Source organism: Streptosporangium sp. NPDC050855 (assembly GCF_044456585.1).
Taxonomy (GTDB): domain Bacteria; phylum Actinomycetota; class Actinomycetes; order Streptosporangiales; family Streptosporangiaceae; genus Streptosporangium; species Streptosporangium longisporum.
Window position 1 is genome coordinate 17,660 of the sequence record NZ_JBITFY010000014.1, and the last position, 57,671, is coordinate 75,330.

Below are 57,671 nucleotides of genomic sequence, written 5' to 3' on the forward strand. Positions count from 1 at the left end.
CCGCGTCCCCCCGCGTCCCCCCGCGTCCCCCCGCGTCCCCCCGCGTCCCCCCGCGTCCCCCCGCGTCCCCCCGCGTCCCCCCGCGTCCCCCCGCGGCGATCTCGCGGATCGCGCGGGCGGAAGGGCCCGGAACTACGTCATGATCATAGGCAGGCCCGTGCCCGGGCACCGGGGTGGCGAAGGTACCCGCGGGGACGGGCCTGTTGGGATACTGCGGGCACGGTGAGCACGATCAGGAAGGCGGCACGGTACAGATGGCACAGATCGTCGGCGGCGGAAGCCCGGTCAACGACGCCGAGCGACGGGTCATCGCACACCTCCGCGACCACGCCCCGGACGACTGGCTGCTGCTGCACAACATCGAGGTGCCCCGCGACGACGACACCTTCGAGGTGGACGTGATCGTCCTGACCGGCCACTCGCTCTGCGTGATCGACGTCAAGGGCACCCGCGGCCGGATCGAGGTCGCCGGGACGCGCTGGTTCCCGCAGCGGCGGCAGGCGTTCGGCTCCCCGGTGACCAAGCTGCGCGGCAACGGGCGCGCCCTGAAGGGGCTGCTCACCCAGGAGCGCCGCGAGCTGGGCCGGGTCTACGTCGACAGCCTCGTGGTGCTCACCGGCGCCGACGCGGAGCTGGTGGACCCGGCGGGCCGCGACTCCCGGCACGTCACCGACCTGGACGGGCTGATCGGCACGCTGGCCGACGTCTCCCGGGTCAGGCGCGGTCACACCACGGACACCACCCCGTACGGGACCGCGATCATCGAGGCGCTCAACGGGAGCGTGCGGCGTTCGACGGCGCCGCCGCGGTTCGGCAGCTGGGAGGTCGAGGAGGAGCTGGGCGGCGACACCAGGGTCACCGAGTACCGCGCGATCAACGCGACGGTGCCGGGCAGCGAGACGGTGCTGCTGCGCGTCTACCGGGCCGACCCGCTGGCCGAGGAGGAGCCGCGGGCGGCCGAGCGGCGGCTGATCACCAACGCCTACCAGGCGCTCACCAGGATCCCGGCGCACCCGTGCGTGGTGCGCGCCCGCGACTTCTTCGCCGTCGACGACGAGAGCCGCTTCGTGCTGGTCCTCGACGACGTGCACGGCCGGGCGCTGCACCTGCACCTGTCCGGCTCCCCGGACGGGCCGTCGGACACGCTGCCGGCCGAGGCCCGGCTGGACGTGGTGGAGGACATGCTGCTGGCGCTGGCCCACGTGCACGCCAACAACGTGATCCACCGGGCGCTCAGCCCGGCGTGCGTGCTGGTGACCGAGGAGGGCCGGGCGATGCTGACCGGGTTCGACTACGCCAAGCCGGGCCCGCGCGCGCACACCGTGGCCAACGAGCTGCCCAACGTCCTCGACACCCACTACGCCGCCCCCGAGTGCCAGGCCATGCCGGAGCGGATGACGGCCGCCTCGGACGTGTACGCGGCCGGGGTGATCGCGTTTCAGGTGCTGACCGGCCGGCTCCCCTCCTCCGGGCCGGACGCCGGGCCCGTCCCGGGTGAGGCGTCCCCGGACGAGGTGCCCGCGGCGGTGACGGACCTGCTGCGGCGGATGCGCGACCACGCGCCGGGCAGGCGGCCCTGCGCGGCCGAGGCCCTGGCCGATCTGCGCCGGGCGCGGCGGCCGGAGTCACCGCCCGCGCCGGAGCCCGCCGGACCGGTGCCCGTTCCGGACGTGCCCGCTCCCCCGCCCGCCCCGGATCCCGAACGTCCGGCACAGGTGACCCCAGGGGTACGCAAGGTCGCGGCCCCGGAGGGAACGGCCGATCACGCGACGACCGGCCGGCCGGGCCGCGTCCCGGCCCGGGAGACCGGTGCGGGCGCCGACGGAAACGCCGGGGACGCCGGGGACGCCGCCGCCGCGCCGCCGGAGCGGGAACCGCTGTTCGGCAGGCTCAGGTCGAGGATCCGGCGGATGACCGGGAAGTGACGTGAACGGGGGACGGCACGACCGGCGGCGTGACCGCCGGACGGGCGTCCTGGAGGACGGTCGTCATGGGGACGTCCGTCGCGGAGACGTGCCGAGGCTCCGCCCGGCCCTGGACGGGCCCGGCGGGCGCCGGAGCATGATCAGCGGCGGTGGGTGGAGCCACCGCGGAAGCGGCTGAGGAGCCCGCGGATCCTCTGCTGGTTGCGCGGGTCGCGGGCCATCGTCCTGGCCTTCTCCATGTTCCGCTGCCCCTGCGGGGTCCGCAGGTAGTTCTTGACGCGAGCGATGATCGAAGCCATGGTGTCCCTCCCTCTCGTGAGACCGGTCCACTACCCCGGAAGGCCGCCTCCAATCAGGACCGCTCACCACGCCGGCCCGCGTCGCGGCCCGCGGGGGGCGTTCAGGAGTCGACGAACTCCTCGGGGACCATCACCCGCAGGCCGTTCGGGACGGTGCGGATCGTGATGGGGGTCATCAGGCGGACCTCGCCGTCGACGTCGGCCGCCATCGGCGGGTCGGTCTCCAGGTGCATCTCGCGGCCCACCACGAAGGGCCCGCCCGCCACGCTCCGCCAGCGGCCGCTGACGCCCCGCAGCAGGGTCTCCGCCACCAGGCGCAGCCGCTTGCCCGAGCCGAGCTGGTAGGCGACCAGGTGGCCGTTGTCGATGCTGATGTCCTTGGCGACCTGCCAGCCCCCGTGGAAGCGCCCGTTGGCGATGTTGAGCTGGTGGGTGAGCAGCTCGTGGCGGCGGCCGTCCACGGTCAGAAAGGCCCGGAAGGGCCGGTGGCCCGGAAGGACGGTCAGCGCGGTGAGCGGGTAGGCGGCGCGGCCCAGCAGGCGCTTCATCCAGTTGCGCACCGTTCCCGCCACCTCGACCGAGACCCCGAAGCTGGCCAGGTTGGCGAATTCGCGGTCCCCGGCGATGCCCAGGTCGATGTCGGCGACCTTGCCGGTGCGCAGCACCCGGATCGCCCCGGCGAGGTCGAGCGGGACGCCCAGGCTGCGGACGAAGTTGTTGGTGGTGCCCAGGGGGAGCACGCCGAGGGCCACGTCGCGGTGGGCGACGTGCTTGACGGCGGCGCTGAGCGTGCCGTCCCCCCCGCCCACCACGAGCAGGTCGGGCCCGGTGGCCAGGGCCTCCTCCAAAGTGGCGCGCAGGCGCCGGGGGTCGATCACGGGGAAGAGCCGGATCGGGTCGAACCCGGCGGCCCGCAGCAGGCGGACGACCTCGGGGTAGCGACGGCGGCCGCGGCGCGAGCGTGTGTTGACGACCACGCAGACCCTGCCCTGGGTCCTGATGGCCTCGGTGTGCTCGGCCTTGCTTCGAAGCTCTCCCACGCTGCCCCTATCCGGTCGGGTCGTGCCCGTCACATGGTAGGGCCCCGCCGTCGGCGACGGCGGGGCCCTACCCGGTTGCCCAGAGGATCAGGCGGTCACTTCTTCGGCGGGGTGACCTGGACGATCGCGCCGAGGTTGCCGATGAGCGGGGTCAGGAGCCTGACCTTCACCCCCAGCGCCTTGCCCTCGTCGCCGGGGTCGCCGGAGCCGAGCACGTGGCCGTTGCCCATGTCGGTGCCGTACAGCTCGGTGGCCGGGGTGCCGTCCTCGTTGACCACCCGGGTGCTGTAGATCTGGTCGCCCTTGGAGGGGACGACCACCGAGGCGTCGAAGTCGCGGTAGAACAGGCTGGTCCCGCGCGCCTCGAAACCGGGGTACCAGGTCTTGGCGTCGGTGAACTCCGAGACGCCGCGCAGCGCGCCCGTCTTGGTGCAGTACTCGCTGAACGGCTCCCCGGGCGCCTCGAAGCACTCGGTGAACGGGTAGGTCCTGGCGAAGGAGAAGGCGGCGTTGGAGGTCTGCACGCGTCCCTGCATGTTCTTCAGGGTGGTGGGGTCCTTCTCGGCCGCGGTGCCGGTCCGCCGGAGCGGGTCGAAGTGGGAGTCGACCAGGATCAGGCTGCCCTTGGAGCCGATGCTGGGCGGCAGTTCGAGGTTGTTGGCCAGAGAGTTGTTGGTGTAGGTCGAGTCGCGGTACCAGATGAGCAGGCCGGGCGCGTTGTACTTGACCTTCTCCACCTTCCACGCGCCCTCACGCGAGTAGTTGGTGCTGTAGGTGTACTGCAGGCCCTTGTCGAACCCGTCGAGGTTGCGCCACTCGGCCAGGTAGAAGCGGGAGATCTCGCGCTTGCCGTCGTTGATCGTCCAGCCCTGGCCGTGGGTGTTGGTGAAGGTGCCGCCGGTCGCGGTCCAGCCGTTGGCGCCGCCCTCGACGTCGTCGCTCCACACGGTCCGGGCGCCGTCGGTGATCGAGAAGTCGTCGGCGTGCCAGCCGCGCGGGGTGAAGGCCGCGTCGGTGTCGTAGGTCAGGCGGAGCTTGACGGCCTTGCCGGCGAACGGGGTGAGGTCGACGTAGTCGTGCCGCCAGCCGTCGGTGGTGCCGGTGAGGCCGTACTTCTTGTCGCCGAAGGTGGCGAGGTTCTTGTTGGGGTCGGCGTAGTCGTCGTCGGTGGAGACCAGGGCCCCGCCCTCGGTGTAGACCTTCTGCTGGGCCCAGGTGGCGCCGCCGTCGGTGGAGACCTCGATGAAGCCGAAGTCCCAGTCCTGCTCGATGTCGTAGTTGTTCCAGACCCAGAACTTCACGTCGGTCCCGGCGGGCACCTGGACGTCGCGGGTGAGCTTAACGTCGGCCCACTCCTGGTCGAGGTTGGACCACCAGGTTTTGGTGCCGCTGTGCGGCTCGACCATGCTCAGCGGGGCGCTCTCCAGGTTGATCCGTACGCCGTCCTCGGTGAGCTTGGGCGTGCGCGAGGCCTGGCCGATCGTGACCGCGCGGGCGCGGTCACCGGGGTTGAAGACCTCGGGGTCGGCCCAGCCCAGGATCCACTTGTCCCAGATGCCCATGTGGGTGGGCATCGACTGGAAGATCGGGCCGCTGTGCGAGCCGCTGGACATCAGGTCCCAGAAGTCCACGGCGGAGGAGGCCTGGCCGGTGGTGTCGTAGAGGTCCGGCAGGCCCAGGTCGTGGCCGTACTCGTGGGCGAAGACGCCGACGCCGGAGTCCTCGGGCTGCACGATGTAGTTGGAGATCTTCACGCTCTCGCCGGGCACCTGGTAGCCGCCGGCCACCGCGCTGGAGTGGGCCCAGATCGCGTACGTGCCCTCGGCGCCGCCGTCGGAGGACTTGTCCTTGCCGGCGTGGACCAGGACCAGGTGGTCGACGACGCCGTCGGGCTCGGCGAGGTTGCCGTCGCCGTCGGAGTCGGCCACGTCCTCGACGTCGTAGTCGGCCCAGGGGAAGTCCGGGTTCGTGGCGACCAGGGTGTTCACCGCGTCGATGGCGAGCTGGCCGGCGCCGCGCGGGTTGCTCGGGTGGCCGCTCATGTCCTGCACCGGCTGGCCGCAGGCGCGGGCGCCGTAGTAGGCCTCGGAGTGCGGCACCTTGATCCACGGGCTGGCCTGCCCGGTGACGGTGTAGGCGCCCTTGGACATCTCCTCGTACATGTTCTTCATGGTGTGACGGGAGATGTCGATGCCCTTTTTGCCGTCCCGGGGGTCGGTCAGGTCGGTGCGGACCCGCTGGGTGATGCCCTCCTTGGTGTAGAGCATCTTGTTGAAGTGCTCGGGGCTGAAGTCGGGCACCCAGAAGCTGTTGTTGTCCTTGTGCGCCAGCGTGGCCGGGTTGGGGATCTTGTTGTGCAGCGGGCCGTTGAGCAGCGTGCCCGCCGGCTCGGTGACGCACTCGGCCGGGTCCTCGCTGTTGACGTCCAGCGGGCGGGAGAAGCCGGAGAAGTCGTCGTTGGCCTTGTCGTTGAACTCGACCAGCAGGGTCAGGAGCTTGGCCGTCCTGACGGTCTTGGACTTCTTGAAGATGAAGTCGACGGGGTTGCGCCCGGTCCTGATCGCCTCGGCCTCCCGGGCGGCCAGCACGCGCGCGGCGGCGGGGTTGCCCTCGGAGTACTTGCGGTCGATCCTCTTGGACGGGCTCGCCTTGCGTGCCCTGGCCGAGGGCACGGCCGGGTCGTCGACCTCGGGCTCGTCCCTGGGCGGCGCGTAGTTGATGTAGTAGTCGGCCGCGGTCGGCTGGTACCGCGCGACCGAGTCGTCGGTATCGGCCGAGGCACCGCCCACAGCCAGTCCCGTGACGGCCAGGCCGATCACGGGAACGATCGCGAGAAGGCGCCTACGGGCGCCCCCGCTGCTGACTCTGCCGGACAACGTCGTCCCCTCCCTGTGCCGCGGGTTCCACCGGGCACGGACCTCTCCGGCGCGCTCGATGAGGCGCACCGAACCGGGACGTTAGACGAGAAAGTAAAGAAAGAGTCAAGGGATCGCATGATGTTGTAAAACTGCAATAAAGCCCTTTTTGCCCTAAATGGCGGACTTTTCGATTGACCTGGCCGAGCGCGGCGGAACGGGGCGCGGGGCGGGCAGCCCGGCCCCGGATCGCCGGAGCGCGGGACCGGTCCCACCTCGGGTCACGGGGGCGCGGGGCGGCGGCCCCGCCTCAGGTCGTACAGTCCAAGCTGTGACCGCTATCTCCGAACTCGTCGCCGCGCTCACCCCGGAGAAGGTGCTGACCGACCCCGACGTGACCGGCTCCTACGCCCGCGACCGGACCTTCCTGGAGCCGGGGAACCCGCTGGCCGTGGTACTGGCGCAGACCCGCGACGACGTGACCGCCGTGATGACCTGGGCGAGCGCGCACCGCGTCCCGGTGGTCCCCCGCGGGGCCGGGACCGGCCTGGCGGGCGGGGCCACCGCCGTCGAGGGGTGCGTCGTGCTGTCGCTGCACCGGATGGCGGCCATCAGGGAGCTGTCCCCCGACGACGAGATCGCCGTGGTCGAGCCGGGCGTCATCACCGCCGACCTGGACCGGGCCGCGCGCGAGCACGGGCTGATGTACGCCCCCGACCCGTCCTCGTACGAGATCTCCACCATCGGCGGCAACCTGGCCACCAACGCGGGCGGGCTGCGCTGCGTGAAGTACGGCGTGACCCGCGACTCGGTCCTGGGCCTGGAGGTCGTGCTCGCGGACGGGCGTGTGATCAACACCGGCAGGCGCACCGTGAAGGGCGTGACCGGGTACGACCTGACCGGCCTGTTCGTCGGCTCCGAGGGGACGCTGGGGGTGATCACCGCGGCCACGGTCCGGCTGCGCAGGGCGCCGTCGGTCCATCCGACGACGATCGCGGCCGAGTTCGGCTCGCTCAGGGACGCGGCGGCGGCCGTCTCGGCGATCATCGCGGCCGGCTGCCAGCCCTCCCTGATGGAGATGCTGGACCGCACCACGCTCCAGGCCATCGACGACTGGCGCAACATCGGCCTGGAGGAGTCGACCCGGGCGATGCTGATCGGCCAGTCGGACGCGGCGGACGGCCCGGCCGTCGCCGAGCGCATGGCCGAGCTCTGCACCGCGGGCGGCGCGGCCTTCGTGGCGGTGTCGTCGTCCCCCCAGGAGGCCGAGGAGCTGATCGCGGTCCGGCGGATGGCCTACCAGGCCAAGGAGCGGCTGGGCACGTGCCTGGTCGAGGACGTGTGCGTGCCGCGCTCCGCGCTGCCGTACATGATCGAGAAGATCGAGGAGATCGCGGCGGGGTACGACGTGGTGATCGCCACGGTCGCCCACGCCGGGGACGGCAACCTGCACCCGGTCTTCATCTTCGACCGCGCCCTGACCGAGCCCCCGCCCCAGGTGTGGGAGGCGGCCGACGCGGTCTTCCGGGAGACCCTGCGGATGGGCGGCACGCTCACCGGCGAGCACGGCGTCGGGCTGCTGAAGCGGCGCTGGCTGGCCCTGGAGACCGGCCCGGTCACCGAGGAGATCCACCACGGGATCAAGGCGGTCTTCGACCCGCTCGGCATCCTCAACCCCGGCAAGGCCATCTGAGGCCCGGCCCGCGTCCCCGGCCCCGGCCCGTGGCCCCCGGCTTTCGGCTTTCGGCTTTCGGCAGGACCGTCTGAGATCCACCTCATCGCCCTCGCTGGTAGCGTTCTTCACCACGTATTCCATTCGCGGGGTTTTGTCAGGGGGGGCATCATGGCGGAGCCGCTCACGCCGGAGGACCCCCGTCACCTGGGAGCGTTCGAGCTGCTCGGACGGCTCGGGACGGGCAGCCAGGGCACCGTCTACCTCGGCCGGGGGCCGCAGGGCGAGTCGGTCGCCGTCAAGCTGCTGCACCACGGTGCGGCCGGTGACCCCGAGGCCAGGGCCCGGTTCCTGCGCGAGGTCTCGGTCGCGCGCAGGGTGGCCCCCTTCTGCACCGCCCCGGTCCTGCACGCCGACCTCGCCGGCAGCCGCCCGTACATCGTGAGCGAGTACGTCCCCGGCCCGTCCCTGCGCCGGCTGGTCGAGACCGAGGGGCCCCGGCGCGGCGCCTCCCTGGCACGGCTCGCCGTGAGCACCGCCACCGCGCTGGCCGCGATCCACCGGGCGGGCATCCTGCACCGCGACTTCAAGCCCGCCAACGTGCTGATGGGCCCCGAGGGCCCGGTGGTGATCGACTTCGGGATCGCCAGGGCCCTGGACTCCCCGGGGACGACGGCGACCGGGGTGACCATGGGGACCCCGTCCTATCTGGCGCCCGAGCAGCTCGGGTCCGGCGAGGTGACGGCCGCGGCCGACGTGTTCGCCTGGGGCGTCACGATGGTCTTCGCCGCGACCGGCAGGCCGGCGTTCGGCCACGACTCCATCGCCGCCGTGATCAACCGGATCCTCAACGCCGAGCCCGAGCTGGGGGCCCTGGAGGGGCCGCTGCGGGACCTGGTCGCGGTCTGCCTGTCCAAGGACCCGGCGCTGCGTCCCGACGCCGAGCACCTCGTCGGCCGCCTGACGGGCGCGGTCCTCGCCTTCCCCGACCCCCTCACGTCGTCCGGCACCGGTGGCGCCGTGGCCGGTACCGTCTCCGGTTCCGCAGGTTCCGTCGGCCCTGCCGGTCCTGTGACCGGCGCCACGGCCGGTACCGTCCCCGGTTCCGCAGGCCTCGTCGGCCCTGTCGGCCCTGTCGGCTCCGTTACCGGTGCCGGGAGCGGTTCCGGGACCGGCGCCCCGCCCGCTCCCCCGGCCGGACCGGACGCGCCGGGCACTCCGGGCACGCCGGAGCGGTCGCGCCGGCCGGTGGGGCTGCTGTTCGCCGGGGTGGCGGTGGTGGCCGCGCTCGGCACGGCCACCGGAACCGTGGTGCTCCTCCAGGCGAACGAGAAGGCCGCGGCGGCGCCGAGGGCGGTCCCCGGCGTGACGCAGACCGGGCCCGGCCGGACGGCCCTGCCCGGCGACCCCTCCGAGGCCGGTCAGGAACCCCCCGCCCCCTCCGAGGACGGAGCGGCCACCACGGCCCCGCCGTCCCGGCCCCGCGCGCAGCCGTCGCTGCGGCCCGGCGAGGACCGGTGGCCCAACGCCGGAGAGGCGGGGTGGGAGTCCCAGGGTGTCCCCTCCCCCTCCGCGCCCTCGTCCGCGGAGCCGGCCGAGTCGGCGCGGCCGAGCAGGACGCCCGGCGTCTCCCCCACCCCCGGCGTCTCACCGGCCCCCGCCCCGTCGAGCGGTCCGAGCACCACGCCCACCGCCGGACCGACGGTGAAGCCCACCCCCGGGCCGACCGTCAAGCCGACGGTGAAGCCCACCGCCGGGCCGACCGTCAAGCCCACCACGAAGCCCACCACGAAGCCCACCGTCAAGCCGAGCCCGAAGCCCACCCCTCGAAGGCTCAACCCGCACACGGCCACCGGGGTGTGCGGCGGCGGCTACCGGGTGGTCGGCTCCCGCTCCCTGGGCGGCGTCGCCACCGTCTACCTGCTCTACAACACCGCGGCGGGCCGGAACTGCGTCGTGACCCTGTCGAAGTACGTGATCCCCTCCAAGGTCGCGATGAACGCGACGCTCCGCGTGAAGGGCGGCCCCAGCCGGGGCAACCCCGGCAGGTTCACCGCCTACGCGGGCCCGGTACGCCTCCCGGCCGCCAAGAAGTGCGTGATCTGGGGCGGCTCGTACGGCTCGCGCTCCTGGACGAGCGGCTGGAGCCACTGCGGCGGCTGAGCAGCCGGGCTCCGGGAGGGCGTCTCCTGCCGCGCCGATTCGGACGCCGAGGTGGCCGAGGCGGACGACGCCGAGGCGGACAGGGTCACCGTCGGCCGGGACACCCGCGGCCCGCACGTGCGGGCGGGGCGTCCGGGTTCCGGTTCATCGCCGGCGATCGCCGGGCCGGGCGTTCCCCGCCCGGCGGTCGCCGGTGACGGACCACCCGGTCAACCGTCCTTCTTCTTGCTCGCGCCCCATCCCATGAAGGCCGCCCCCAGCCCGGCGCCGATGGCGAGACCGAGGCCCAGGCCGATGGCCAGGTTGTCGAGGGCGATCCCCAGCGCGGTGCCGATGGCGATGCCCACGGCGATGCCCATGGGGAGACCGGCGGCGTACGAATCGTTCTTGGACGTGTTCGATGTCTCGTCAGGCGTGTCGTTCATGGGCCGTCACTTCCCAGGTCGTTTCCCCCTATGCCTGGCCTTTCGGACATCCTCCCCGGGATCGGTGGCCGTCGGCTATCTTAGTTGACGTGATCGTCAAGTCTGAGACGCTGAGCAACCGGGGCCGTCGCACCCGGGCCGCGCTCGTGCTGGCCGGGCGGGAGGCGTTCGAGGAGCGGGGCTACGACGCGGTGCGCGTCGACGACGTCTGCGCGCGCGCCGGGGTCTCGCACGGCACCTTCTACACCTACTTCGGGTCGCGCGAGGAGCTGTTCCGCGAGGTCGCGGCGGCCGTGGTGGGCGAGATGTTCACCGCCAGCCTGGTCGGGCCCGCCACCGGGGACGACCCGTACGCCCGCATCGAGGCCGCCAACCTGCTCTACCTGCGCGCCTGGGCCTCCAACTCGCGGCTGGTGCGGATGCTGGAGCAGGTCGCGGTCGGCGACGAGGGTTTCCGCGACCTGCTGCTCGAACTGCGCGAGGTCTTCGTGCGGCGGGGCGCCGAGGGGCTGCGGCGCCTGCAGGAGCAGGGGCTGGCCGACCCGTCGCTGGACCCGAGGCTGACCGCGGTGATGCTCGGCGGGATGGTCGAGCACTTCGCCCACGTCTGGCTGGACCTCGGCGAGCGCGCCGACGAGGAGACCGCGGTCGCCCTGCTCTCCACGCTCTGGGCAAGGGCCATCGGCCTGCCCCCGGCCTCCGCGGACCGTCTTGCGGGCCGTCTTGCGGACCGGGCCTCCGCCCCGGCCCCGTACTCCTCGCCGTCGGCGACGGACCCGGTGTCCCCGCCGACGGCCGACGGCCCGGCCCGGGTCCCGGCCGCCGGCGATCTGACGTCCATGTCAACAAGGAAGGCGCGGCCATGATCCTGCCGGACATCCCGCCCGACGAGTACCGGGCACGGCGCGAGGCGATGCTCGCCAGGCTGGCCGAGCTCGACGCCGAGCACGCCAAGGCCGTGGCGGGCGGCGGCCCCAAGTACGTCGACCGGCACCATGCCCGGGGCAAGCTCCTGGCCAGGGAGCGGATCGAGCTGCTCGTCGACCCGGACTCGGCGTTCCTGGAGCTCTCCCCGCTGGCCGGGTGGGGCAGTGACTTCTCGGTGGGGGCCGGGGTGGTCACCGGGATCGGGGTGGTCGAGGACGTCGAGTGCGTGATCGTCGCCAACGACCCGACCGTGCGGGGCGGCGCGTCCAACCCGTGGACGCTGCGCAAGACGCTGCGGGCCGCCGACATCGCCTTCGAGAACCGGCTGCCGCTGATCAACCTGGTGGAGTCGGGCGGGGCCGACCTGCCGAGCCAGAAGGAGATCTTCATCCCGGGCGGCCGGATCTTCCGCGACCTGACCCGGCTGTCGGCGGCCGGGATCCCCACGATCGCCCTGGTCTTCGGCAACTCCACGGCCGGCGGGGCGTACGTGCCCGGGATGAGCGACCACGTGGTGATGGTCAGGGACCGGGCGAAGGTCTTCCTCGGCGGGCCGCCGCTGGTCAAGATGGCCACCGGCGAGGAGGCCGACGACGAGTCGCTGGGCGGCGCCGAGATGCACGCCCGCGTCAGCGGCCTGGCCGACCACCTGGCGGCCGACGAGCACGACGCCCTGCGGATCGGGCGGAGGATCGTCAGGAGCCTGAACCGCTCCCGCCCCGGCGCCTGTCCCGGGCCCGTCCGCGACCCGCGCCACGACGAGGACGAGCTGCTGGGCATCGTGCCCGAGGACCTGCGGATCCCGTTCGACCCGCGCCAGGTGATCGCGCGGATCGTGGACGGCAGCGAGTTCGACGAGTTCAAGCCCCTGTACGGCGCGAGCCTGGTCACCGGCTGGGCCCGCCTGCACGGCCACCCGGTCGGGATCCTGGCCAACGCCCGGGGCGTGCTGTTCAGCGAGGAGGCGCAGAAGGCCGCGCAGTTCATCCAGCTCGCCAACCAGGTCCGGACGCCGCTGGTCTTCCTGCAGAACACCACCGGCTACATGGTCGGCAAGGAGTACGAGCAGGGCGGCATCATCAAGCACGGCGCCATGATGATCAATGCGGTGTCCAACTCGTCCGTCCCGCACCTCACGATCGTCATGGGCGCCTCGTACGGGGCGGGCAACTACGGCATGTGCGGCCGGGCCTACGACCCGCGCTTCCTGTTCACCTGGCCCAGCGCGAAATCCGCCGTCATGGGGCCCGCCCAGCTCGCCGGGGTGCTGTCCATCGTCGGCAGGGCCGCCGCGCAGGCGCGCGGGCAGGTCTACGACGAGGAGGGCGACGCGGCGATGCGGCAGCTGGTGGAGGCGCAGATCGAGGCCGAGTCGCTGCCGTTCTTCCTGTCCGGCCGCCTCTACGACGACGGTGTGATCGATCCCCGCGACACCAGGACGGTCCTGGGCCTGTGCCTGTCGGCCGTCGCCAACGCCCCCGTCCCGGAGCCCTCGGGCTTCGGCGTCTTCCGGATGTGACCGTGACCCAGACCCCGCGCACGACCGCGCGCACCCCCGTGATCGGCCGCCTGCTCGTCGCCAACCGGGGCGAGATCGCCCGCCGCGTCTTCCGTACCTGCCGCGACCTCGGCATCGAGACCGTCGCCGTCTTCTCCGACGCGGACGCGGACGCGCCGCACGTGGCCGAGGCCGACCACGCGGTACGGCTCGGCGGCGCCAGGCCGTCCGAGAGCTACCTGGTGACGGAGAAGATCATCGACGCGGCCCGCAGGTCGGGGGCGGACGCGGTCCACCCCGGCTACGGCTTCCTGTCGGAGAACGCCGCCTTCGCGCGGGCCGTACCGGAGGCCGGGCTGACCTGGGTCGGCCCGCCCGCCGAGGCCGTGGCCGCGATGGGCTCGAAGATCGAGGCCAAGGCGCTGATGGCCGGGGCCGGTGTGCCGGTGCTGCCCGGTTTCACGGCCGGGCCCGGCTACTCCATGGACGACCTGGAGCGGGACCTGGACGCGGTGTTCACCCGGATGAGCGGTTCGGCGTCCGGCTGGCCCGTACCCCTGCTGGTGAAGGCGTCGGCCGGGGGCGGCGGGCGCGGGATGCGCGTCGTGCGACTGACCGACGACCTGCCCGAGGCGGTCGAGTCGGCCCGCGGGGAGGCGCTGGCGGCGTTCGGGGACGGCACGGTGTTCGTCGAACCCCTGCTGGAGGGGGCCCGGCACATCGAGGTGCAGATCCTCGCCGACGCGCACGGGACGGTGTGGGCGCTGGGCGAGCGGGAGTGCTCGATCCAGCGGCGGCACCAGAAGGTGATCGAGGAGACGCCGTCGCCGTCGCTCTCCCCGGCGACGCGGGCGCGGCTGTGCGACGCGGCCGTCGCCGCCGCGCGGGCCATCGGGTACGTCGGCGCCGGGACCGTCGAGTTCCTCGTCTCAGGCGACACCGTCGCCTTCCTGGAGATGAACACCCGCCTGCAGGTCGAGCACCCGGTGACCGAGTGCGTCCACGGCGTCGACCTGGTCGAGTGGCAGCTGCGCATCGCCGAGGGCGCCCGCCTCCCCGGCTCGCCGCCCGAGCCGTCCGGGCACGCCGTGGAGGCGCGGCTGTACGCCGAGGACCCGGCGCGCGGCTGGCTCCCGCAGAGCGGCACCCTGCACCGCTTCACCGTGCCCGGCGTGGACGCCCGTTTCGCGCCGTTCCCCCGGGGCCGGTACGGGCTCCGGCTGGACTCCGGGGTGGAGGACGGCTCGGAGATCGGCGTGCACTACGACCCGATGCTCGCCAAGGTGATCGCGTACGGGGCCGGGCGCGACGACGCGGTGCGCAGGCTCGCCGCCGCGCTGGCGGGCGCGCGGATCCACGGCCCCGTCACCAACCGGGACCTGCTGGTCGCGGTGCTGCGCCACCCGGCGTTCCTCGCCGGGGAGACGCACACCGGCTTCCTCGACGAGCACGGCCTGGCCGGTCCCGCGAACGGCTCCCCCGCGGGCGACGCCCAGGAAGATGCCCAGGGGGATGCCCAGGACGATCTCCCGGACGGCCCTTCGCACGGCGCCGGGAGGGACGACGCCGGGGAGAACGGTGCGCGCCTCCCGGAGGACGGCCCGCCGGAGGGTCCCTCGGTCCTGCGGCTGTCGGCCCTGGCCGCCGCGCTCGCCCGGGCCGCGGCCGGCCGGCGGGCGGCGACCGTGCAGGCGGGGCTGCCGAGCGGGTGGCGCAACGTGGTGTCGCAGCCGCAGCGGGCCCTGTTCGCCGAGACCGAGATCGCGTACCGGATCACCAGGGACGGCCTGCGGGCCGAGGGCTTCCCCGGCACGGTCCTGGTCGACGCCACCCCCTCGCTGGTGGTGCTGGAGACCTCGGGCGTGCGGCACCGGTTCGCGGTGGCCCGCTACGGCGGCGCGACCGGGACGACGTACGTGGACTCCCCCCTCGGGTCGGTGCGCCTCACCCCGCTGGAGCGCCTGCCCGAACCGGCGGACCACGTGCCCCCCGGCTCCCTGACCGCGCCCATGCCCGGTACGGTGCTGCGGGTCGATGTCGGTCCCGGGCAGGCGGTCGGCGCCGGGCAGGTGGTGGTGGTGCTGGAGGCCATGAAGATGGAGCACCGGATCACCGCGCCCGCGCCGGGTACGGTGGCGGCGGTTAACGTGACGCCAGGACGCCAGGTCGAGGCCGGGACGGTGCTGGTCGTGATCGAGGAGCGGGCGTGACCCCTCCCGCGGAGCGGCGGCCCCTCGCGGGCCCCTCGTGGAAAGGAACGAGATGAGAACCGATGGGGGCTGGCCGGTGGATCGCCTGGTGCACGGGGAGGCGTCCGGAGGAGTGGCGACGATCACCCTCGACTCCCCCCGCAACCGCAACGCCCTTTCGGTGCGGCTGCTGGGCGATCTGGAGGAGCGCCTGGAGTGGGCGCTGGCCGACGAGAGCGTCCGGGTGATCGTGCTCACCGGCACCGGGCCGGTGTTCTGCGCGGGCGCCGACCTCAAGGAGCAGCGGGTCGCCCCGGGCGCGCCCCACGAGGCGCCGGTGACCGCGTCATTTCCGGAGATCATGAACCTGATCTGGGAGAGCCCCAAGCCGGTGGTGTGCCGCCTGAACGGCACCGCGCGGGCCGGAGGGCTGGGCCTGGTGGCGGCCTGCGACTTCGCGATCGCCCCCGACTCGGCGTCGTTCGCGTTCAGCGAGGTGCGGCTGGGCGTGGTCCCCGCGATGATCTCGGTGACCGTGCTGCGGCGGCTCGGCCCGCGCGCCGCGGCCGAGTACCTGCTCACCGGCGAGACCTTCGACGCCGCCCGCGCCGCGGAGATCGGGCTGATCACCCGGGCCGTGCCCGAGGAGGAGCTGGACGCCACGGTCGCCCACTACACCGGCATGCTGCTGCGCGGCGGTCCCGAGGCGCTGGCCCTGACCAAGCAGCTGGTGCGGACCGTGCCGACGCTGAGCGTCGAGGAGGGCATGCGCCAGATGGCGGAGCTGTCGGCCCGGCGCTTCACCTCCGCCGAGGGCCAGGAGGGCATCGCCGCGTTCATGGAGAAGCGTCCCGCCTCCTGGGTGCCCCCGGAGGCGGCGCTCTGATGCTGCGCGTCGCCAACTGCTCCGGCTTCTACGGCGACCGGCTCTCGGCCGCCGGGGAGATGGTCGAGGGCGGTCCGATCGACGTGCTCACCGGCGACTGGCTCGCCGAGCTGACCATGCTGATCCTGGCCGGGAACCGGGCCAAGGGCCGCCCCGGCTACGCGACGACCTTCCTGACGCAGCTGGAGCAGATCCTCGGGACGTGCCTGGATCGGGGCATAAAGGTCGTCTCCAACGCGGGCGGGCTGGACCCGGCCGGATGCGCCGAGGCCGTACGCGAGCTGGCCGGACGCCTCGGGCTGCCGGCCAGGGTCGCCTGCGTCACCGGTGACGACCTGAGCGGCCGCGACCTGAGGGGAGCGCCGAACGCGGACACCGGCGAGCCCCTGGCCGTCCCCGCGCTGACCGCCAACGCCTACCTGGGGGGCCGCCCGATCGCCGCCGCCCTGTCGGCCGGGGCGGACGTGGTGGTCACCGGCCGCGTCACCGACGCCGCGCTGGTCACCGGGCCGGGCATCTGGCGGTACGGCTGGGGGCCCGGCGACCTCGACGCGCTGGCCGGTTCGGTGGTCGCCGGGCACGTCATCGAGTGCGGCTGCCAGGCGACCGGCGGCAACTACGCGTTCTTCGGCGAGGTGCCCGACCTGGCGCACTGCGGGTTCCCGCTGGTGGAGCTGGAGGCCGACGGGTCGTGCGTGGTCACCAAGCACCCCGGCACCGGCGGGCTGGTCTCGGTCGGCACGGTGACCGCGCAGCTGCTGTACGAGATCGGCTCCCCCCGCTACCTCGGTCCCGACGTGGTCGCCCGGTTCGACACGATCCGCCTGGAGCAGCAGGGACCCGACCGGGTCCGCGTCTCGGGGGTGCGCGGCGAGGCCCCACCGGACACGCTGAAGGTCGCCGTCACCTATGCGGCGGGGTACCGCAACACCATGACGCTCGTCCTGACCGGCCTGGACATCGACGCCAAGGCCCGCCTGGCCCAGGAGGCCGTCTGGTCGCGGGTGCCGAAGGAGTCGTTCGACGAGGTCCACGTGGAGCTGACCCCGCTCGCCGGGACGGCCCTGCTGCGCATCACCGTGATGGACGCCGACCGGCGCCGGGCCGGGCGGGCCTTCTCCTCGGCCGTGGTGGAGAGCGGCCTGGCGAGTTATCCGGGTCTGTACGGTCTGACGCCTCCGGGCGACGCCTCGCCCTACGGGGTGTACTGGCCGACGCTGGTCCCGGCGGAGTCGGTACGGGCCCGCGTCCTGCTCGACGGCCGTGAGCTCCCGGACGCGCCGACCGGGCCGTCCGCGCCGACCGGGCCGATCGCACCGGCCGGATCGGCGGACGAGGACACCGGGAGCGCCGGGAACGCCGGGAACGCCGGGAACGCCGGGAACGCCGGGAACGCCGAAAGCGTGGAGAACAAGGAGAGCGCGCCGGGCGCGGGAAGCACGGACGCGGCCCGCGCGGGGAGCGCCGGTCGCGTCCTCGGTGCCGTGCCCGGCGGCGACCTCGTCCCCGACGACGATGACGACCCCGGGCGCGGGGCGGAGAGCGTGCGGGTGGCGCTGGGCACGATCGTGGGCGCCCGTTCCGGGGACAAGGGCGGCAACGCCAACCTGGGCGTCTGGGTCGGCACCGCCGAACGGTTCGGCTGGCTCAGGGAGCACCTGACGACCGAGCGCCTGGCGGAGCTGCTGCCGTCGGCCGCCGGGCTGAGGATCGAGCGTTTCGAGCTGCCCAACCTGCTCGCCCTCAACTTCGTCGTGCACGGCCTCCTGGGCCGGGGCGTGGCCGCGAGCCCCCGTCTCGACGCCCAGGCCAAGGCCCTGGGCGAGGAGCTGCGCGCGAGCCTCGCCGACATCCCGCGGCACCTGTTGTGAGACCCCGGTCCGAGCCCCCGGTCCCGCCGGTCCGGCGCCACGCCCGCCGGAGCGGCGGCTATTGACCGTCACGGGCCGGGATCATAGATTCACCCCCAGCCAGAACATCATTCGGTCCAGGAGGGTGCATGACGGCCGCGCACATCGACGTCACCGCGATCGACTTCGACGTGCTCGGCGCGTGGATGGACGACCAGGGGCTGCCCGGCGGGCCGTTCGAGCACGTCGCGCCGGTGACCGGCGGGACGCAGAACGTCATGGTGCGCTTCGAGCGGGGCGGCGCCGCGTACGTGCTGCGCAGGCCGCCGCTGCACCCGCGCGCCAGGAGCAACGAGGTGCTCCGCCGCGAGGCGCGGGTGCTCGCGGTCCTGCGCGACACCCCGGTGGCCGCGCCGCGCCTGGTGGCGGCGTGTACCGACGAGAGCGTCATGGGCGCGGTCTTCTACCTGATGGAGCCTGTCGAGGGGTTCAACGCCACCGTCGGGCTGCCCGAGCCGCACGCGAGCGACCCCGCCATCCGGCACCGGATGGGACTGGAGGCGGCCTCGGCGCTGGCCGAGCTCGGGCGGGCCGACCACGGCGCGCTCGACGGTTTCGGCCGTCCCGAGGGGTTCCTGGAGCGGCAGGTACCGCGCTGGATGGGCGAGCTGGAGGGGTACGGCGCGCTGGCCGGGTATCCGGGACCCGACATCCCCGGCCTGGAGGAGACGGCCGCCTGGCTGGAGCGCAACCGGCCCGCGACGTTCGTGCCCGGGATCATGCACGGTGACTACCACCTGGCCAACCTGATGTTCGCCCTGGACGGCCCGCGGGTGGCCGCGATCGTCGACTGGGAGATGTGCACGGTCGGCGATCCGCTGCTGGACCTGGGCTGGCTGCTGGCGACCTGGCCGTCCCCGGACGGGGTGGGCGTGATCTCCGGCGGTGTCACCGGGCTGGCCACGACCGCCGAGCTGGTCGACTGCTACGCGGCCCTGTCCGACCGCGACCTGTCGGCCGCCGACTGGTACGCGGTGATGGCCTGCTTCAAGCTGGGCATCGTCCTGGAGGGCACGCACGCCCGCGCCTGCGCGGGCAAGGCCCCCAGGGAGATCGGGGACCTGCTCCACGCGACCACGCTGAACCTGTTCGCGCGCGCCCGGACGTTCATGTGAGACCTCCGCCCGGCCGTGCGCCTCGCCGGACGTGACGCGCGGGCGCCCGAAGGTCCCCGCGGCGTTCCGGGACAGGGCCAATATTCTGATCTATCCGTACGAACGCCCGCTAAAACCGCAATTGCTTGATAAGCATCTCAAGATCGTGCAATTCTCTGTCGAGACGGAGGTGACGCACGATGCCGGACACGCTGGCCTGCCTGGAACGGTTCGTTTCCGCGGTACGGCAGCACGCCGACCTGTCGGTACGGCGGATCTCCCTCGGCGACCCCGCGTACGTCTACGTCCGCAACCGTTTCAGCAACACCCTGGCCGAGACCGTGACGTGCTCCCCCGACGGGGGCTTCATCACCTCGTGGGGCTACCGGCTCGGCAGCAGCGAGAACATCGACGGCGCCGCGGCCCGGCTGGCCTTCCTCCTCGCGGCCATGCCCGCCCCCCGGGTGTGACCGGCGGTCCTGCCCGCCCCCGTGCGACCGGCAGGGCCGCCCTGTCCTCCGCCGGGTCGTGACCGCCCCCGTTCCTGCCCCTCGGGTGTGACCACCGCGGCCTCCTCGGGGTGCATGTCGGTGCGGAGACCACAGCCGTCAGGGGGACCTACGAGGCCAGCCGCTCACCCGCGCCGCGGTCCGACCGCGCGAGTCCGGCCTCGCCGTCCGACCGCTTGATCTCCGACCACACCTCGTCGAGGGAGAGGCCGAGGACGTCGGCGATCGCGGCGATGGTCGGGAAGGCGGGGGTGGCCACGCGACCGGACTCGATCTTCCGAAGGGTCTCCGGTGAGACACCCGCCTCCAGCGCGGTGTCGAGCATCGGTCTCTCCCCCCTGGCACGTCGCAGGAAGGCGCCGAGGCGCTGTCCACGTTCGATCTCTGCGGGAGTGAGCGGCAGTCTGACCATGCCTCCAACTCTAATACCGGGATAATATGACCGGGATACTTATTGGTCACACGAGGAAGACGTTGCATGATCGAGATCCTGAGTCCCTCCGCACTGCTGCGAGCGAAGGACGCCGGTGCCCTGGTCGCCGACATCCTGCAGACGATGAAGAGCCGCAGCACGGTCGGCACGAACCTCCTGGACATCGACCGGTGGACCCACGGCATGATCACCGACGCCGGGGCGCGGTCCTGCTATGTCGACTACGAGCCGTCCTTCGGGCGGGGGCCGTTCGGCCACTACATCTGCACATCGGTCAACGACGCCGTGCTCCACGGGCTGCCGCACGACTACACGCTCGCCGACGGCGACCTGCTGACGCTCGACCTCGCCGTCTCCGTGGGCGGGGTCGTCGCCGACTCCGCCATCAGCTTCATCGTGGGCGACGCGAGGCCCCCGGAGAGCGTCGCGATGATCGACGCGACCGAGCGCGCCTTGAGCGCGGGGATAGCCGCGGCCGGGCCCGGAGCGCGCATCGGTGACGTCTCCCATGCCATCGGCTCGGTCCTCAGCGAGGCGGGATACCCGATCAACACCGAGTTCGGCGGCCACGGCGTCGGATCGACGATGCACCAGGACCCGCACGTCTCGAACACGGGACGGCCCGGCCGCGGGTACACGCTGCGTCCCGGGCTGTTGCTGGCACTGGAGCCGTGGGTCATGGCGGACACCGCCGAGCTCGTCACCGATGCCGACGGCTGGACGCTCCGGAGCGCGACGGGCTGCCGGACGGCGCACAGCGAGCACACGATCGCCATCACCGAGGACGGAGCCGAGATCCTCACCCTGCCGAGGCAGGCGCGGCCGTGAGGTGACGGCCGCCCGCGTTCCCCGCTCCCAGCGGTGCGCCGTCCGCCGCCGGGTGCAGGGCCGCCCTCCACCGGCGTCCCCGGCCGGTACGGCTAGGACGCCTCGGTGGGTTCGGCGGAGAAGGCCGACAGGTCCAGGCCGACCTCCCGGGCCGCGGCGACCCGGGCGTGGTGGAGCAACCGGCTGCGGGACATGTTCCCGGTGTGCAGGGTGTAGCGGACCACCAGGCCGTCGAGCATGCCGTCGATCCGCTCGGCCGAGCCCACCGGGTCGTCGCAGGCGAACTCGCCCGAGGTCACGCCCTCGGAGATCACCTGGCCGAGGATCTCGATCCAGGAGCCCTCCAGCTCCAGCAGGATGGTGCGGACGTGCTCCTCGCGCACCCCGACGGCCCAGGCGTCCAGCCAGAGGATCCAGCTCTGGTCGGAGCGGGAGGCCGGGATGTAGAAGCGCAGGACGCGGTCGAGACGCTGGACGGCGGTGCCGGGCTCCGCCACGATCTCCCTCAGCCGCTGCACCTCGGAGTCGCTGGTGCTGCGGAGCATCTCGGTGATGAGGTCGTCCTTGGTGGCGAAGTGGTAGTGGATCAGCCCGCCGCTCACGTTCGTCGCCCTGGCGATGTCGGCGACCCGGGTGCTGGCCAGCCCGCGCTCCAGCACGACCCGCCTGGCCGCCTCGAGGAGCTCCGCGCGCCGTTGGTCGGCCTGGTCGGCGCGGCTGCTGCGCGCCCCTCCTCCGCTGTGCACGGCGCAAGACTACAGCAGCGCCGCAACCCTCCCTAATACTACTGATTGGCTGACCAGTCAACACTTTCGCTCCTGCCTGGGCGACCGCTTCCGGTCACCGCACGGACGAGGACCGTCCGGGCCGGCTCTTCGTTCCGGCCACTCCGGCGCGCGTCCCCGTCATGGCCTCGACCCCGCTCCCGATCCTCGTTCAGGTCCCGGTTCCCGCTTCGGTACCGGCGCGCGTCCCCGGCGCGGCTCAACCGCAGCGGTACAGGGACCTGTCGACGGTGCTCCCGTACTCGGCGGCCGGGACCGCGGCGCAGTCGGCCCGCACCCATCCGGTCACCCCGGAGTCGCCTCGGCCGGGTCCGCCCCGGTCACCGCCGGTCATCACGTACCTGAGCCTGCCCGAGGAGACGAGTTCCCGGAGCCGGTCCACGGTCATCGCAGGGTCGGCGCCGGTGAAGCCGCCCATCGCGATGACGGGCCGGCCGGTCGACAGGATGACGGAGGAGGCGCTCTGCGCGCTGCTCACCGCGACCAGCCAGGTCGCGCCGCCCTGGTTCCGGGTCAGGTACGCGGTCGTCGCCTGGTCCAGGGTGCCACCGGGACCGCCCCGCGGCACGCCCGTGCCGCGGCCTCCCGGGAGCGTGCCCCGGCCGGCGTCACCGGCCGTCCCGCCCGTCCCCGCCGACGGGTTCCGCCCGGGCGTGCCGTTCCCCCCGGGGAGCCCGGAGGGCTCGCGGAGCCCGGGAACCCCGGGGAGCCCGCCGCGCGTACCACCGGGAGGTCCTCCCGGGAACCCGCCGCGCATGCCGCCGAAGCCGCTCCCGGCGGGGCCCGCGGTGGGGTTGGTCCCGTTGACCGGGGAGCCGAGCGGGGTGAGCGCGTACGCGGCAGGCCCGGCCAGCCCCGCCACCAGCCCGGCGAGCAGTGCCGTCACGGCGACCCTCCGCCTGAGACGACGCCCGAAACGGTGTCCGAGACGGTGTGCGAGACGGCGTCCGAGGCGGTGCCCGAGACGACGTCCGGGATGGGCCGACAGCAGCCCGGCCACGGCCGCGACGATGACCCCGGCGACCGCCCAGGGCAGCCAGGGCACGAAGTCCTCGTCGCGGCGCAGCACCGTGAACGCCCACGCCCCGGTGACCGCGATCCCTGCGGGCAGCACCCACGACCACGCCTTCGAGACCCGGTAGGCCCGCCACAGGAGCATCCCGCCCAGGCCGGTCAGGGCGGCGACGGCAGGGGCCATCGCGGTGGAGTAGTACGGGTGGAAGGTGCCTCCGGCGAAGCTGAACACCACGTGGTGCACCGCGAGCCAGCCGCCCCACAGCAGCAGGGCGGCCCGGGTCCCGCGGAGCGGGCCGCGACCGGTCAGCACCAGGCCGCAGACCAGGGCGATCGCCGCGAAGGGCAGCAGCCAGGAGATCTGGCCGGCCATGACGTCGTTGAACAGGCGCCCGGCGCCGGGCGCGCCGCCGAACCCGCCACCCCCGCCGGACCCCCCGCCCCCGTTGCCGAGGATCCGGCCGAGGCCGTTGTAGCCGACGACCAGGTCCCGTACGGAGTTGTCGGTGCTGCCGCCGACGTAGGGACGGTCCGAGGCGGGCCACAGGTCCACGATCACCATCCACCAGGCGCTGGAGACCACCAGCGCCGCGCCCGCCGCGAGCAGGTGCCCGAGGCGGCGCGACACCCTGCCGGGCGCCATGGCCAGGTAGAGCGGGGCGAAGACCGGCAGCACCAGGTACGCCTGGAGCATCTTGGTGTTGAACGCCAGGCCGACGAGGACCGCCGAGACGACGAGCGTGCGCATCCGGCCGGTGCGCACCGCCTCCTGGCAGAACCAGGCGGCCAGCACCAGCAGCAGCACCAGCAGGGTGTCGGGGTTGTTGTCGCGGTTGATGGCCACCGTGATCGGGGTCAGCGTCATCACCAGGGCCGCGACCAGGGCCGCGGCGTGACCGGACGTCCCGGGCAGCGCCCGCCGTACGGACGAGTGGACCACGGCGACGGCGGCGACCCCGGCCACCGCCTGGGGCAGCAGCATGCTCCAGGTGCCGAACCCGAAGATCCTGGCCGACAGCCCCATCGCCCACAGGGCGAGCGGCGGTTTGTCCACCGTGATGAACGACCCGGCGTCCAGGGCACCGAAGAAGAACGCCTTCCAGCTGTGGGTGCCCGACAGGATCGCGGCGGCGTAGTACTGGTTGGCGTGACCGTTGCGGCCGAGCGCCCACACGTACAGGACGGCGGCCAGCGCGAGCACCGCCCACAGTCCCGGCCGGGCCCATCGGGGGGCGGCCGGGACCTGCGGGCGCTCCTTCCGCACGGGGGTGACGGGTCCCGCCTCCGGCGAGGTGGAGGTGGTCATCGGGCGGTCCCCTTCGTACGGCCGGGATCGAAGACCCAGGCGCGGAGCAGCAGGAAGCGTACGAGCGTGGCCAGGGCGTTGGCGGCCACCAGCGCGGCGACCTCCGCCGCGGTGGACGCGTCCGGCGCCAGCAGGCCGAGCACGGCCAGGCCGCCGGTGCTGAGCAGCAGCCCGGCGAGGAACGCCGCTCCGCCTTCGAGCTGGTGGCGCAGGGCTCCGGCGCGGCCGACGACCCCGAACGTGAAGCGCCGGTTGGCGGCGGTGTTGAGCACGGCGGTGACGAGCAGGGCCACCGCGTTGGCCGCGACGGCCGGCATCACCAGGCGCAGGGTCGTGAACAGGACCAGGTGCGCCAGCGTGCAGACCACGCCGACGACGGCGAAGCCGGGCAGTTGCCGGGCCATGCCGCCGGGCAGCCGGGCCCGCCGGACGCGCGGCGGGACCGGGATCCCGGCCGCTCCCGACAGTGTCCCGAATGTTCCGAGTGTCCTGCGCGCCACCCGCACCATCCCCCTGAGGTCGTCCCTGGCCGTGCGGACGATGTCGACGCGGCTGTCGGGGTCGTCCACCCAGTCGACCGGCACCTCGTGGATGCGCAGGCCGTGCCGCTCGGCCAGGAGCAGCAGCTCGGTGTCGAAGAACCACTCCTCGTCCTCGACCAGCGGGAGCAGCGCCTGCGCGATCTCGGTGCGGGCCGCCTTGAAGCCGCACTGCGCGTCGGAGAACCGGGCCCCCATCGCCGAACGGAGCAGCAGGTTGTACGTCCGCGAGATGAGTTCCCGCTTCGGGCCGCGGACGACGTTGGCGCCTCGCGACAGGCGGGTGCCGATGGCCAGGTCGCTGTGGCCGGACAGCAGCGGGGCCACCAGGGGCAGGAAGGCGTCCAGGTCGGTGGAGAGGTCCACGTCCATGTAGGCGACCACGTCGGCGTCGCTGGCCGACCACGCCCTGCGCAGCGCCCGGCCGCGTCCCTTGGCCTCCAGGCGCAGGACGCGCACGTGGGGCAGTTCCCGGCCGAGGGCGGTGGCGATCTCCCAGGTGGCGTCGGTGCTGGCGTTGTCGGCGATCGTGATCCGGAAGCCGTAGGGGAAGGTCCCGGTGAGGTAGGCGTGCAGGCGGCGGACGCTCCCGGCGAGCACCCGCTGCTCGTTGTGGACGGGGACCACGATCTCCACCAGCCGGGTACGCGCCGGTGCCGCCGCCTGCTTCACGTCACCCTCCCGGGGTGACGGCTGGGTTCTGTCATGGGCCCAGGCTCACCGGGTGACCTTGGACGATCATGAGGCGACCGTTAACGCCGGGCGAGAAACCGGCGCGGTCCCTCTCAGCCCTCCGGGCCGGGGGCCGCCGGGGTGGGAGAGCCGGGCAGGCGGACCCGGGCGAGGGTGCCGCCTCCTTCGGCGTTCTCCAGGGCGACCTCTCCCCCGGCGTCGCGCACCGCCTTGGCCACGATGGCCAGTCCCAGCCCGGAGCCGGGCATGCTGCGGGCCGAGGACGAGCGCCAGAACCGGTCGAACACGTACGGCAGCTCCTCGTCCGGGATGCCGGGGCCGCGGTCGGTGACGGTCAGCTCGCCGTGCCGCAACCGCACCCGGACCGGACCCGGCCCCTCCGCCGAGGGCTTCGCCGAGAACTTCACCGCGTTGTCCAGCAGGTTCACCACGGCCCGTTCCAGGGCGGCCTGGTCGCCGCGCACGTACCAGGGGTGCGCCTCCACCTCGATCGGGACGTCCAGCGCGCGCGGCCGCGCCCGGCGCACGGCCGCCTCCACCACGTCGTGGAAGGCGAGCTCGACGTGCGGCTCGTGCTCGTCCTCGGCGCGCGAGAGCTGGAGCAGGTCCCCGACCAGCGTGGACATCTCCTCGAACTGGGCCTTGAGGTTGGCCAGCAGCCGCCGCCTGGGCTCGGGACCGAGCGGGCGCCCGGCGTTCTCACTGCGCAGCAGCAGGTCGATGTTGGTACGCAGGCTGGTCAGCGGGGTGCGCAGCTCGTGCCCGGCGTCGGCGATCAGCCGCCGCTGGCGCTCGCGGGACCCGGCCAGCGCGCCGGTCATCGCGTTGAAGGAGGCGCCCAGCCTGGCGATCTCGTCGGTGCCCTCCACCGGGATCCTGGTGTCCAGGTCCTCGGTCCTGGCGACGTGCTCGACCGCCTCGGTCAGCCGGCCGACCGGGCGCAGCGCGGTACGGGAGACGAACAGCCCGGCCGAGACCGCGCCGAGCACGCCGAGCGCGGTGACCCCGGCGAGGATCCCGGCGAGCGCGGTGAGGGTGGAGCGGGTCTCCTCCAGCGACCGGGACTCCATCAGCACGACCCCGGGCCGGACGTTCCTGGTCATCACCCGCACCTCCTCGCCGTCGTCGGAGACCCCGTCCCGCAGCAGCCGCGTGCCCGGCGGGGCGCCCGTCAGGGCCAGGTCGGCCGGGGTGACCCTGATCGGGGAGCCGCCCACCGGGCACCTGCCGCCGTCGGCGTGGACGAGCTGGACGGGCGGCAGCCGGGGCGGCACGCGGGGAGGCGGCCGGCGGTCGGAACCCTCCCCCGGCCCCGCCCGCCCCGGTGCCCCGGCCGGGCAGTAGGCCTCGATCCAGTCCAGGACGGGCCCCTTCTGCCCGGACAGCGAGCGCTCGACCTGGCGCAGCAGCTCGGACCTGACGACGAACCAGCACAGCACCGCGCACACCGCGATCGCCAGCGCCACGGCCGCGGCCACCAGCAGGGTCAGCCGGGAGCGCAGCGAGCGGCGGGCGTTCACCCCTGGCTCCGCAGCACGTAGCCGACGCCCCGGACGGTGTGGATCAGCCGGGGACGCCCGCCGGCCTCGGTCTTGCGGCGCAGGTACATGACGTAGACGTCCAGGGAGTTGGAGGAGGGCTCGAAGTCGAAGCCCCACACCTCGGCGAGGATCTGCTCGCGGGTCAGCACCTGGCGGGGGTGGACCATGAGCAGTTCCAGCAGCAGGTACTCGGTGCGGGTCAGCTCCAGCGGCACGCCCGCCCGGACGACCTCCCGGGTGGCGGTGTCCATCCGCAGGTCGCCGAAGGCCAGGACCGTACCGGCCGCGCCGGTGACGGGCGCGCTCAGCGCGCCGCGCCGCAGCAGCGCCCTGACCCTGGCCAGCAGCTCGTCCAGCTCGAACGGCTTGACCAGGTAGTCGTCGGCCCCCGCGTCCAGGCCCGACACCCGGTCGCCCACGGCGTCGCGCGCGGTGAGCATCAGCACCGGCAGGTGGTTGCCCGCCGCCCTGAGCCTGCGGCAGGCGGTCAGCCCGTCCAGCCGGGGCATCATCACGTCCAGCAGGACGAGCTCGTACGGCTCCCGCTCCAGCGCCTCCAGCGCCGCCTGGCCGTCCGGGGCCAGGCCGACCCGGTAGCCCTCGAACTCCAGGCTGCTCTGCAGCGCCTCCCGCAGCGCGGGCTCGTCGTCCACGACCAGCACCCGTGCCGCCTCACCATCAGCCATGGGGCCACGGTAGACGGCCGTCATGAGAAGCCGATGAACCCCCGCGGGAGCAGGTCAGCCGAGCACGGCCATGGCGGCGTTGTGGCCGGGGACGCCGCTGACCCCGCCGCCGCGCCGGGCGCCCGCGCCGCACAGCAGGACGCGCTCGAAGCCGGTCCCCACCCCCCAGCGCCCGCTCCCGGCGTACGTCTCCCCCTCGCACGACCCGTCCTCGTACGGCCAGGACAGGTCGCGGTGGAAGATGTGGCCGCCGGGCAGGCCCGCCTCGGTCTCCAGGTCCACCGGGGTCCTGACCTCCAGGCAGGGGGTGCCGTCCGGGCCGCGCAGCAGGCAGTCCTCGACGGGCTCGGCCAGGACCCGGTCCATCGAGGCGAGCGTGGCGCGCAGCGCGGCCTCCCGCGCCCCGGCGGGGTCCTCGCGGAACAGCCTGGCCGGCATGTGCAGCCCGAAGAGCGTCAGGGTGTGCGCCCCGGCCTCGCGCAGCTCCGGTCCCAGGATGGAGGGGTCGGTCAGCGAGTGGCAGTAGACCTCGGCCGGGGGCAGCGACGGGATCCGCCCGGCCGACGCCTCGGCGTACGCGCGGGCCAGCGCCCGGCGTCCCTCGTTGATGTGGAAGGTGCCGCCGAACGCGGCCGCGGGGTCCACGCGCGGGTCCCGCAGCCGCGGCAGCCGCGAGAGCACCATGTTGACCTTGAGCTGGGCCCCCTCGGGGACGGGCTCGGCGGCGCCGCCCAGCAGTCGGGCGAGCACGACGGGCGGCACGCCCGCCAGGATGCGCTCCCCCGTCACCGTGTGCTCCCCGGCCGCGTCGCGGAAGGCCACCTCTCCCGAGGGGTCGATCGCGAACACCTCGGCACCGGTGAGGATCTCCGCCCCTGCCGCGCGGGCGGCGTCGGCCAGCGCACCGGAGACCGCCCCCATGCCGCCCACCGGGACGTTCCAGTCCCCGGTGCCGTCACCGATCACGTGGTAGAGCAGGCAGCGGTTGGCCAGCAGGCCCGCATCGTCCGGATCGTCCGGATCGGCGAAGGTGCCGATGAGGGCGTCGGTGAGGACCACCCCGCGCACGGTGTCGTCGGCGAACCGTTCGTCCACCACCTCGCCGACAGGCCGCTCGAACAGCTCCCGCCACGCCTCGCGGCCGACCAGGTCCCGCATCGCCGTCCGGTCCATCAGCGGCTCCAGCAGCGTCGGCGCCACCCGCTCGGCCACGCCGGCCGTCATCGCGTAGAAGCGCCGCCAGGCGTCCAGCTCGGCGGTGCCGCCGGTGACGCGGGCGAAGGAGTCCGCGGTCCGCGCGGCGTCACCGCCGTCGACCAGCAGACCGGTCTCCCCCACGGGCGTGTACGAGGCGTACCGGCGGCGGCGGAGCGTGATCCTCAGCCCCAGCTCGGTCACGATCCTGGAGGGCAGCAGGCTGACCAGGTAGGAGTAGCGCGAGAGCCGGGCGTCGACCCCCGGGAACGCCCGCGCCGAGACGGCGAGGCCGCCGACGTGGTCCAGGCGTTCCAGGACCAGGACGCGCCGTCCGGCGCGGGCCAGGTAGGCGGCGGCGACCAGGGCGTTGTGGCCGCCTCCGACGATCACCGCGTCGTGGTGCGATCGGTTCGTCACTGGCGCTCCTGCCCGGCGGAGAGGGTGATCTTCAACAGGGTGGCGGCCGGTCCGCTGGGAGCGCGGCCCCGCCGCCAGACCGCGCGCAACCGGCGGGTGAGGTCGATGTCGCGGGTGGGCACCCCGATCAGGCGGCCGGTGGCCAGCTCGGCCTCCACGGCGTACCCGCTGAGCACCGCGGGGGCGGCGCCCTCGCGGGCCGCCCCCTTGACCGCGGCGTTGGAGCCGAGCTCCAGCCTGGGCGCGGCGACGGCGTGGCCTGCCAGCGCGCGGTCCAGGGTCTCGCGGGTGCCGGAACCGCGCTCGCGGACGACCAGCGGGGTGGCGGCCAGCTCGGCGGCGAGCAGCGGGGTACGGCGCCGCGCCCACGGGTGGCCGGGCGCGACCACCACCACGAGCCGGTCGGTGGCCACCACCCGCGACACCAGCCCTTGGGGCACCGAGGGCCCCTCCACGAACCCGAGCTCGATCTCCCCGCCGATCAGCCTCGCCACCTCGGCCGAGTTCTGCACGTCCAGGCCGACCTGGACCTGGGGCTCGCGGTCCTGGAGCTCCCCCAGCCAGCGCGGCAGCAGGTACTCGGCCACCGTCATGCTGGCGGCGATGTGCAGGTGTGCGGAGCGGCCGTGCCGTACCGCCTCGGCCCCCCGCATGAGCTCCTCGGCCGCCGCCAGCACCTGCGCGGCCCAGGCGGAGACCATCACCCCCTGGGGGGTGAGGGTGGAGCCGCGGGGGGTGCGTTCCAGCAGCGGCAGCCCGAGGCGGCGTTCCAGCAGCGAGATCCGCTTGCTCACCGAGGGCTGCGCGATGCCCGCGGCGCGGGCGGCCTGGCCGAGACTGCCCAGCCTGTCCACGTCGACGAGCAGGCGCAGGGATTCGAGGTCGGGCAGCTCGCTCATAGCGCCAGGCTATGACCTTCCACCGAGGTTACGGCTACCGGCCGGGCCCTGTCCCGCCGAGACTCGGGCCATGCCCCCTCTCTCCCGTCCTTTCGTCCCGCCGTACGGCGGAACCGCGGGCGGCGTCGGAGAGGGCGGGAGCGGGGACGACGCGGTCCCTGACGGCACGGCCGAGAACGACACGGACACGGACACGGACACGGACACGGACGACACGATCACGGACAACGGAGCCACGGACAATGGAGTCGCGGGTGACGGAGCCACGGACGGCAGGATCGGGAACGACAGGATCGGGAACGGCGGGATCGGGAACGGCGGGGCCACGGGCGGGGGTACCGGTGACGCGCCCCCGGCCGCCGGAGTCGGCCCCCCTCCGGCCGCCGGGACCACGAAGGACGCCTCCCCTCCCACCGGGATCACACAAGGCCCCCCTCCGGTCGGCGGAGTCACCGACGGAAGCCCTCCGTCCGCCGGAGTCACGGACGGACCGTCCCCTGGCGGCGGAGTCGTGGGCGGCGAGGGCCTGGACGGGGCACCTGCGGCCGCTGATCCCCGGACTCGCCGTCGTGATCGTGGCGACGGTACTGGCCACGGCGGCGAGCCGGGTCGTCACCGGGGTGAGCGCGGCCGTGCTCGCGGTGGGGCTGGGGGTCGCGCTGACCAACCTCGTCGGCCTGCACGCCCGCCTGGCCCCGGGCCTGCGGTTCGCCTCCCGGCGGGTGCTCCGCCTGGCGATCGTGCTGCTCGGGCTGCAGATCGCCCTCCCCGAGCTGCTGGCGCTGGGCGGGGGCGCGCTGGCGGTGGTCGCGGTCGCGACCGGTGTCACGTTCGGCGCGACCCGGTGGATCGGGGCCCGGCTCGGGGTGGACCCGCGCAGGTCCCTGCTGATCGCGACCGGCGTGTCCGTCTGCGGGGCCGCGGCCGTGGCCGCCATGCACGAGGTCGCCGGCAGTGACGACGACGACGCGGCCGCGGCCGTCAGCGTGGTCGTGCTGTACGGCAGCGCCTCGATCGTCGTGCTGCCGCTGCTCGCCGGGGCGCTGGGCCTGACGCCCCACCAGCTCGGCCTGTGGGCCGGCGCGTCGGTCCACGAGGTCGCCCAGGTCGCGGCCATCGGCGCGGCGGCCGGCACCGGTGTGCTGGCGAGCGCGGTGGCCGTCAAGCTGGCCCGGGTCCTGCTGCTGGCCCCGATGGTCGGGCTCGTCTCCGCCGCCCTGCGCCGCGGCGCGGCGGACCGCCCGGCCGGGGCGCCCGTGGTGCCGCTGTTCGTCGCCGGGTTCGTCGCGGCGGTGGCGGTACGGAGCCTGGGCGCCGTACCCGCCGAGGTCGCCGGCGCGATCCCCGGCCTGACCTCCGCCCTGCTGGCGGCGGCCCTGTTCGCGCTGGGCACCGGGATCGACCTGCGCCGGCTCGTACGGGGCGGGCGGTCGCTGCTCCTGGGGGGCATCGCCACGGTCGTCATCGGCGGGATCTCACTGGCCGGCGTCCTGATCGTCGGCTGACCCCCGACCGGCACCGTGATCGTCGGCTGATCTTCGAGTGGACGTCTCCCCGCAACCGCCGTAACCTGCTCTTTCTGGGAGGACGGTGTCGTTTACCCCGTTCCAGAAGAGCACGATGATCATCACCGCGGACAGGAAGACAGAACCGCTCATGGGTACCACCCGACCGGCCCTCACCGACATGCTGCGCCCCTCCGAGGAGGTGGCCGAGGCGCTGGACCGGGGCGCCCCGATCGTGGCGCTGGAGTCCACGATCATCTCGCACGGCCTGCCGCGGCCCCGCAACCTGGAGGTCGCGGTGGAGCTGGAGCAGATCGTCCGCGAGACCGGGGCCGTACCCGCGACGATCGCGGTCCTGGACGGGATCGCGCACATCGGCCTCGACAAGGACCGGCTGGAGCGCGTCGCCGGTGAGCCGGGCCTGCACAAGCTGGGCTTCCGCGACCTGCCCGCCGCCGCCGCGCTCGGCGCGAGCGGGGCGACCACCGTCTCGGCCACCTCGTTCCTGGCCGCCAGGGCGGGCATCCGGATCTTCGCCACCGGCGGCCTGGGCGGCGTGCACCGCGGGTGGACCGAGAGCCAGGACGAGTCCGCCGACCTCGACATGCTGAGCCGTACCCGCATCACCGTGGTCTGCGCGGGCGTGAAGTCGATCCTGGACGTCCCCGCCACGCTGCAGCGGCTGGAGACGCGCGGCGTCACGATCGCGGGCTTCCGGACCGGCGAGTTCCCCGGCTTCTACCTGCACTCCTCGGGCGAGCCGATCGACTGGCGGATCGAGACCCCGGACGAGGCCGCCGCCGTCATGCGGGCCCAGGACGAGCTCGGCGGGCCGCAGACCGCGCTGATCGTCGCCAACCCGGTGCCGCGGGCCGAGCAGCTCGACCCCGCCCTGCACGACCGCGTCCTGGCCGAGGCCCTCGCCGCGGCGCGCGAGGAGGGGGTCACCGGCCAGGCCATCACCCCGTTCCTGCTGGGCTACCTGGTACGCGGCACCGACGGCGCCTCGCTGGAGGCGAACCTGGCGGCGGTGCGCGGCAACGTCCGGCTCGCCGGGCGGATCGCGACCTGCTGGAGCCGGGGAGACTGAGGACGCCGTGACCGGAAACGGCCTGTTGATCATCGGTGACGTGGTGACCGACGTCGTCGCGCTGCACGCCGGGTCCGCCCGGTCCGGCCTGGCCGTCGGCACCGACACCGCCGCGGACATCGTGCTGCGTCCGGGCGGTTCCGGAGCCAACACCGCCTCCTGGGCCGCCCGCCTGGGGGCCGATGCCCGGATCCTGACCCGCGCCGGCTTCGACACCGCCGACTGGCACGCCGCCGAGCTGCGGCGCTCCGGGGTACGGGCGCACCTGCGGGTCGATCCCGACCGGCCGACGGCGGTGGTGATCGCCATGGTCGACGTGACCGGGGAGCGGTCCATGCTCACCAACCGCGGCGCCGGGGGGCACATCGGCACGGGCGACTGGGACGAGAACCTGCTGGAGGGCGTGGGCCACCTGCACCTGTCGGGCTACACGCTGTTCGCCGAGCCCGGGCTGCAGCTCGCCCGGCTGGCCATGGCCGAGGCGTCCCGGCGCGGGGTATCGATCAGCGTGGATCCCGCCTCGACCGGGTTCCTGCGCTCGTTCGGCACTGAGCGGTTCATGCTGGAGACCGCCGCGGCCCGGCTGATCATCCCCAACCTGGACGAGGCGCTGCTGCTCGCCGGCGAGGACGGCGCCGAGGAGGCCGCGCGTCGCCTGAGCCTGCACTACGGCGCCGCCGCGGTGAAGCTCGGCTCCGGTGGCGCGCTGATGGCCAGGGACGGAAAGTTGGCCGCACGCCTTCCCGCGCTCGCCACCGAGGTGGTTGACTCCATCGGAGCGGGGGACGCGTTCGCCGCCGGGCTGCTGACGGCCCTGCTGGGCGGGGCCGGCGACGAGGCCGCGCTCGAGGCGGGGTGTCGCGCGGGCGCGGAGGCCGTCACGGTTCTGGGCGGTCGGCCGCGTGTCGTCCCGTCTGATTTGGGTACCAACGAGCTTTACCCTCTTAACACCAATTGATAGCTTGCGGCGTAAGCTGCACCACTAGCCACACGCGTCACTTTGGGGAGGTTGCGGTCAGCCGATGGATGCAGAGTCATCGATCTGCCTGAGTGATCTGGTACCGGCCCTGCGCTGGAGCCGCCCCCAGCAGGTCGCCGAAGCCCTGGCCGACCCCCGGCTGCCCGCCGGTTGGTGGTCGTCGGTCACACTGTCCAAGGCCCTCGGCGCCGCCGGGCTCGACTGGGTCTGCGACAGGCTGGCCCGGCTCTCGCTGTCCCGCTGGGACCACCTGCCGCTGAGCGACGTGCTGCCCGCCCTGCACGTGCACACGGTCGACCCCACCCTGCCCGGCTGGTCCGAGCAGGCGCGCTCGGCCGTCGCCGGGCTCGGCGGCTGGGCCCGCCTGCGCAGGCTGACCGCCGGAGACCTGAGCGGGCCCGCCATGCCCCCCTCCCCGGAGGTGGTGGTCACCGCGATGTTCCGCGAGGTGCTGAGCCGCATCCCGGGCATCGCCGAGCAGGCCGCGCCGGCCGCATCCCGGGCCCAGGCGCAGGTGCAGGCGCAGGCCCCGGCTCCCGCGCAGCCGTCCGCGCCCCGGATCCCGGCTCAGGCTCCGGCACAGGTCGTCCCGGCACAGGCCGCCGCGCAGGCCCCGGCCGGGCCGCAGGCGCCGGACGTGCCGCAGCCCGCGCAGGAGCGGCGTCAGGCCCCCGTCGCTCCCGTCGCTCCCGCCGCCCCGGGCGCTCCTGCCGTCCCCGCCGCTGCCACGGCCGCCGCCGCGCCCGCCCCGGAGGGCTCCGGTGCCGCGCCGCGCGTCGACCTCAGCGAGTACCCGCTGGTACGGCTGGTGGACAACATGTTCCGCGACTGGGGCCCGCTGGAGCGGGCGGTCGCGGTGGAACGGCTCTTCGCGGTCGACCCGATCAGCCTGCGCGCGCTCGCGCACAAGCTGAACGCCGACCGCGACGCGCTGTCGGTGGCCCAGCGCGCCGCCGAGGAGCGCATCCTGCTGTGGCTGCGCTCCTCGGAGTCCGCGCCGCTCACCGGGCACATGTTCGGGCTGACCGAGTGGCTGGGCGCCGCCGCCACCAAGGAACAGCTCATCGGCGCCGACCCCGCGCACCCGATCGAGGTCCCCACGCTGCGCACCCCGCTGTGGCGGGTGCTCGTCACGCTCATGCCCGACCGGCGCCTCCAGGACGACTGGCTCGTCGTGGGCGACCTGGGCGGCCTGCGCGACCGGACCCGCCGCCTGCTGGCGAACAAGCCCGCCGACGCCGACGCGGTCGTGCTGATGGAGCACCAGCTCGGTATCCGTGCCCACTCGGCCCAGGCCTGGCTGGACGCCCTGGCCGCCAGCGCCGCGCAGCGGCCCTCCCACGAGGAGCCCGCCGCCGAGGAGCCTCCCCGGCAGCTGCCCCGCCGTACGCCGGGGGCCAACGGCCACCACCACCGCGGCGGCCAGCCGGTCCCGCAGGTCAGCGCGAGCTCCATCGACCCCCGTGCCGCCCTGGCCACGCTCTCGGCCCTGTCCGGTGGCAACACCCGGCCCCACCTGATCACCAGCAGGCGGGCCCCGATGCCGCCGCCCGCGAGCCCGTCCGCCGACCCGAGCCGCTGGCAGCGCATAGAGGTGACCAGCGACCACCTGCGCGGCGGCCCGGTCGCCGTTCCCGAGGGGTACGCCACGCGCCTGGGCATGCGTCCCGGCACGCTGCTCTCGGTGACCGGTCCCGGCGACAACGCGGTGGTCCTCGTCTGGCGGGACCATCCGGTCTTCGACTCGCTGCAGCCCGTGCTGATGCGCCTGAACGCCCGCCCGGGCGACCAGGTCTACGTCACCGTGGACGGCTACCGGCTGGACGCCCAGCTGCCCGCCTGACCTGTGAGACGGATCCTCCCCGCGGACGTCCCGCGGGGAGGGCACGCCCGGTGGGGATCACGGGAGCACGAAGGCGAACCGGACCTGGCTCTTCAGCGGTCCCGGCGCCGGAACGCCCGTGGGCCGGTGCGGGGCCGCTCGACGACCCGGCGTGAGCCGCTCGACGGTCCGATGTGGAGCCGGTCGACGGCCGGGGCGATCCACGCTCATGACGGCGGGCCCATCCTCCGGCGCAGCTCGCCGCAGAACTCCTCCGCCGTCCCCCAGAAGATGGAGATCTGCGAGCTTTCGTAGTACCTGTCCAGCCAGCGCCTGACCTCGCGGACGTCCGTCTTCGCGCTGACGAGCGACGGGGTGAGCTGAACGCTCACATGCCTGCGGCGGTTGACCCCGCACACCGTCTTCAGCAGCCCGTGGAAGAGCACCCGGAAGGTCCAGTCCCGCAGGCTGTACCCGACGAACAGCAGGGAACGAGTGGTCAGGGCCGCCCGGATGGAGGGGGGAAGGATTCTCTTGTCGCCCTCGACGCCCCCGGCGGCGAGGCTGGTGAGGAACTCCAGGTAGTCGTCCTCGGTGAGCACGACCGACGCCGGATCTCGCAGGCTGCCGTGGAGGTGGTAGATGAGCGGCGCGACGGCCCGCGGATTCCAGCCGTCCTCGCTCTCGAACAGCTCCTCCGCGTACTCCAGGTCCTCGTTCCACGGGCAGACGGCCGTGTTCGGATTCTTTCCCACGCCCTGCAGGGAGCGCGCTATGAAGTTGTCATAGTTTGTCGTGAGATATACCGATAGGGGGAATTCGGCGAGCAGGCCGTGCGGCTCCAGCGGATGGAGATAGTCGGGCTCGCGCCCGGATTTCAGCTCGGCGCAGACCTGTTTCTTGACGTAAAGGGGGTCGCCGTATTTCATCACCGCGTACTGCGTCACCCTGGGAAGGTCGTGGTCGTCGTCGAAAGGGTATTCCCATCGCCGGGCCATCTCACGGCTCAGCGCCACTCCCGTCGGGAGGGCCCCCACGCACGCCCCCGACCCCAGGAACGGCGTGCAGTCTCCGCTTTTCAACTGGTCGAGCAGACGCTCCCACTCGGCCTCCCCCATGTCATGCACGCAGGGCACCACCTCAAGGTCAGGAGGGCGGACACGATGACGAATCCGATATCACCCGACTCTATGTGCACGATCAGCCCCCTGGAAGAAAACTCCTTCCTTCACCTGCGTTACGGGCGGAAAGGCCCCCGGTTCATTCAGCACCCGCCCCGTGAAGCACCGCCGCGGACACCGGAACCGGCCCGCACGGGCAATGGCCGGCCCTCTCCCGAGAAACGATCATTACGCTTTTCCCGTCGGGGATGCCCCGCCCCGCCACCACCCCGAGTGACCGATCTTGAATTTCCCTCACGGCGGCGCGCTCATTTCCCGTCACTTCGAACGGCCGGCAACCGGCGCCCGAATTCGAGACATCCGAAAAGCGTAATGCGGTTTTCCTCTGATGCGGATCGTTCCTTTCTCGTACGACGGGGGACACCGCACCTCCCGGAGCCGGCCCTCCACAGCGCCCGCGTCGCGAGCCCCTTCTTCCGCCGGTGCGCCGGGAGGACGCCTCGGGCGCGTCGGTGGACCACCGCTCACCGGCTCGCCTTCAGCGCCGCGACGTCGCGCGCGAACCTGTCGCGGATGTGGGTGATCAGCCGGTAGAGGTCGGGGCAGTAGACCGAGGCTCCCAGGAACCCCTCGGCCTCGCTGTACCGGTGCGCGTACAGCCCGCCACCGCAGACGGAGCGGAGGTCGCAGGCCAGGCAGACGGGGGCCAGCGCGAGCTCGCCGAGCTGCCGGGCAACCATGGCGTGATGGGTGAGCGCGGTGTCGAAGGAGTCGCGCAGAAGATGCAGCCGGGTCGCGGCGGCCCCGTGGTAGCTGGACTTGAGGATGTCCGACTGCTCGATGCCGCCGTCCGTCTCGACGACGACCATCCGGGCGGGCGACAGCCCGACCGTCTCGCTTCGCGAGGCGCGGCCCGCCAGCAGGCGCATGATCTCCCCGAACAACCGGATCTCGGTCCGCCGGCCGGTCGATCCGTACCAGAGATCGAAGATCGGAATGAGCCAGTCGGCGTACGGCGTGTCGGCCGATCCGGGGACGCGCCCGGGCGGGGGGGCGGACCAGTTGCCGTGCGGGAGCAGGAGGTCGACCGCGGGCGGATCGAATTCGAGGAGCGCCTCGTAGGTGGCGACCGGGTCGTTGTTCACGTCGACCGTGCAGAGAAGGCCGTCGAACAGATGGCGGAACGGGCCGCCGACGAGCCGCCGCAGTGACGCGGTCACGGCCGCGTGACTCCCCCTGCCGTCCGCATGGCGCCTGTGCCGGTCATGACCTTCGGCATAGCCGTCCATGCTCACGCCGACACCGATCTCCAGGGTGTCGAAGAGGCGGAGATAGGTCTCGTCCAGCCGCAGCCCGTTGGTCTGCACGCCGACGTGGACGCGGGTCCCGGCCTCAGCCGCCTCCCGCCTGATCGCGCGCACGGCGTGGGAGATGAGGTCGGGCCCCGCCAGCAGCGGCTCCCCGCCGTGCAGGACGACCTCGACCTCGGCCAGTCCGTGGGTGAGGGCGTGCTCGGCGATCCGTCTCGCCGTGCGGTCGACGATCGCCGTGGACATCCGCCGTGGCTGGGCCTTCCAGGACTGATCCGCCATTTCGTACACATAGCAATGCCGACAGGCGAGATCGCACCTGCTGTGTATCTTCAGGATGAATTGCTGGAAGGGTGCGGGCCGCCATCCCGTGGACAGCAGCCCCGGGACATCGAGCGTCTCCGGGAAAACACCGCCGGGAAACGACAGTCTAAAATTAGACTTATCCGACAAATGTAACACCCTTCTCAAGCCTCACCGGAACCGGCGCGGAAGAAACGAAGCCCACGGAACACCATGCGCATCGCCCGCCGGGCCGTACGGAAGATCCGCGCGCGGCGACGGGTTTCGCCCCCGGGGCCGCCCTCGCATTACACAGCGCGATCGGGCACCGATCAAACACGGGGTCCGGCCCGCCCACGGGGCCGTTACGACACGCGGCGAAATCGCATCGGGCGGGCTTCAAAACCTGCGTCAGGACGGCGGCATGGATATCGTGGCGGAAACGGTCGTCTCAATGCGCCCCGCACCGCCTGACACGGTCAGGAGCACGTCCCGATCGAAGGAACAGAGCGTGAAGGTCACGATGAACCTGCGTGAGCACCGGATCCCGGTCGACGAGTTCTCCGAGCTGGCCGAGGGCGGCGGGGGGGTCGCCGTGCTCACCGAGCTCTCCGCGGCCCAGCACAGCAAGCACATCCTCCTGGTGCGGGGGGTGCTGGAGGCGGCGCGGGCGAACGGCCATCCCGACGCCGACGTCACCCGCCGCGCCTACGACCTGCTCGCCGCCGTCCAGCGCCGCCACCCGGAGGTGGTCGGCACGGTTCTGCGTCACCCCTCGGTCGGCGCCTGGGCACGCCGCACCGTGAAGATGCTCGACGGCGGCGACACGGACGCGGCACCGGGACAGCTCGCGGCGGTCGCCGCCGCGGCGGCGATCCGGTCCGGTACGGCCTGCGAGATCGACGTGCCGGCCGTGAAGGGGGTCGTCACGCTGCCGTCCCTGGGCCAGGCGATCCTCTCCCCCACCGTCTCCACGGCCACGGTCGAGTGCGCCGTGGACGGCACCGAGGTGACGGCGGACGGGGTCATCGTCCGGATCCCCCGGCACCCTCACCGGGACGCCCCCGGCTGGAAAGGCCTCCGATCGCTGTCGACCCGGGCCGGCGGCATGCCGCTCCGCCTCCTCATCGACGACCTCGACCCCTACCGGATGCCCGGGACGGCGAACATCGGGGCGCGTCTCACCGAGCACGAGACCGCCCGGTGGCAGTCGACGCTCGACCGGGCCTGGGAGCTGATGGTCCGCCACCACGAGGCCGTGGCGCGGGAGGTGTCGACGACGATCACCGTCCTCACCCCCCTGGTCGCACCGGCTCAGGGCCAGACGAGTTCGAGCTCGCGGGAGACGTTCGGCTGCGTCGCGCTCTCGACGCCTCCGGACGCCACCACCCTCGCGGTCACCCTGACGCACGAGACCCAGCACGCGAAGCTCTCCGCCCTGCTCGACCTCGTCCCCCTGACCCTCCCCGACGACGGCTCCCGCTACTACGCCCCTTGGCGCGAGGATCCCCGGCCCGTTCCCGGGCTGCTCCAGGGGGCCTACGCCTTCCTGGGCGTGGCCGGTTTCTGGGGACGCCAGCGTCATCTGGAGCAGGGCACGGCCGCCGTGCACGCGGGCGCCGAGTTCTTCCGGTGGCGCGAGGCCGCGCGCCTGGTCACCGGCACCCTGCACGGCAGCGGGCGGCTGACCGTCGCGGGCGAGGCGTTCACCGCCGGAATGGCGCGGCGCCTCGACGAGTGGTCACGGGAGACGGTTCCGGCCGATGCCCGCGACCTCGCCCTCGAGCGCGCGGAGCACCACCGCGCCCGCTGGCTCGAACGCCACGCCTAGACGGCGGGCGGGTCGAAGTCGAAGTCGAGCCGTTCGCCGGCCAGGGCCACCTTCGTGTCAGGGTGGTTCTCACCCAGCACCCGCCGGTACCGCTCGAAGGTGTCGGCGCTCAGCGCCTCGGCCTCGCCGGAGGATCCTTCGCTCCTCAGGTCGATGATCAGGTTGTTCGCGCAGGCGAGCGTCAGCGGATGGTCCTCGGTCAGGAGCCCGCGCAGCCGGGTCAGGGTCTGCCGGCCCAGCCGCACGGCCTCGGCCACGTCCCCTCCGGAGGCCAGGTCGCTGGCGAGGCTGACCGCGCACGTGAGCGAGTAGTGGTGGGTGCGTCCGACCGTGCGGTCGAAGCCCTCCAGGGACCGCCGATCGAGGTCGGTCGCCTCGTCGATCCGCCCGCTGACGCGCAGGAGCAGCGCGAGGTTCATGTCACAGCCGAACGTGAAGGGGTGCGACTCCTCGTACCGCCTGGGGTAGCGTGCCGCCGTGTCGCGCAGCAGTTCCAGGGCCTCGGCGACCTGCCCGTTGGTGCGCTGCGCGTTGGCGAGGCAGAGAGCCGTCGCGAGCGTGTCGGGGTGGTCCCGCCCGAAGATGCGCTCCGCGCGCTCGAACGTCGACTCGGCCAGTTCCGCCGCGTCCTCGACCAGTCCCGCCCTGCGCTGGGCGATGGACAGGTCCTTCGCCGTGCGCAGGGTCCACACGTGGTCGGGGCCGAGTTCTCGCACACCGAACTCGTAGGCGTCCTGGCCGATGTCGCAGGCCTCGGAGTAGTCACCGCGCAGCCGGACGATACGGGCCAGGCCGTTCCAGGAGGCGAGGACGGCCGGCTTGCCCACGGCGCTGCCGGAGGAGGAACGCTGGAGCGAGTGGACCCTCTTCAGGAGCTCGAACGCCTTGCCGTAGTCACCGAGCAGCATGTGGTCGACGGCGAGGTTGTTCATGGCCTGCAGCGTCAGGGGGTCCGTGGGGCCGAAGGCGGCCTCGTGACGGCGCACCGAGTCCTCGTCGTGCGCCAGCGCTCCGGTGAAGTCGCCCCTCGCCCTCAGGTCGGCCCCGTGACTGTTGGTCATCAGGAGCGTCTCCTTGTACTCGGCCCCGAGGACCTCCCTCATGCGCTCCAGGGTCCCGCTGTTGATCGCGAAGGCGGTCTTGTAGTCGCCGAGCTCGCGCAGCACCAGGCCGAGGTGCCGCTGCGCGGAGAGCACGTACTCGTCGTCGTCCCCGCTGTCGGCCCGCCACCTCACGATGAGGCGCTCGACGAGGTCGACGGCCAGTTTGAACGATGCCGACGAGTACAGGAAGCGCACCATGCGCAGGGCGAAGCGGCGCACCCGGGGGTCGTCGTTCGCCTCGACCACGGCGGGCTTCATGTGGCTGAGCAGTTCGCCGTAGCGCGGCCAGAGGGCGTTGTCGTCCGGCCGCTTGGGCGCCGTCATCGCCAGCAGCAGATGCACCTCGCGGCGGAAGGACTCCCGCTCCTCCTCGCTCAGCTCGTCCCGCAGGAGGGCCTGGACCAGCCGGTGCACCAGGATCGTCCGGTTGCCCGGGTCGATCCGCACGAGCGCGTAACGCCCGAGCTCCCTGATCGCCCTGCTCAGCAGGATCGGGTCGTCGAAGAGGGAGCCGAAGCGCGACTCCGAGACGAACTCCCGGGGAAAGGTCTCGAAGACGTCGTGGGGAATGGGATCGGGGCCGAAGAAGGCGCAGCAGCGCAGCAGTTCCACGGCCGCGGGCTGCTTGACCTTGAGCTGTGACACCGACAGCGACCAGGCCGCCGTCATCGACAGCGGGTAGCCGGTCGCCTTGTTGGCGTCGAGCAGCCGGGTCGTCTGCTCCTTGAGCAGCGTGAGATAACGGTCGACGGACATGCCCGTCTCGTACTGCAGCGCCCCGGCCTGCTCCAGGGCGAGAGGAAGATCTCCGAGCTCCTCGGCCAGACGGTCCCTGTCGTCGTCGCCGATGGGGCCGGGCACCTTCTTGCGCAGGAACTCGATGCTCTCCGTCCTGCTGAACACGTCGACGGGAACGGTGTCCACGACGCTCTCCCAGGCGTGGTTGCGGGAGGTGATCAGGACGTGTCCCGGGCCGCGCGGGATGATGTCGTTGATCTCCTCCGGCCTTTCGGCGTTGTCGAAGACCAGCAGCCACCGGGAGTAGGGATCGCCGCGGCGCAGGGCGTCCAGCACGGCGGCGGACGCCTCCTCGACGCCCATCGCGGACGAGGACTCCACCCCCAGGTCGGGGGCGAGCCCGGCCAGCGTGGAGCGCACGAGCATCGGCTGGTCGGCGGGGATCCACCAGATCAGGTCGTACTCGTCCTGGAAGCGGTAGGCGTACTCGATGGCGACGTGGGTCTTGCCGACGCCGCCGAATCCGTGGAGCGCGTGCGGCACCACGGCGGTCACCTCGGAGGTGACCCCGGTGTGCAGCTTGTCGAGGAGATCCTCGCGACCGGTGAAGTTCTTGTTCCTCGGCGGCACCTTGCCCCAGATCCGGGGCCGGCGTCCCTTGCCCCGGAAAGTCGCCGATGGCTCCGAACTGGACATGCGATCGCCTCCGCTCGCCCGATTCCGGTTCAGCCTAAGAGACCCGTCCACGTCAAAGGCATGGACGCGGGGGTCACACTCCCATACGGGATTACCGAAAAGGAAATACGGCACGCATGTATCCCCCGCTCTTTGCCGCACCAAAACAACCGGCTACGCTAGGTTGGCAAGTGCTCGTCGAGCGTGGAAAGACGACACTACAAGTGATCCCGCCGAGAAGACAACCGTATACGGAACACATCAAGAAGAAGGCAAGGTACGTCCTGTGGCCAGGAAAGCAGACGGGAAAGACGCAGGTCATGTGAACGGCCGCCTGGTCGACGTGACCGGGCTGACATTGGCCGATCTCGATCGGATCGAAGGCTCGCCGCTCAAGGACGCGTTGCGGCACATACTCGACGATGATGACATGGGACCCGTTGCCGGATTCTCGTCGGTCGTACGGAAACCCGGAACCTCGGCGTTGCCGAAATAAGCGATATAGAGTGTCGTAAGGGCATATCTCCTTGACCAAGGTGGCTCATGCACGGTGCCGGCCGGGAAAGCCGATCGATTCGCTCGCCGGAAACGTCCACGCCCCGGGGAGGGGCCGCGCGGGCCCGTCCCCTGCCGGTGGCACCGCGCGCGACCGGCGCCCCGCCGGTCACCGTCGCACGTGTGCCGGCCCCCCTGCCCCCGGCCCGCCGGGGAGAGGGCACGGCCGAGAACGGAAGCGGGTGAGATGACGACCACGGCCTCCGCCGGAGACCGCCCCCTTCGACCGTACGCGGGGCTGCGCTCCTACGACGGCGACGACCACGCGCTGTTCTTCGGGCGGGACCACGAGGCCCGCGAGATCGCCACCATGTGGCCGGCCACCGGTCTCGTGGTCCTCATCGGGGCGCCGGGCGTCGGGAAGTCGTCGCTCCTGCGAGCGGGCGTCCTGCCCCGCATCGACACCCGGCACGCGGACGTCCTGCCCGTCGCCCGGGTGTCGCCGCACAGGCTCCCCCGGCCGTGCCCGGACGGGCTCGGCAACGCCCACGTCCTGGCCCTGCTGTCGTCCTGGGCCCCGCGCAGGCCGCTGTCGGAGCTGGCCGGTCTGACGGTCTCGGACTTCCTGAGGGGACATCCGGAACGCGTCGACAGGTACGGCGACCCGATACCCGTCCTGGTCGCCATCGACCAGGCCGAGGAACTCTTCAGCGGTCCCGTCGACCAGGAGAGGGAGCGCCAGGAACTGCTCCTGCAGCTGACCCAGGCGGCGAGGGAGCACGCCGGGCTGCACCTGCTCCTGTCGCTGCGCGAGGAGTACCTGGCACCCATGCTGCCGTACGAGCGGCTGCTGGGCCGGAGCTCACGGACACGCTTCCGCCTGCTCCCGCTCTCGCGCGCGGCGGCCCTCGACGCCGTGACCAGGCCCCTGGAGGGGACCGGCCGCTCCTTCGCCCCCGGTGCCGCCGAACGGCTCGTCGACGGCCTGGGACCCGGTCTCCTCACCGGCCCCGACGAGGAGACCGGCACGTCCCGTACGGTCGAGCCGGTCCGCCTGCAGATCGCCTGTTCCGCGCTCTGGGACGCGCTCCCCTCCTCCCTGACGGAGATCACCGCCGGGCACGTGAACCTGCACCTGGACGTCGACGCCTTCCTGACGGGGTTCTGCGAGCGGATCCCGGCGGAGGTCGCGGCCGGATCGGGAGTGGCGGTGAACGAGATCCGCTCCTGGCTGCGCACGACCTTCGTCACCGACCCGAACAGGCACACCACCGTCGACGAGGGCCTTCACACGACCGCCGGCATGCCGAACCACGTGGTCAGGGCCCTGGAGGACCGTCACCTGCTGCGCAGCGAGCAACGGCTGGGATTCCGCCGGTACGGGTTGCTGGACGACCGCATGCTGAGCCCTCTGCGCCGGTCGCGGTCCTCGGCCACCTGCCTCGCCGACGCGCGGGCCGCGCTGGCCGAGGGGAACCGGGCGGCGGCGCGCGACCGCGCGGAGGAGGCGTGCTCGCTGGAGACCGGGGTCACCTCGGTCCGGGCCGAGGCGCTGGTGATCCTGGGCGAGGTGGCGGCGAGGGCGGGAGAGGTGGAGACCTCGCGACGTCACTTCGAGGAGGCGGCGGACATGTTCGCGAAGCTCCAGCGCTTCACCGGCGTGGCCACCGCGCTGGGCGGGGAGGGACGCCTCTGGCTCGGCCAGGGCGAGTACGACAGGGCGGTCGAGCGGCTCCATACCGCCCTGTCCTGGGCGCCCAACGATGTGCCGGTGCAGCTGGCGCTCGGTGAGGCCCTCTGGTGCCAGGGCAACCCGCGTTCGGCCCTCGCCCTGCTCAACGGGGTGGTGGCCCTGGCGAGCGACCCCCCGGCCGAGGCGCTCGCGCTGCGCGGCGAGATCTTCGCCGATCTCGACCGGCCCGTGGAGGCGCTGCGCGACCTGGAACGGGTGCGGCCGCACGGCCGTCCCGGCACGATCGCCGCCAGGGCGCTGGCCCTGGCCCTGACGCGGCGGTTCGACACCGCCGGTCAGGAGAGTCTCGACGCCCTCGCCGAGGACCCCGGCAGCGGGCCGGTCCTGCTGCGGGTCGCCCGCGTCCAGGCCATGCTGGGGTGGGTCCCGTACTCGGAGGAGCTCGTCTCGCGGGCGCTCGAAGCGGTCAGTCCCGGGCTTCCACCGCACCTCCGGAAGCAGGCCGAGGAGCTTCTGCAGGAGAGGAGAAGCGCCTGACGTCCGGGGTCGCGGCCTGCCAGATGTGGTCGAACTGCTCCACCCAGTACGCGTACCAGCGCTCGTCGCGCCCTCGGGTCAGCTCCAGGTGCATGCGCGAGGAGGTCGACGGGTTGTGGAAGCCGTGGATCTCCACGATGACCCGGCCCCTGGGCGTCTCCGGGTCGACGAGCACCAGGCTGAACCCCGGGCTGTAGGCGAGCAGGCGGTACTCGAACCCGCCCTCGACCTTCCAGCCGCCCATCAGCCGCAGGCGCTCCAGGGTCCCCTCCAGCGAGGCGGGGAGCCGCTGGACCGGGAACTCGACCGAGTCGTCCAGCTGCCTTGCGGCCAGCCGGACGGCCGCCCTCTCGGCCGGGTCGAGCACGACGATCCTGACACTGCCCTTCTCCCGCGCGAGCACCGTGGTGCGCAGCAGCTCGCAGGTCCGCGCCGACAGCAGGTTCACCGCGGACGGGGCGAAGACGCGGACGTCGCGCGCGTGGGCGAACAGCGACGACAGCGGCGCGGTGTCGTACACCGACCGGTCGTGCAGCAGGTCGGCGGGCGGGGAGCCGGGCTCGGCGGGCAGGGTGAGGCGGTAGAGCAGCAGTCCCAGCCCGGAGAACAGGACGGCCCATCGCAGGTCGTCCTCTAGCGCGTCGCTGAAGACCGACAGGAGCGCGAACGCGAAGACGACGACGGTGAGGGCGTACGCGTCGATGTGCTGGCGGGCCTTGAAATCCGCGCCGATCCTGCGCAGCCATCGCATACCGGCCCCCCAGCCCTCGGGTGCTGTCGTAGACGACTATGCCCACTGCGCGGGGAGGGGACGACCTCTGGACACGCGATGTTTCGTACCGTTTCCGGCCGGCTCGCCCCGGGCGGACGAAAGGGGTCCGGGCCCCGGGTGCGACACCGGCCGGGGCCCGGCATGGCCGGACGTGCTCTGACGTGCTCTGAGATGCTCTGACGTGCCCCGATGTGCTGTGGCGCGGGGTGGCGCGGGGCGGCGCGGCCGGATGCGACGATGCGGGCCGGGCGCTGCCGTGCGCGGCCAGGTGTGGCCGGATGCGGCCAGGTATGGCCTGATGTGGCCGCCGGGTCAGACCGCGACCGGCTGACGGCGGCGCTGCCAGAGGGCGTCGACGGCGAGGGCACCGCCACCGCTGAAGCCGATGGCCAGGGTGGTGGCGGCGAGGACCAGGACGTACTCGTAGCCGCCCTTGTCGGCGCCGAAGCCGTTGGCGCCGTGCACGAAGAGGATCGCGCCGAGCATGTTGAGCGCGAGCAGGGTGCCGAAGACGGGCAGGGCCGCGCCCAGGATGAGCGCGATGCCGCCGACGACCTCCAGGACGGCCACGGCCGGAGCGGCGACGCCCGCCAGCGGGACGCCGATCGAGTCGAAGAACGCCGTGGTCTGGGCCAGACCCATCGTCGCGAACTTCTGCCAGCCGTGCACCACGAAGACCACACCCAGGACGACGCGTGCCACCAGCAGGGTGTAGGGGCGGATCCTGTCAACCATGATGACTCCTCATGTCATTCGAATTTGTACAGAACCCTAGCGGTTAGTTCAAATTCGAACAAGCATAGGATGGACGGGTGAGCGAGACGAGATGGCTCAACGAGGCCGAGATGGCCGCGTGGATGGCCTACGTGGCCGCCACGCACCTGCTGGAGCGTCGCGTCGAGGATCAGCTGAAGGCCGACTCCGGCCTCACCCATGCCCAGTACGAGATCCTGGCGAAACTCTCCGCCTGCCCCGGGGGGCAGCTGCGGATGACGGAGCTCGCCCACAGGCTGATCGTCTCCAAGAGCGGCCTCACGTACCAGATCGGGCAGCTGGAGAGGAAAGGGCTCGTCACCCGGGCGAGTTGCCCCTCGGACGAGCGGGGCGTGCTCGCCGTGCTCACCGAGCAGGGGATGCGCTGCCTGGAGCGGACCGCGCCCGGGCACGTCGCCGTCGTGCGCGCCTTCCTGATCGACCGGCTCACCCCAGCGGAGATCGAGGCCATGCGGCAGATCATGACGAAGGCCACGGCCGCCATGGAGGCGGCACCACCCGGCCCGCTCCGCGACCCGGAACCGGGCCACGAACCGGGACCGGGAACGGGGTCGGGATCGAGAACGGGGTCAGGAGCGGATCGCGGAGCGGGGTCGGGCGAGACTCCGGGCTGACCGGCGGGTTCTCGCCGAAGCCCTCTCCCCCGGAGGACGCCGGGGCACGGGTCTCTCCTTCCCCCGGACACCGATCCTTCTCCCGGGCCTCGGACGCCCGAGCGGAGATCCCCGTCCGCCCGGGTCGGACCCCGGGAGACGAAAAAGGATCCGGTACGGCTCGCACGGGGGGCATACCGTGTGAGCCGTACCGGATCACGCCACATCGCCGGGTCAGGCGGCGGTGCAGCCGATCTGAGAGGGTGCCTGGTTGCTCCCGGACCAGCTGCCGGTGAACCCGAAGGTCGCCGAGGCGCCCGCGGGGAGGGAGCCGTTGTGGGAGACGTTGCGCACCGAGACACCCGCGCCGCTCTGGGTGTGCTGGCCGTTCCAGAGCTGGGTGATGCGCTGGTCACCCGGGAAGGACCAGGTCACCGTCCAGCCGGACAGCGGCGCGGTGCCGGTGCTCTTCACCGTCACCTCGCCCTGGAAACCGCCCTGCCAGGAACCGGCCACCTTGTAGGAGGCCGTGCAGGCCTGTCCGGCGGTCGGCGTGACGGTCGGGGTCGGCGTGGGGGTGGGCGTGACGGTCGGGGTCACCGTGGGCGTGGGGGTGGGTTCCGGCCGGCCCGCCAGGGCCAGCTCGTAGGCGCGCTGCGGCACGAACTGGCCCGCACCGGCGATGCACCCGTCCGCCTCGCCCGGCAGCTTGATCCACAGGAACGCGTCGATCATCGGGTCGCCGGTGGCGTTGGTGCTGGGCGTGCCGATGGCCCGGCCTGCCGGGTCGCACCACTCGCTGCCCGCGGGGCCGTTGCCGTTGCGGCTGGTGTCGATCACGGCGCGCAGCCGGGAGACGCCGGTGGCGGAGATGATGTTCTTGGCGTACGCGACCTCGGTGGAGGTCAGCCGGTAGTTGGAGACGTTGAGGGAGATGCCGTCGGCGCTGTTCGCGACGTCCGCGGCCCTCAGCCGGGCGGCGGCCTCACCGGGCGAGAGCCATCCCGAGTGCCCGATGTCGAAGTAGACCTTGGCCGCGGAGGACCCGGCCTTCAGCTTCTTCCCGGCGTACGCCATGGAGGCGTTGGTCTCCTGCTGCTGCGAGGAGCTCATGCAGTTGGTCATGATCGGGAGCACGTCGGGCTCCAGGATGATCGACGCCGGGCGTCCCTGCAGGCCGGCGGCGACCTCGTCGATCCACTGCCGGTAGGCCGTGTGGTTGGGAGCACCGCCCGTGCTGGCGCCGCTGCAGTCGCGGTTGGGGATGTTGTACACGACGAGGATGGGGATCTTGCCCGCGGCGGCCGCGGCGCCGACGAACGACGACACCTGGCCACGGACCGTGGAGGTGTTGGTGGTGGTGTACCAGCGGGCCTGCGGCACGGAGGCGATCCGGTCGCGGATGACCGCGGCCCTGGAGTCACCGGGGTTGGCCGCGACCCACTTGGCGGCGTTGGTCTCGGGGTCCACGTAGAACGGCGAGTCGGCGGCGGACGCGCTGGAGGCGACGGCGACGGCCGTCCCTGACATGATCGCGACGGCCGCGCAGAGCGTGGCGAGGATTGACCTTCTCGGCATGGAGCAGGCTCCTTCGGGGGAGATGTGGGAGCGCTCCCACCTTAGGTGCGCGGGTGCCCCGGAACCCAGCGCCGAGCGCTCCGTCCTCACACCACGCCGCGCTGACCTGTGCGAACACGGGTCACCACCGATGAAAGTTTCAGTACTTCCGGCCCGGCGGCCTCGCCCGGCCGGGAGGGCGCCGGGAAAACCGGAAAAATTCCTCCGGCGGCGAGGGTAAGCGCACCGCTCCGGACCCACCGCTCCGAGCCCGTCGGCCCGGGCTCCACCGCTCCGGATTCACTCCTCCGAGCCGACGGCCCGGACCCTCCGCTCCGGGCCGCCGCTCCGCGTTCACGTTCCACGCGGCGGTCCCGTTCCACGTGACGGTCCCGTTCCACGTGACGGTCCCGTTCGCTCAGGCGGACGGGACCCCCGTCCTCGTACGCCTCAGAGGTCCCCGATCCCCAGCTGACGGGCGATCAGCATGCGCTGGACCTCGCTGGTGCCCTCGCCGATCTCCAGGATCTTGGCGTCCCGGTAGAAGCGGCCGACCGGGTACTCGTTCATGAACCCGTAGCCGCCGAAGATCTGGGTGGCGTCGCGGGCGTTGTCCATGGCGGCGTCACCGGCGACCAGCTTGGCGATGGCCGCCTCCTTCTTGAACGGCTCGCCCGCGAGCATCTTCTCGGCCGCGTGGTAGTAGGCCAGGCGGGCGGTGTGGGTCCGCACCTCCATGTCGGCGACCTTGAACTGGATGGCCTGGTAGTGGCCGATGGGGTGACCGAACGCCTGGCGCTCGCGGACATAGCGCAGCGACTCGTCCACGCAGCCCTGGGCCAGCCCGACCGACAGGGCGGCGATGGCGACGCGGCCCTCGTCGAGGGTCTGCAGGAACTGCGCGTACCCGCGCCCGCGCTCGCCGAGCAGGTTGCCCGCCGGGACCCGGCAGTCGGTGAAGGAGAGCTCGCGGGTGTCGGAGCAGTTCCAGCCCACCTTGGAGTACTTCTTCGAGACGGTGAGACCGGGGGTGCCGGACGGCACCAGGATGGTGGAGATCTCCTTCTTGCCCCCGGCCCGCTCGCCGGTGATCGCGGCCACGCCGATGACGCCGGTGATGTCGGTGCCGGAGTTGGTGATGAACGCCTTCGACCCGTTGATCACCCACTCGTCGCCGTCGAGCACGGCGGTGGTGCGCATGCCGCCGGGCACGTCGGAGCCGCCGCCCGGTTCGGTGAGGCCGAACGCGCCCAGCATCTCGCCGGAGGCCAGCTTGGGCAGCCACTCGGCGCGCTGCTCGGGGGTGCCGAACCGGTGGATCGGCATCGCGCCCAGCGACACCGCGGCCTCCACGGTGATCGCCACGCTGGAGTCGACCCGGGCCAGCTCCTCCAGGGCCAGGCAGAGCGCGAAGTAGTCGCCGCCCATGCCGCCGTGCTCCTCGGGGATCGGCAGCCCGAACAGGCCCATCGCGCCCATCTGCCGCACGATGTCGTAGGGGAACTCCTCGCGCTCGTAGAGGTCCCCGATCACCGGGGCGACCACGTCGCGGGCGAACGCCTCGACGGTCTTGCGCAGGTCCTCGTACTCTTCGGTCAGCTTCGGCATGGTCACTCCTTGACGTTGTCGGCGGTCGTGCCCTGACCCGGGACCGGGGCGGTGGCCTGGTCCTGTGACCCGGCGGGGCGGGTGCCGCCCAGTGCCTGGACGACCCGTGAGGGGCTGGGGCGGCCGAGCCGCGCGGCCAGCCAGGTGCTGGTCTCCACCAGTGACGCGAGGTCCAGCCCGGTCTCGACGCCGAGACCGTGCAGCATCCAGACCAGGTCCTCGGTGGCGAGGTTGCCGGTGGCGCTCTCGGCGTACGGGCAGCCTCCGATGCCTCCGGTGGAGGCGTCGACCACGGTCACGCCCTCGCGCAGGGCGGCGAGGGTGTTGGCCAGTGCCTGGCCGTAGGTGTCGTGGAAGTGCACCGCGAGCCCGGCGGGGCCGCCGAACGCCTCGATCAGCGCGGCCACGTGGCCCGGGGTGCCGACGCCGACGGTGTCGCCGAGCGAGAGCTCGAAGCAGCCCAGGTCGAGCAGCCGGCGCCCGACGGAGACGACCTGGCCGATCGGGGTGGGCCCCTCCCACGGGTCGCCGAAGCACATCGACACGTACGCCCGGACCCTCAGCCCGTGCGCCAGCGCCCGCGCGATCACCGGCTCGAACATGTCGAACTGCGACTCCAGCGTCCGGTTGAGGTTCCTGGCCGCGAACGTCTCGGTGGCGCTGGCGAAGACCGCGATCTCCTGGACGCCGTGTTCGAGGGCGCGGTCGAGGCCGCGGTCGTTGGGCACGAGCACCGGGTAGCGGACCCCCGGCACCCGTTCCATGCTCTCCAGCAGCTGCGAGGCGTCGGCGAGCTGGGGCACCCACTTGGGGTGCACGAAGCTGGTGGCCTCGATCACGCGGTGCCCGGCCGCGGCGAGCCGGGCGATGAACTCGGCCTTGACCTCGACGGGTACGATCACGGACTCGTTCTGCAGCCCGTCGCGCGGCCCGACCTCGTGGATCGTGATCCGCTCGGGCAGCCCGGCCGCCCGGACCGGGTACGGTTCGCGCGTCACGGCTCCTCCCCGCGGACCACGGCCAGCACGGCGTCCATGGCGACGGCCTGGCCCGCCCGGACCCGCAGTTCCTCCACGACCCCGTCGATCGGCGCGGTCACGGTGTGCTCCATCTTCATCGCCTCCACGATGAGCAGCGGCTGTCCCTGGGCGACCCGGTCCCCCGGCGCGGCCTTGACCACCAGGACGGTGCCCGGCATCGGGCTGCGGACCTGCCCGTCCCCGGCGCCGCCCGCGCCCGCCCGGTCGGCGGGGTCGCCCAGGTGACGGCGGGTGAGGGCCCAGGCGTCGCCGTCGCGGGCGAGCCAGACCGTGTCGCCGTCCAGGGCGGCGGCGTAGCGCCTGGCGGTCTCGCCGACGGTGACGATCACATCCTCTCCCGCGTCGGCCAGCCGTGCCCGTACGGTCACCGGCCCGGCCGAGCCGTCGCCGGACGATCCGGGGCCGTCACCGGACGGCCGGGGGTCGGCGCCGGAGCCGGACGGGGCGGAGCCGGGCAGCCGGATCTCCGCCCCGGAGGCCGGCAGGCCGCGGACGCGGAGCTCGTGGACGCCGTCGCGGCCCTCCAGCCGGTGGACGGTCCACGCCGCCTCGCCCAGCCGCCAGCCGTCGGGGACGTCCCACGGGTCGGCCGGTGCCGCGGGGACGTGCTCGCGGTGCAGCAGGAGCGCGGCGGCGGCCAGGACGTCGGCGGGGACGCCCCCGGCGGGGATCAGCTCGTCCAGGTGACGCTCGACGAGGCCGGTGTCCAGGTCCCCGGCGACCACCGCGGGGTGGGCGATCAGCGCCCGCAGGAACGCGACGTTGGTGGGAACGCCCAGCACCGCCGTGGCCGCGAGCGCCCCGTCCAGCCTGCGCAGCGCGCTCGCCCGGTCCTTGCCCCAGGCGATGACCTTCGACAGCATCGGGTCGTAGTCGCTGCCGACCACGCCGCCGGTCACCAGGCCGGAGTCGACGCGCACGCCGCGTGGCTCGCGCAGCGCCAGCACCCGGCCTCCGGTCGGCAGGAAGCCCCGGGAGGGGTCCTCGGCGTAGACGCGGGCCTCCACGGCGTGGCCGTTGAGGTGGACCCGGTCCTGGGTGATCGGGAGCCGCTCGCCCGCGGCGACCCTGAGCTGGAGCTCGACCAGGTCCAGCCCGGTCACCAGCTCGGTGACCGGATGCTCGACCTGCAGCCGGGTGTTCATCTCCATGAAGTAGTAGTCGCCGGTGGAGCCCTGGACGATGAACTCGACCGTCCCGGCGCCGGTGTAGCCGACCGATCGGGCGGCCTCGACCGCGGCGGCGCCCATGGCGGCCCTGGTGGCGGCGTCCAGCAGCGGGGACGGCGCCTCCTCGATGATCTTCTGGTGGCGGCGCTGCAGGCTGCACTCGCGCTCGCCCAGGTGGACGATGCCGCCGTGCGCGTCGGCCATCACCTGGATCTCGATGTGCCGGGGGTTCTCCACGAACCGCTCGATCAGCAGGGTGGAGTCGCCGAACGCGGCCGCGGCGGTACGTCGGGCGGAGGCCAGCGCGTCGGGCAGCTCCTCGGCGGAGCGGACCAGCACCATGCCCTTGCCACCGCCGCCCGCCGAGGGCTTGATCAGCGCGGGGAACCCGACCCGGACGGCGGCCTCGGCCAGGTCGTCGTCGGGCTCCGCGCCGCCCGGGACGACCGGGACGCCCGCGGCGGAGACGGTCGCCTTCGCGCGGATCTTGTCGCCCATCGCCTCCACCGCCTCCGGCGGCGGGCCGACGAAGACCAGCCCGGCCCCTGCGCAGCGCCGGGCGAAGTCGGCGTTCTCGGCGAGGAACCCGTATCCGGGGTGGACGGCCCGGGCGCCGGTGGCCGCGGCGGCGGCGAGGATGCCGTCGATGTCCAGGTAGCCGCCGGGCAGGCGTACCGCGACGTCGGCCTCGCGGACGTGCGGCGCTCCGGCGTCGGCGTCGCTGTGCACGGCGACCGAGCGGATGCCCAGCCGCCTGAGGGTGCGGGTGATCCGCAGGGCGATCTCGCCGCGATTGGCGACGAGCACGGTGTCGAACATCCGGGGAGACTCCGAGGGGTGTGTCATGGTCGCGGTCACATCCGGAAGACGCCGTAGCCGACGGGGTCGAGGGGGGCGTTGGCCGAGGCGGACAGGGCCAGGCCCAGGACGGTGCGGGTGTCGAGGGGGTCGATGACCCCGTCGTCCCAGAGCCGGGCGGTGGAGTAGTAGGGGTTGCCCTGCTCCTCGTACTGCGCGCGGATGGCGTCGGGGTCGGCGTCGCCCACGGTGGACAGCACGTTGGCGGCCTGCTCGCCGCCCATCACCGAGATGCGCGCGTTCGGCCACATCCACAGGAAGCGGGGCGAGTAGGCCCGCCCGGCCATCGCGTAGTTGCCGGCCCCGAACGAGCCGCCGACCACCACGGTGAACTTGGGCACCCGGGCGCAGGCGACGGCGGTGACCATCTTCGCGCCGTGCTTCGCGATGCCGCCCGCCTCGTACGCCTTGCCGACCATGAACCCGCTGATGTTCTGCAGGAACAGCAGCGGGATGGAGCGCCGGTCGCACAGCTCGATGAAGTGGGCGCCCTTGAGGGCCGACTCGGCGAACAGGATGCCGTTGTTGGCGACGATCCCGACGGGGTGGCCGTGGACGCGGGCGAACCCGGTGACGAGCGTGCTGCCGTACTCGGCCTTGAACTCGCCGAACCGGCTGCCGTCGACGACGCGGGCGATGACCTCCCGGACGTCGTAGGGCGTGCGGGTGTCGGCGGGGACGATGCCGTACAGGTCGCGGGGGTCGTGCGCGGGCTCCTCGGGCTCGGCGCGCTCCCACGGGGCGGGGGTGCGCGGCCCGAGGGTGGAGACGATGTCGCGGACGATCCGCAGCGCGTGGCGGTCGTCGTCGGCGAGGTGGTCGGTGACGCCGCTGACCCGGGCGTGCAGGTCGCCGCCGCCCAGCTCCTCGGCGCTGACCTCCTCGCCGGTGGCGGCCTTCACCAGCGGAGGCCCGCCCAGGAAGATGGTGCCCTGGTTGCGGACGATCACCGCCTCGTCGCTCATCGCCGGGACGTACGCGCCGCCCGCGGTGCAGGAGCCGAGGACCGCGGCGATCTGCGGGATGCCGCGCGCCGACATGGTCGCCTGGTTGTAGAAGATCCGCCCGAAGTGCTCGCGGTCGGGGAAGACCTCGTCCTGCCGGGGCAGGAAGGCGCCGCCGGAGTCGACGAGGTAGACGCACGGCAGGTTGTTGTGGAGGGCGACCTCCTGGGCCCGCAGGTGCTTCTTGACGGTGATCGGGTAGTAGGTGCCGCCCTTGACGGTGGCGTCGTTGGCGACCACCACGCACTCGCGGCCCGAGACGCGGCCCACCCCGGTGATGATCCCGGCCGCGGGGGCCTGGTCGCCGTACATCCCGCCCGCGGCGAGCTGGGAGAGCTCCAGGAAACGCGAGCCGGGGTCGAGGAGGGAGTCGACGCGGTCGCGGGGCAGCAGTTTGCCCCGGGAGACGTGCCGGGCGCGCGCCTTCTCGGAGCCGCCCAGCGCCGCGACGGCGAGGCGCTCCCTGAGGTCGGCCACGAGGCCCTCGTTGACCTCGGCGTTGCGTTTGAAGCCCTCACCGCCCGGGTCGCAGGTGCTCCGCAGCACCGGCCAGCCACTCATCCGAGCCTCCCTCGTACGGCTCCGTCGCCGCTGTGTCACCACCGTGTCGCCGGGCCACCGTCGTGTCGCCGTCATCGCCGTCATCGCGTCATCGCCGCCCGGCCGCCGGGTCCGGCGCCGTGCCGGACGCCTTCTCGTGCCGCCTTACGACGCCTCAGGGCGGCGTAGGGCGCCACAGGTCTCGTGGTCGTCCGTCGTCCGTGCGGCGTCCGCCCGGTGACCGGCGCCTTCACGGCCGATGTTAGTCATCATTAACGTTACCGTCTACCATGCGAGGGGTGACGACCGATCGGACCCCCACCCGCGTCCGCGGCTCGCGGCGCGCGGAGATCCTCGACGCCGCGGCCGCGCTGTTCGCGGCGCGCGGCTTCCACGGCGTCTCGATCGAGGACATCGGCGCCGCGGTCGGCACCTCGGGCCCGGCCCTCTACCGCCACTTCAGCGGCAAGGAGGCGTTGCTCGCGGAGATGCTACTGGACGTCAGCGAGCGCCTGCACACCTCCGGGGCGCGCCGGGTGACCGAGGCCGCCGACGCCGAGGAGGCACTGGACTCCCTGCTCGGCTGCCAGATCGAGTTCGCGCTGAACCATCCGGCGCTGATCACGGTGCACGACCGGGAGCTGGGCAACGTTCCCGAGCCCGCGCGCCGGCGGATCCGCCGCCTCCAGCGGCTGTACGTCGAGGAGTGGGTCACCGTGCTGAGCGAGCTGTATCCCGGCCGCTCCCAGGCGAGCCTGCGCGCCGCCACGCACGCCGTCTTCGGGCTGCTGAACTCCACCCCGCACAGCGCCGGGGAGCTGCCGCCCGCCGCCATGGCCGAGCTGCTGCGCGGCATGGCCCGCGCGGCGCTGGCCGCCCTCTCGGTTAGGAACCGCTAACCCGACAGGGCTTCGCGGAGAGCGACGGGACGCCGGTGCCGTGCCGGCCCGCGCGCCCGCGGCCGGGTGCCCTCCCCGGGCTCCACGTCGGACGCGAGTACGTCCTGCGGCTTTCGGCCACCGATGCCGAGATCCCAGGACGGACCAATGAAGATGTCACCCTTTACGTAAGTAGCTATTTATTTCGTACGATCAAGCGATAAGTCCTACAAATTGGCATTAATGGCTGCCGAGTGGGACCGGTCCACTGAGCTGGGAGCATCAAAGATGTGAAGGTTCGGGACGGCGTCCGCCGATGAGGACATAATCGGGCTGTGGCGCGCGACACTGTTGAGACCCGTTTCACCGAGGCCGTGACCGCCCTCTCCCCCGGGGCGCCACGTGATCCCGGCCTGCCCGTACGGGACGGCACGACCCTGACCGGGGCCCGCTGCCGGGAGCTGTTCGAGTTCCAGCTCGGCAGCAGGCTGCTGGACGTCACCGCCCGCTGGCTGCGCGAGCAGGGCCAGGGTTTCTACACCATCGGCTCGGCCGGGCACGAGGGCAACGCCGCGGTCGCCGCCGCGCTGCGCGTCACCGATCCCGCCCTGCTGCACTACCGCTCCGGCGCCTTCTACCTCACCCGCTCGGCGATGGCCGGGCGGCTGCCCGAGGAGGGGCTGCGCGACGTGCTGCTCGGCCTGACCGCCTCGGCCGAGGAGCCGATCTCGGGCGGGCGGCACAAGGTCTTCGGCCACCCCGACCTGGCGGTGATCCCGCAGACCTCCACGATCGCCAGCCACCTGCCGCGCGCGGTGGGCGTGGCCTTCGCCATCGAGCGCGCCCGCCAGCTCGGCCTGCCGGGGCGGTGGCCGGCCGACGCGATCGCGGTGTGCAGCCTGGGCGACGCCTCGATGAACCACGCCAGCGCGCTGACCGGGATCAACACCGCCGCCTACGGGGCGTACCAGAAGCTGGCGCTGCCGGTGCTGTTCGTCTGCGAGGACAACGGCCTGGGGCTGAGCGTGCGCACCCCCGACGGCTGGGTCGAGGCCGCCCGCCACCCGGCGATCAGGTACTTCGAGGCCGACGGCTGCGACCTGGCGGACGTCCACGACGTCGCGCGGGCCGCCGCGGACCACGTACGCGAGACCCGCTCCCCCGCCCTGCTGCGTGTCGGCACCGTCCGGCTGATGGGTCACGCCGGCTCGGACGTGGAGCTGTCCTACCGGAGCAAGCGCGAGATCGACGCCGACCTGCTGCGCGACCCGCTCGTCACCACCGCGAGGCTGCTCGTCGAGGCGGGCCTGGCCACCCCCGACGGCCTGCTGCTGCACTACGAGACCACGCGCGAGCACCTGTTCAAGATGGCCATGGAGAGCTCGCGGCGGCCCCGGCTGACCTCGGCCGCCGAGATCGTCGGGCCGCTGGCCCCGCGCACCCCGGCCGCCGTCGCGGCGGCGAGCACGACGGCCGCGGCGCCGGACACCAGGACGAGGGCGTTCGGCGGCAGGCTCCCCGAGCAGGAGGGGCCGCTGACCTTCTCCCAGGCGGTCAACCGCACCCTGGTCGACGCGCTGGCCGCCCATCCCGACACGCTGGTCTTCGGGGAGGACGTGGCGCGCAAGGGGGGCGTCTACGGCGTCACCCGCGGCCTGCAGAAGCGCTTCGGGCTCGGCCGGGTCTTCGACACCCACCTCGACGAGCAGGCGGTGCTGGGCCTGGCGCTCGGCTCGGGCGTCTCCGGCCTGCTGCCGGTGCCCGAGATCCAGTACCTGGCCTACCTGCACAACGCCCTGGACCAGATCCGCGGCGAGGCCGCGACCCTGCAGTTCTTCTCGCGGGGGGCCTTCCGCAACCCGATGGTGGTGCGGGTCGCCTCGTACGCCTACCAGAAGGGGTTCGGCGGCCACTTCCACAACGACAACTCCGTCGCCGCGCTGCGCGACATCCCCGGGCTGGTGGTG

The 57,671-nt window shown here is 73.0% G+C and carries 43 protein-coding genes (1 of these 43 cut by a window edge); 21 read left to right on the forward strand and 22 right to left on the reverse strand.

Annotated features, from left to right (window positions below; translation table 11 throughout):
* The first annotated feature begins 254 nt into the window (after positions 1 to 254).
* Positions 255 to 1,925, forward strand: coding sequence for an NERD domain-containing protein (locus ACIBCT_RS26240; RefSeq protein WP_399192846.1), 1,671 nt, complete (start codon positions 255 to 257; stop codon positions 1,923 to 1,925).
* A 140-nt stretch (positions 1,926 to 2,065) separates the two neighbouring features.
* On the opposite strand, the gene ACIBCT_RS26245 is transcribed toward ACIBCT_RS26240, so the two are convergent.
* From ACIBCT_RS26245 to ACIBCT_RS26255, 3 genes are all read right to left on the reverse strand, one after another.
* Positions 2,066 to 2,224, reverse strand: coding sequence for a hypothetical protein (locus ACIBCT_RS26245; RefSeq protein ID WP_399192848.1), 159 nt, complete (start codon positions 2,222 to 2,224; stop codon positions 2,066 to 2,068).
* A 101-nt stretch (positions 2,225 to 2,325) separates the two neighbouring features.
* The gene (locus ACIBCT_RS26250; RefSeq protein WP_399192850.1) at positions 2,326 to 3,264 is read right to left on the reverse strand and encodes a diacylglycerol/lipid kinase family protein; all 939 of its coding nucleotides are present in this window, start codon (positions 3,262 to 3,264) and stop codon (positions 2,326 to 2,328) included.
* 95 nt (positions 3,265 to 3,359) lie between these two features.
* The gene (locus tag ACIBCT_RS26255; RefSeq protein ID WP_399192852.1) at positions 3,360 to 6,083 is read right to left on the reverse strand and encodes an immune inhibitor A domain-containing protein; all 2,724 of its coding nucleotides are present in this window, start codon (positions 6,081 to 6,083) and stop codon (positions 3,360 to 3,362) included.
* Between the two features lie 367 nt (positions 6,084 to 6,450).
* Between ACIBCT_RS26255 and ACIBCT_RS26260 the strand changes: the two genes are divergently transcribed.
* Positions 6,451 to 7,812, forward strand: coding sequence for an FAD-binding oxidoreductase (locus ACIBCT_RS26260; protein WP_399192854.1), 1,362 nt, complete (start codon positions 6,451 to 6,453; stop codon positions 7,810 to 7,812).
* Between the two features lie 150 nt (positions 7,813 to 7,962).
* Complete coding sequence (locus ACIBCT_RS26265; RefSeq protein WP_399192856.1) at positions 7,963 to 9,954, forward strand: protein kinase; 1,992 nt, start codon at positions 7,963 to 7,965, stop codon at positions 9,952 to 9,954.
* A 209-nt stretch (positions 9,955 to 10,163) separates the two neighbouring features.
* Here the strand turns inward: ACIBCT_RS26265 and ACIBCT_RS26270 are convergent, their stop codons facing one another.
* Positions 10,164 to 10,379 (reverse strand): hypothetical protein, encoded by a 216-nt coding sequence (locus ACIBCT_RS26270; protein WP_399192858.1) that lies wholly within the window; start codon positions 10,377 to 10,379, stop codon positions 10,164 to 10,166.
* An 89-nt stretch (positions 10,380 to 10,468) separates the two neighbouring features.
* Between ACIBCT_RS26270 and ACIBCT_RS26275 the strand changes: the two genes are divergently transcribed.
* The 7 genes from ACIBCT_RS26275 (at position 10,469) to ACIBCT_RS26305 (ending at position 19,353) form a co-directional block, all read left to right on the forward strand.
* Positions 10,469 to 11,245 carry a TetR/AcrR family transcriptional regulator gene (locus ACIBCT_RS26275; protein WP_399192860.1) on the forward strand — a complete coding sequence of 259 codons (777 nt, stop codon included), beginning with the start codon at positions 10,469 to 10,471 and terminating at the stop codon, positions 11,243 to 11,245.
* Positions 11,242 to 12,825, forward strand: a complete 1,584-nt coding sequence (locus tag ACIBCT_RS26280) for an acyl-CoA carboxylase subunit beta (protein WP_399192862.1) — start codon at positions 11,242 to 11,244, stop codon at positions 12,823 to 12,825. The genes ACIBCT_RS26275 and ACIBCT_RS26280 overlap by 4 nt, the downstream gene beginning before the upstream one ends.
* A gap of 38 nt (positions 12,826 to 12,863) precedes the next feature.
* Positions 12,864 to 15,014, forward strand: coding sequence for an acetyl/propionyl/methylcrotonyl-CoA carboxylase subunit alpha (locus tag ACIBCT_RS26285; protein ID WP_399193226.1), 2,151 nt, complete (start codon positions 12,864 to 12,866; stop codon positions 15,012 to 15,014).
* A 52-nt stretch (positions 15,015 to 15,066) separates the two neighbouring features.
* Positions 15,067 to 15,879: an enoyl-CoA hydratase-related protein gene (locus tag ACIBCT_RS26290; RefSeq protein WP_399192864.1), complete on the forward strand. Its 813-nt coding sequence runs from the start codon at positions 15,067 to 15,069 to the stop codon at positions 15,877 to 15,879.
* Complete coding sequence (locus ACIBCT_RS26295; protein ID WP_399192866.1) at positions 15,879 to 17,750, forward strand: acyclic terpene utilization AtuA family protein; 1,872 nt, start codon at positions 15,879 to 15,881, stop codon at positions 17,748 to 17,750. Before ACIBCT_RS26290 ends, ACIBCT_RS26295 begins: the two co-directional genes overlap by 1 nt.
* A 128-nt stretch (positions 17,751 to 17,878) precedes the next feature.
* A complete protein-coding gene (locus ACIBCT_RS26300; RefSeq protein WP_399192868.1) occupies positions 17,879 to 18,904 on the forward strand; it encodes a phosphotransferase family protein in 1,026 nt (341 codons plus the stop codon).
* Between the two features lie 179 nt (positions 18,905 to 19,083).
* Positions 19,084 to 19,353: a hypothetical protein gene (locus tag ACIBCT_RS26305; protein WP_399192870.1), complete on the forward strand. Its 270-nt coding sequence runs from the start codon at positions 19,084 to 19,086 to the stop codon at positions 19,351 to 19,353.
* Between the two features lie 148 nt (positions 19,354 to 19,501).
* On the opposite strand, the gene ACIBCT_RS26310 is transcribed toward ACIBCT_RS26305, so the two are convergent.
* Positions 19,502 to 19,804: a helix-turn-helix transcriptional regulator gene (locus ACIBCT_RS26310; protein WP_399192872.1), complete on the reverse strand. Its 303-nt coding sequence runs from the start codon at positions 19,802 to 19,804 to the stop codon at positions 19,502 to 19,504.
* A gap of 66 nt (positions 19,805 to 19,870) precedes the next feature.
* Here ACIBCT_RS26310 and map point away from each other — a divergent pair, with 66 nt between their 5' ends.
* Complete coding sequence (gene map, locus ACIBCT_RS26315; RefSeq protein ID WP_399192874.1) at positions 19,871 to 20,653, forward strand: type I methionyl aminopeptidase; 783 nt, start codon at positions 19,871 to 19,873, stop codon at positions 20,651 to 20,653.
* Between the two features lie 92 nt (positions 20,654 to 20,745).
* Here the strand turns inward: map and ACIBCT_RS26320 are convergent, their stop codons facing one another.
* The 7 genes from ACIBCT_RS26320 to ACIBCT_RS26350 all read right to left on the reverse strand — a co-directional run bounded on the left by ACIBCT_RS26320 (position 20,746) and on the right by ACIBCT_RS26350 (position 29,730).
* Positions 20,746 to 21,399 (reverse strand): TetR/AcrR family transcriptional regulator, encoded by a 654-nt coding sequence (locus ACIBCT_RS26320; RefSeq protein WP_344900448.1) that lies wholly within the window; start codon positions 21,397 to 21,399, stop codon positions 20,746 to 20,748.
* Positions 21,400 to 21,637: 238 nt separating this feature from the next.
* Positions 21,638 to 23,758: a glycosyltransferase family 39 protein gene (locus ACIBCT_RS26325; RefSeq protein ID WP_399192876.1), complete on the reverse strand. Its 2,121-nt coding sequence runs from the start codon at positions 23,756 to 23,758 to the stop codon at positions 21,638 to 21,640.
* A complete protein-coding gene (locus tag ACIBCT_RS26330; protein ID WP_399192878.1) occupies positions 23,755 to 24,969 on the reverse strand; it encodes a glycosyltransferase in 1,215 nt (404 codons plus the stop codon). Before ACIBCT_RS26330 ends, ACIBCT_RS26325 begins: the two co-directional genes overlap by 4 nt.
* 113 nt (positions 24,970 to 25,082) lie before the next feature.
* Positions 25,083 to 26,510 (reverse strand): sensor histidine kinase, encoded by a 1,428-nt coding sequence (locus ACIBCT_RS26335; protein ID WP_399192880.1) that lies wholly within the window; start codon positions 26,508 to 26,510, stop codon positions 25,083 to 25,085.
* A complete protein-coding gene (locus ACIBCT_RS26340; RefSeq protein ID WP_399192882.1) occupies positions 26,507 to 27,217 on the reverse strand; it encodes a response regulator transcription factor in 711 nt (236 codons plus the stop codon). Before ACIBCT_RS26340 ends, ACIBCT_RS26335 begins: the two co-directional genes overlap by 4 nt.
* A gap of 54 nt (positions 27,218 to 27,271) precedes the next feature.
* Positions 27,272 to 28,831 carry a phytoene desaturase family protein gene (locus ACIBCT_RS26345; RefSeq protein ID WP_399192884.1) on the reverse strand — a complete coding sequence of 520 codons (1,560 nt, stop codon included), beginning with the start codon at positions 28,829 to 28,831 and terminating at the stop codon, positions 27,272 to 27,274.
* Entirely contained in the window at positions 28,828 to 29,730 is a 903-nt protein-coding gene (locus ACIBCT_RS26350; protein ID WP_399192886.1) for a LysR family transcriptional regulator, read from the reverse strand. Before ACIBCT_RS26350 ends, ACIBCT_RS26345 begins: the two co-directional genes overlap by 4 nt.
* A gap of 569 nt (positions 29,731 to 30,299) precedes the next feature.
* Between ACIBCT_RS26350 and ACIBCT_RS26355 the strand changes: the two genes are divergently transcribed.
* The 4 genes from ACIBCT_RS26355 (at position 30,300) to ACIBCT_RS26370 (ending at position 35,147) form a co-directional block, all read left to right on the forward strand.
* Complete coding sequence (locus ACIBCT_RS26355) at positions 30,300 to 31,235, forward strand: YeiH family protein (RefSeq protein WP_399192888.1); 936 nt, start codon at positions 30,300 to 30,302, stop codon at positions 31,233 to 31,235.
* 151 nt (positions 31,236 to 31,386) lie between these two features.
* Positions 31,387 to 32,325: a pseudouridine-5'-phosphate glycosidase gene (locus ACIBCT_RS26360; RefSeq protein WP_399192890.1), complete on the forward strand. Its 939-nt coding sequence runs from the start codon at positions 31,387 to 31,389 to the stop codon at positions 32,323 to 32,325.
* Between the two features lie 7 nt (positions 32,326 to 32,332).
* Positions 32,333 to 33,283: a carbohydrate kinase family protein gene (locus ACIBCT_RS26365; protein WP_399192892.1), complete on the forward strand. Its 951-nt coding sequence runs from the start codon at positions 32,333 to 32,335 to the stop codon at positions 33,281 to 33,283.
* Between the two features lie 64 nt (positions 33,284 to 33,347).
* Positions 33,348 to 35,147 carry a hypothetical protein gene (locus ACIBCT_RS26370; protein WP_399192894.1) on the forward strand — a complete coding sequence of 600 codons (1,800 nt, stop codon included), beginning with the start codon at positions 33,348 to 33,350 and terminating at the stop codon, positions 35,145 to 35,147.
* A gap of 206 nt (positions 35,148 to 35,353) precedes the next feature.
* Here ACIBCT_RS26370 and ACIBCT_RS26375 read toward each other — a convergent pair whose 3' ends face one another.
* Together ACIBCT_RS26375 and ACIBCT_RS26380 are read right to left on the reverse strand one after the other, a co-directional pair.
* Positions 35,354 to 36,244 carry an SIR2 family NAD-dependent protein deacylase gene (locus ACIBCT_RS26375; protein WP_399193228.1) on the reverse strand — a complete coding sequence of 297 codons (891 nt, stop codon included), beginning with the start codon at positions 36,242 to 36,244 and terminating at the stop codon, positions 35,354 to 35,356.
* Between the two features lie 527 nt (positions 36,245 to 36,771).
* Positions 36,772 to 38,019 (reverse strand): FxsB family cyclophane-forming radical SAM/SPASM peptide maturase, encoded by a 1,248-nt coding sequence (locus ACIBCT_RS26380; RefSeq protein WP_399192896.1) that lies wholly within the window; start codon positions 38,017 to 38,019, stop codon positions 36,772 to 36,774.
* Positions 38,020 to 38,350: 331 nt separating this feature from the next.
* Here ACIBCT_RS26380 and ACIBCT_RS26385 point away from each other — a divergent pair, with 331 nt between their 5' ends.
* Entirely contained in the window at positions 38,351 to 39,670 is a 1,320-nt protein-coding gene (locus ACIBCT_RS26385; protein ID WP_399192898.1) for an HEXXH motif domain-containing protein, read from the forward strand.
* Here ACIBCT_RS26385 and fxsT read toward each other — a convergent pair.
* Positions 39,667 to 42,207 (reverse strand): FxSxx-COOH system tetratricopeptide repeat protein, encoded by a 2,541-nt coding sequence (gene fxsT, locus ACIBCT_RS26390; RefSeq protein WP_399192900.1) that lies wholly within the window; start codon positions 42,205 to 42,207, stop codon positions 39,667 to 39,669. The two genes, ACIBCT_RS26385 and fxsT, sit on opposite strands and share 4 nt — an antisense overlap.
* A 265-nt stretch (positions 42,208 to 42,472) precedes the next feature.
* Here fxsT and ACIBCT_RS26395 point away from each other — a divergent pair, with 265 nt between their 5' ends.
* Positions 42,473 to 42,682 (forward strand): hypothetical protein, encoded by a 210-nt coding sequence (locus ACIBCT_RS26395; RefSeq protein WP_344900482.1) that lies wholly within the window; start codon positions 42,473 to 42,475, stop codon positions 42,680 to 42,682.
* A 246-nt stretch (positions 42,683 to 42,928) separates the two neighbouring features.
* Positions 42,929 to 44,911, forward strand: coding sequence for a tetratricopeptide repeat protein (locus tag ACIBCT_RS26400; RefSeq protein WP_399192902.1), 1,983 nt, complete (start codon positions 42,929 to 42,931; stop codon positions 44,909 to 44,911).
* Here the strand turns inward: ACIBCT_RS26400 and ACIBCT_RS26405 are convergent.
* Both ACIBCT_RS26405 and ACIBCT_RS26410 read right to left on the reverse strand, forming a co-directional pair.
* Positions 44,841 to 45,662 carry a hypothetical protein gene (locus ACIBCT_RS26405; protein ID WP_399192904.1) on the reverse strand — a complete coding sequence of 274 codons (822 nt, stop codon included), beginning with the start codon at positions 45,660 to 45,662 and terminating at the stop codon, positions 44,841 to 44,843. The genes ACIBCT_RS26400 and ACIBCT_RS26405 overlap by 71 nt on opposite strands.
* Before the next feature lie 333 nt (positions 45,663 to 45,995).
* Positions 45,996 to 46,418 carry a DoxX family protein gene (locus ACIBCT_RS26410; RefSeq protein WP_399192906.1) on the reverse strand — a complete coding sequence of 141 codons (423 nt, stop codon included), beginning with the start codon at positions 46,416 to 46,418 and terminating at the stop codon, positions 45,996 to 45,998.
* 77 nt (positions 46,419 to 46,495) lie between these two features.
* Between ACIBCT_RS26410 and ACIBCT_RS26415 the strand changes: the two genes are divergently transcribed.
* Positions 46,496 to 47,071 (forward strand): MarR family winged helix-turn-helix transcriptional regulator, encoded by a 576-nt coding sequence (locus ACIBCT_RS26415; protein WP_399192908.1) that lies wholly within the window; start codon positions 46,496 to 46,498, stop codon positions 47,069 to 47,071.
* A 213-nt stretch (positions 47,072 to 47,284) separates the two neighbouring features.
* On the opposite strand, the gene ACIBCT_RS26420 is transcribed toward ACIBCT_RS26415, so the two are convergent.
* The 5 genes from ACIBCT_RS26420 to ACIBCT_RS26440 form a co-directional block, all read right to left on the reverse strand.
* Positions 47,285 to 48,628: a glycoside hydrolase family 6 protein gene (locus ACIBCT_RS26420; protein ID WP_399192910.1), complete on the reverse strand. Its 1,344-nt coding sequence runs from the start codon at positions 48,626 to 48,628 to the stop codon at positions 47,285 to 47,287.
* 429 nt (positions 48,629 to 49,057) lie between these two features.
* Positions 49,058 to 50,215 carry an acyl-CoA dehydrogenase family protein gene (locus ACIBCT_RS26425; protein WP_399192912.1) on the reverse strand — a complete coding sequence of 386 codons (1,158 nt, stop codon included), beginning with the start codon at positions 50,213 to 50,215 and terminating at the stop codon, positions 49,058 to 49,060.
* A 2-nt stretch (positions 50,216 to 50,217) separates the two neighbouring features.
* A complete protein-coding gene (locus ACIBCT_RS26430) occupies positions 50,218 to 51,213 on the reverse strand; it encodes a hydroxymethylglutaryl-CoA lyase (RefSeq protein WP_399192914.1) in 996 nt (331 codons plus the stop codon).
* Positions 51,210 to 53,243 (reverse strand): acetyl/propionyl/methylcrotonyl-CoA carboxylase subunit alpha, encoded by a 2,034-nt coding sequence (locus tag ACIBCT_RS26435; RefSeq protein WP_399192916.1) that lies wholly within the window; start codon positions 53,241 to 53,243, stop codon positions 51,210 to 51,212. Before ACIBCT_RS26435 ends, ACIBCT_RS26430 begins: the two co-directional genes overlap by 4 nt.
* Before the next feature lie 35 nt (positions 53,244 to 53,278).
* Positions 53,279 to 54,847: a carboxyl transferase domain-containing protein gene (locus tag ACIBCT_RS26440; protein ID WP_399192918.1), complete on the reverse strand. Its 1,569-nt coding sequence runs from the start codon at positions 54,845 to 54,847 to the stop codon at positions 53,279 to 53,281.
* A gap of 269 nt (positions 54,848 to 55,116) precedes the next feature.
* Between ACIBCT_RS26440 and ACIBCT_RS26445 the strand changes: the two genes are divergently transcribed.
* The gene (locus tag ACIBCT_RS26445) at positions 55,117 to 55,725 is read left to right on the forward strand and encodes a TetR/AcrR family transcriptional regulator (RefSeq protein WP_399192920.1); all 609 of its coding nucleotides are present in this window, start codon (positions 55,117 to 55,119) and stop codon (positions 55,723 to 55,725) included.
* A gap of 314 nt (positions 55,726 to 56,039) precedes the next feature.
* Positions 56,040 to 57,671, forward strand: the 5' portion of a protein-coding gene (locus ACIBCT_RS26450; protein ID WP_399192922.1) for a thiamine pyrophosphate-dependent enzyme. The gene runs 603 nt beyond the window's last position; 1,632 of the gene's 2,235 nt are visible here — the first part of the coding sequence; it begins with the start codon at positions 56,040 to 56,042; its stop codon lies off the right edge, out of view.

Coding starts and splice junctions, on each gene's coding strand:
- ACIBCT_RS26240 (WP_399192846.1), top strand. CDS start 255: ATGGCACAGATCGTCGGCGGCGGAAGCCCGGTCAACGACGCCGAGCGA.
- ACIBCT_RS26245 (WP_399192848.1), bottom strand. CDS start 2,224: ATGGCTTCGATCATCGCTCGCGTCAAGAACTACCTGCGGACCCCGCAG.
- ACIBCT_RS26265 (WP_399192856.1), top strand. CDS start 7,963: ATGGCGGAGCCGCTCACGCCGGAGGACCCCCGTCACCTGGGAGCGTTC.
- ACIBCT_RS26270 (WP_399192858.1), bottom strand. CDS start 10,379: ATGAACGACACGCCTGACGAGACATCGAACACGTCCAAGAACGATTCG.
- ACIBCT_RS26280 (WP_399192862.1), top strand. CDS start 11,242: ATGATCCTGCCGGACATCCCGCCCGACGAGTACCGGGCACGGCGCGAG.
- ACIBCT_RS26290 (WP_399192864.1), top strand. CDS start 15,067: ATGAGAACCGATGGGGGCTGGCCGGTGGATCGCCTGGTGCACGGGGAG.
- ACIBCT_RS26295 (WP_399192866.1), top strand. CDS start 15,879: ATGCTGCGCGTCGCCAACTGCTCCGGCTTCTACGGCGACCGGCTCTCG.
- ACIBCT_RS26300 (WP_399192868.1), top strand. CDS start 17,879: ATGACGGCCGCGCACATCGACGTCACCGCGATCGACTTCGACGTGCTC.
- ACIBCT_RS26305 (WP_399192870.1), top strand. CDS start 19,084: ATGCCGGACACGCTGGCCTGCCTGGAACGGTTCGTTTCCGCGGTACGG.
- ACIBCT_RS26310 (WP_399192872.1), bottom strand. CDS start 19,804: ATGGTCAGACTGCCGCTCACTCCCGCAGAGATCGAACGTGGACAGCGC.
- map (WP_399192874.1), top strand. CDS start 19,871: ATGATCGAGATCCTGAGTCCCTCCGCACTGCTGCGAGCGAAGGACGCC.
- ACIBCT_RS26325 (WP_399192876.1), bottom strand. CDS start 23,758: ATGACCACCTCCACCTCGCCGGAGGCGGGACCCGTCACCCCCGTGCGG.
- ACIBCT_RS26340 (WP_399192882.1), bottom strand. CDS start 27,217: ATGGCTGATGGTGAGGCGGCACGGGTGCTGGTCGTGGACGACGAGCCC.
- ACIBCT_RS26350 (WP_399192886.1), bottom strand. CDS start 29,730: ATGAGCGAGCTGCCCGACCTCGAATCCCTGCGCCTGCTCGTCGACGTG.
- ACIBCT_RS26360 (WP_399192890.1), top strand. CDS start 31,387: ATGGGTACCACCCGACCGGCCCTCACCGACATGCTGCGCCCCTCCGAG.
- ACIBCT_RS26370 (WP_399192894.1), top strand. CDS start 33,348: ATGGATGCAGAGTCATCGATCTGCCTGAGTGATCTGGTACCGGCCCTG.
- ACIBCT_RS26375 (WP_399193228.1), bottom strand. CDS start 36,244: ATGGGGGAGGCCGAGTGGGAGCGTCTGCTCGACCAGTTGAAAAGCGGA.
- fxsT (WP_399192900.1), bottom strand. CDS start 42,207: ATGTCCAGTTCGGAGCCATCGGCGACTTTCCGGGGCAAGGGACGCCGG.
- ACIBCT_RS26400 (WP_399192902.1), top strand. CDS start 42,929: ATGACGACCACGGCCTCCGCCGGAGACCGCCCCCTTCGACCGTACGCG.
- ACIBCT_RS26405 (WP_399192904.1), bottom strand. CDS start 45,662: ATGCGATGGCTGCGCAGGATCGGCGCGGATTTCAAGGCCCGCCAGCAC.
- ACIBCT_RS26410 (WP_399192906.1), bottom strand. CDS start 46,418: ATGGTTGACAGGATCCGCCCCTACACCCTGCTGGTGGCACGCGTCGTC.
- ACIBCT_RS26420 (WP_399192910.1), bottom strand. CDS start 48,628: ATGCCGAGAAGGTCAATCCTCGCCACGCTCTGCGCGGCCGTCGCGATC.
- ACIBCT_RS26425 (WP_399192912.1), bottom strand. CDS start 50,215: ATGCCGAAGCTGACCGAAGAGTACGAGGACCTGCGCAAGACCGTCGAG.
- ACIBCT_RS26435 (WP_399192916.1), bottom strand. CDS start 53,243: ATGTTCGACACCGTGCTCGTCGCCAATCGCGGCGAGATCGCCCTGCGG.
- ACIBCT_RS26440 (WP_399192918.1), bottom strand. CDS start 54,847: ATGAGTGGCTGGCCGGTGCTGCGGAGCACCTGCGACCCGGGCGGTGAG.
- ACIBCT_RS26445 (WP_399192920.1), top strand. CDS start 55,117: ATGCGAGGGGTGACGACCGATCGGACCCCCACCCGCGTCCGCGGCTCG.